Annotated in this window: 51 protein-coding genes (2 of these 51 cut by a window edge); 19 read left to right on the top strand and 32 right to left on the bottom strand. The window is 72.5% G+C overall.

All coding sequences use genetic code 11. From position 1 onward, the window contains the following. Both ACW69E_RS20750 and ACW69E_RS20745 read left to right on the top strand, forming a co-directional pair. Positions 1 to 750: the 3' portion of an ATP-binding cassette domain-containing protein gene (locus ACW69E_RS20750; protein ID WP_457499776.1), read on the top strand. Its footprint begins 261 nt before the window's first position; 750 of the gene's 1,011 nt are visible here — the last part of the coding sequence; its start codon lies beyond the left edge, outside the window; the stop codon is at positions 748 to 750. After that, complete coding sequence (locus tag ACW69E_RS20745) at positions 747 to 1,556, top strand: ABC transporter permease (RefSeq protein ID WP_457499775.1); 810 nt, start codon at positions 747 to 749, stop codon at positions 1,554 to 1,556. Before ACW69E_RS20750 ends, ACW69E_RS20745 begins: the two co-directional genes overlap by 4 nt. 77 nt (positions 1,557 to 1,633) lie before the next feature. On the opposite strand, the gene ACW69E_RS20740 is transcribed toward ACW69E_RS20745, so the two are convergent. Both ACW69E_RS20740 and ACW69E_RS20735 read right to left on the bottom strand, forming a co-directional pair. After that, on the bottom strand, positions 1,634 to 1,774 hold the full coding sequence (locus ACW69E_RS20740; RefSeq protein WP_165869437.1) for a DUF6126 family protein: 141 nt from the start codon (positions 1,772 to 1,774) through the stop codon (positions 1,634 to 1,636). A gap of 61 nt (positions 1,775 to 1,835) precedes the next feature. Then, entirely contained in the window at positions 1,836 to 2,435 is a 600-nt protein-coding gene (locus ACW69E_RS20735; RefSeq protein WP_457499774.1) for a helix-turn-helix domain-containing protein, read from the bottom strand. 382 nt (positions 2,436 to 2,817) lie between these two features. Here ACW69E_RS20735 and ACW69E_RS20730 point away from each other — a divergent pair, with 382 nt between their 5' ends. Further along, positions 2,818 to 3,213, top strand: coding sequence for a BlaI/MecI/CopY family transcriptional regulator (locus ACW69E_RS20730; protein WP_457499773.1), 396 nt, complete (start codon positions 2,818 to 2,820; stop codon positions 3,211 to 3,213). 7 nt (positions 3,214 to 3,220) lie between these two features. Further along, on the top strand, positions 3,221 to 4,162 hold the full coding sequence (locus ACW69E_RS20725; protein ID WP_457499772.1) for a M56 family metallopeptidase: 942 nt from the start codon (positions 3,221 to 3,223) through the stop codon (positions 4,160 to 4,162). Between the two features lie 67 nt (positions 4,163 to 4,229). Here the strand turns inward: ACW69E_RS20725 and ACW69E_RS20720 are convergent, their stop codons facing one another. Further along, positions 4,230 to 5,216, bottom strand: a complete 987-nt coding sequence (locus ACW69E_RS20720) for a sporulation protein (protein WP_457499771.1) — start codon at positions 5,214 to 5,216, stop codon at positions 4,230 to 4,232. Between the two features lie 101 nt (positions 5,217 to 5,317). After that, entirely contained in the window at positions 5,318 to 5,539 is a 222-nt protein-coding gene (locus ACW69E_RS20715) for a hypothetical protein (RefSeq protein WP_457499770.1), read from the bottom strand. Between the two features lie 501 nt (positions 5,540 to 6,040). Between ACW69E_RS20715 and ACW69E_RS20710 the strand changes: the two genes are divergently transcribed. From ACW69E_RS20710 to glgC, 4 genes are all read left to right on the top strand, one after another. Beyond that, positions 6,041 to 7,075: a sodium:calcium antiporter gene (locus tag ACW69E_RS20710; RefSeq protein WP_457499783.1), complete on the top strand. Its 1,035-nt coding sequence runs from the start codon at positions 6,041 to 6,043 to the stop codon at positions 7,073 to 7,075. A 195-nt stretch (positions 7,076 to 7,270) separates the two neighbouring features. Next, on the top strand, positions 7,271 to 8,212 hold the full coding sequence (gene bla / locus ACW69E_RS20705; protein WP_457499769.1) for a class A beta-lactamase: 942 nt from the start codon (positions 7,271 to 7,273) through the stop codon (positions 8,210 to 8,212). 247 nt (positions 8,213 to 8,459) lie between these two features. Further along, entirely contained in the window at positions 8,460 to 8,831 is a 372-nt protein-coding gene (locus tag ACW69E_RS20700; RefSeq protein ID WP_457499768.1) for an ASCH domain-containing protein, read from the top strand. 245 nt (positions 8,832 to 9,076) lie between these two features. Next, positions 9,077 to 10,297: a glucose-1-phosphate adenylyltransferase gene (gene glgC, locus ACW69E_RS20695; protein WP_457499767.1), complete on the top strand. Its 1,221-nt coding sequence runs from the start codon at positions 9,077 to 9,079 to the stop codon at positions 10,295 to 10,297. Positions 10,298 to 10,353: 56 nt separating this feature from the next. Here the strand turns inward: glgC and ACW69E_RS20690 are convergent, their stop codons facing one another. Then, positions 10,354 to 12,096, bottom strand: a complete 1,743-nt coding sequence (locus tag ACW69E_RS20690) for a cellulase family glycosylhydrolase (RefSeq protein WP_457499766.1) — start codon at positions 12,094 to 12,096, stop codon at positions 10,354 to 10,356. A gap of 595 nt (positions 12,097 to 12,691) precedes the next feature. Here ACW69E_RS20690 and ACW69E_RS20685 point away from each other — a divergent pair. Further along, the gene (locus ACW69E_RS20685; protein WP_457499765.1) at positions 12,692 to 13,477 is read left to right on the top strand and encodes a rod shape-determining protein; all 786 of its coding nucleotides are present in this window, start codon (positions 12,692 to 12,694) and stop codon (positions 13,475 to 13,477) included. An 89-nt stretch (positions 13,478 to 13,566) separates the two neighbouring features. Here the strand turns inward: ACW69E_RS20685 and ACW69E_RS20680 are convergent, their stop codons facing one another. Next, positions 13,567 to 13,770, bottom strand: a complete 204-nt coding sequence (locus ACW69E_RS20680; protein ID WP_093658049.1) for a cold-shock protein — start codon at positions 13,768 to 13,770, stop codon at positions 13,567 to 13,569. Positions 13,771 to 14,147: 377 nt separating this feature from the next. On the opposite strand from ACW69E_RS20680, the gene ACW69E_RS20675 reads away from it, so the two are divergent. After that, on the top strand, positions 14,148 to 15,593 hold the full coding sequence (locus ACW69E_RS20675; protein WP_237879688.1) for a glyceraldehyde-3-phosphate dehydrogenase: 1,446 nt from the start codon (positions 14,148 to 14,150) through the stop codon (positions 15,591 to 15,593). A gap of 96 nt (positions 15,594 to 15,689) precedes the next feature. Here ACW69E_RS20675 and ACW69E_RS20670 read toward each other — a convergent pair whose 3' ends face one another. Further along, positions 15,690 to 16,646 carry a DsbA family protein gene (locus ACW69E_RS20670; RefSeq protein WP_457499764.1) on the bottom strand — a complete coding sequence of 319 codons (957 nt, stop codon included), beginning with the start codon at positions 16,644 to 16,646 and terminating at the stop codon, positions 15,690 to 15,692. A 166-nt stretch (positions 16,647 to 16,812) separates the two neighbouring features. Between ACW69E_RS20670 and ACW69E_RS20665 the strand changes: the two genes are divergently transcribed. Next, positions 16,813 to 17,424 carry a TetR/AcrR family transcriptional regulator gene (locus ACW69E_RS20665; protein ID WP_457499763.1) on the top strand — a complete coding sequence of 204 codons (612 nt, stop codon included), beginning with the start codon at positions 16,813 to 16,815 and terminating at the stop codon, positions 17,422 to 17,424. A gap of 43 nt (positions 17,425 to 17,467) precedes the next feature. Here the strand turns inward: ACW69E_RS20665 and ACW69E_RS20660 are convergent, their stop codons facing one another. The 5 genes from ACW69E_RS20660 to ACW69E_RS20640 all read right to left on the bottom strand — a co-directional run bounded on the left by ACW69E_RS20660 (position 17,468) and on the right by ACW69E_RS20640 (position 22,980). Further along, the gene (locus ACW69E_RS20660; RefSeq protein ID WP_457499762.1) at positions 17,468 to 18,886 is read right to left on the bottom strand and encodes an FAD-dependent oxidoreductase; all 1,419 of its coding nucleotides are present in this window, start codon (positions 18,884 to 18,886) and stop codon (positions 17,468 to 17,470) included. After that, positions 18,870 to 20,069, bottom strand: coding sequence for a DUF6545 domain-containing protein (locus ACW69E_RS20655; protein ID WP_457499761.1), 1,200 nt, complete (start codon positions 20,067 to 20,069; stop codon positions 18,870 to 18,872). Before ACW69E_RS20655 ends, ACW69E_RS20660 begins: the two co-directional genes overlap by 17 nt. A 1-nt stretch (position 20,070) precedes the next feature. Then, positions 20,071 to 20,625, bottom strand: a complete 555-nt coding sequence (locus ACW69E_RS20650; protein ID WP_457499760.1) for a hypothetical protein — start codon at positions 20,623 to 20,625, stop codon at positions 20,071 to 20,073. Next, on the bottom strand, positions 20,622 to 21,200 hold the full coding sequence (locus tag ACW69E_RS20645) for a helix-turn-helix domain-containing protein (protein ID WP_457499759.1): 579 nt from the start codon (positions 21,198 to 21,200) through the stop codon (positions 20,622 to 20,624). Before ACW69E_RS20645 ends, ACW69E_RS20650 begins: the two co-directional genes overlap by 4 nt. A 232-nt stretch (positions 21,201 to 21,432) precedes the next feature. Further along, on the bottom strand, positions 21,433 to 22,980 hold the full coding sequence (locus ACW69E_RS20640; protein ID WP_457499758.1) for a pectate lyase family protein: 1,548 nt from the start codon (positions 22,978 to 22,980) through the stop codon (positions 21,433 to 21,435). An 832-nt stretch (positions 22,981 to 23,812) separates the two neighbouring features. Here ACW69E_RS20640 and ACW69E_RS20635 point away from each other — a divergent pair. Together ACW69E_RS20635 and ACW69E_RS20630 are read left to right on the top strand one after the other, a co-directional pair. After that, on the top strand, positions 23,813 to 24,460 hold the full coding sequence (locus ACW69E_RS20635; RefSeq protein WP_457499757.1) for a PadR family transcriptional regulator: 648 nt from the start codon (positions 23,813 to 23,815) through the stop codon (positions 24,458 to 24,460). A gap of 23 nt (positions 24,461 to 24,483) precedes the next feature. Further along, positions 24,484 to 26,205, top strand: coding sequence for an acyl-CoA dehydrogenase family protein (locus tag ACW69E_RS20630; RefSeq protein WP_457499756.1), 1,722 nt, complete (start codon positions 24,484 to 24,486; stop codon positions 26,203 to 26,205). Between the two features lie 69 nt (positions 26,206 to 26,274). Here ACW69E_RS20630 and ACW69E_RS20625 read toward each other — a convergent pair whose 3' ends face one another. The 5 genes from ACW69E_RS20625 to ACW69E_RS20605 form a co-directional block, all read right to left on the bottom strand. Beyond that, positions 26,275 to 27,111 carry an alpha/beta fold hydrolase gene (locus ACW69E_RS20625; RefSeq protein ID WP_457499755.1) on the bottom strand — a complete coding sequence of 279 codons (837 nt, stop codon included), beginning with the start codon at positions 27,109 to 27,111 and terminating at the stop codon, positions 26,275 to 26,277. A gap of 84 nt (positions 27,112 to 27,195) precedes the next feature. Beyond that, entirely contained in the window at positions 27,196 to 27,450 is a 255-nt protein-coding gene (locus ACW69E_RS20620) for a helix-turn-helix domain-containing protein (protein WP_457499754.1), read from the bottom strand. Beyond that, entirely contained in the window at positions 27,450 to 27,947 is a 498-nt protein-coding gene (locus tag ACW69E_RS20615; protein WP_457499753.1) for a DUF2975 domain-containing protein, read from the bottom strand. The genes ACW69E_RS20620 and ACW69E_RS20615 overlap by 1 nt, the downstream gene beginning before the upstream one ends. A 90-nt stretch (positions 27,948 to 28,037) precedes the next feature. Next, complete coding sequence (locus ACW69E_RS20610) at positions 28,038 to 28,640, bottom strand: dihydrofolate reductase family protein (RefSeq protein ID WP_457499752.1); 603 nt, start codon at positions 28,638 to 28,640, stop codon at positions 28,038 to 28,040. Then, positions 28,637 to 29,524, bottom strand: coding sequence for a metalloregulator ArsR/SmtB family transcription factor (locus ACW69E_RS20605; RefSeq protein WP_457499751.1), 888 nt, complete (start codon positions 29,522 to 29,524; stop codon positions 28,637 to 28,639). The genes ACW69E_RS20610 and ACW69E_RS20605 overlap by 4 nt, the downstream gene beginning before the upstream one ends. A 388-nt stretch (positions 29,525 to 29,912) precedes the next feature. Between ACW69E_RS20605 and ACW69E_RS20600 the strand changes: the two genes are divergently transcribed. Beyond that, the gene (locus ACW69E_RS20600) at positions 29,913 to 30,983 is read left to right on the top strand and encodes an alpha/beta hydrolase (RefSeq protein WP_457499750.1); all 1,071 of its coding nucleotides are present in this window, start codon (positions 29,913 to 29,915) and stop codon (positions 30,981 to 30,983) included. A gap of 174 nt (positions 30,984 to 31,157) precedes the next feature. Here ACW69E_RS20600 and ACW69E_RS20595 read toward each other — a convergent pair whose 3' ends face one another. The 3 genes from ACW69E_RS20595 to ACW69E_RS20585 all read right to left on the bottom strand — a co-directional run bounded on the left by ACW69E_RS20595 (position 31,158) and on the right by ACW69E_RS20585 (position 33,253). Beyond that, complete coding sequence (locus ACW69E_RS20595; protein WP_457499749.1) at positions 31,158 to 31,313, bottom strand: DUF6131 family protein; 156 nt, start codon at positions 31,311 to 31,313, stop codon at positions 31,158 to 31,160. Between the two features lie 134 nt (positions 31,314 to 31,447). After that, positions 31,448 to 31,906 carry a CBS domain-containing protein gene (locus tag ACW69E_RS20590; protein WP_457499748.1) on the bottom strand — a complete coding sequence of 153 codons (459 nt, stop codon included), beginning with the start codon at positions 31,904 to 31,906 and terminating at the stop codon, positions 31,448 to 31,450. 246 nt (positions 31,907 to 32,152) lie between these two features. Next, the gene (locus ACW69E_RS20585; RefSeq protein WP_457499747.1) at positions 32,153 to 33,253 is read right to left on the bottom strand and encodes a DUF3103 family protein; all 1,101 of its coding nucleotides are present in this window, start codon (positions 33,251 to 33,253) and stop codon (positions 32,153 to 32,155) included. Positions 33,254 to 33,658: 405 nt separating this feature from the next. On the opposite strand from ACW69E_RS20585, the gene ACW69E_RS20580 reads away from it, so the two are divergent. Then, the gene (locus ACW69E_RS20580) at positions 33,659 to 35,305 is read left to right on the top strand and encodes a YhjD/YihY/BrkB family envelope integrity protein (RefSeq protein WP_457499746.1); all 1,647 of its coding nucleotides are present in this window, start codon (positions 33,659 to 33,661) and stop codon (positions 35,303 to 35,305) included. Between the two features lie 13 nt (positions 35,306 to 35,318). On the opposite strand, the gene ACW69E_RS20575 is transcribed toward ACW69E_RS20580, so the two are convergent. From ACW69E_RS20575 to ACW69E_RS20565, 3 genes are read right to left on the bottom strand one after another with little or no spacing between them, the layout of a single operon-like run. Then, positions 35,319 to 36,812, bottom strand: coding sequence for a phytoene desaturase family protein (locus tag ACW69E_RS20575; RefSeq protein ID WP_457499745.1), 1,494 nt, complete (start codon positions 36,810 to 36,812; stop codon positions 35,319 to 35,321). A gap of 1 nt (position 36,813) precedes the next feature. Beyond that, a complete protein-coding gene (locus ACW69E_RS20570) occupies positions 36,814 to 37,938 on the bottom strand; it encodes a glycosyltransferase (protein WP_457499744.1) in 1,125 nt (374 codons plus the stop codon). After that, positions 37,935 to 38,780, bottom strand: coding sequence for a carotenoid biosynthesis protein (locus ACW69E_RS20565; RefSeq protein WP_457499743.1), 846 nt, complete (start codon positions 38,778 to 38,780; stop codon positions 37,935 to 37,937). The genes ACW69E_RS20570 and ACW69E_RS20565 overlap by 4 nt, the downstream gene beginning before the upstream one ends. Before the next feature lie 746 nt (positions 38,781 to 39,526). Between ACW69E_RS20565 and ACW69E_RS20560 the strand changes: the two genes are divergently transcribed. Further along, the gene (locus ACW69E_RS20560; RefSeq protein ID WP_457499742.1) at positions 39,527 to 42,259 is read left to right on the top strand and encodes a cation-translocating P-type ATPase; all 2,733 of its coding nucleotides are present in this window, start codon (positions 39,527 to 39,529) and stop codon (positions 42,257 to 42,259) included. A 34-nt stretch (positions 42,260 to 42,293) separates the two neighbouring features. Here the strand turns inward: ACW69E_RS20560 and heR are convergent, their stop codons facing one another. The 6 genes from heR to ACW69E_RS20530 form a co-directional block, all read right to left on the bottom strand. After that, the gene (gene heR, locus ACW69E_RS20555; protein ID WP_457499741.1) at positions 42,294 to 43,076 is read right to left on the bottom strand and encodes a heliorhodopsin HeR; all 783 of its coding nucleotides are present in this window, start codon (positions 43,074 to 43,076) and stop codon (positions 42,294 to 42,296) included. A gap of 316 nt (positions 43,077 to 43,392) precedes the next feature. After that, positions 43,393 to 44,433 carry a VWA domain-containing protein gene (locus ACW69E_RS20550; RefSeq protein WP_457499740.1) on the bottom strand — a complete coding sequence of 347 codons (1,041 nt, stop codon included), beginning with the start codon at positions 44,431 to 44,433 and terminating at the stop codon, positions 43,393 to 43,395. 223 nt (positions 44,434 to 44,656) lie between these two features. Next, on the bottom strand, positions 44,657 to 45,142 hold the full coding sequence (locus ACW69E_RS20545; RefSeq protein ID WP_256463040.1) for a hypothetical protein: 486 nt from the start codon (positions 45,140 to 45,142) through the stop codon (positions 44,657 to 44,659). Positions 45,143 to 45,418: 276 nt separating this feature from the next. Then, the gene (locus tag ACW69E_RS20540) at positions 45,419 to 46,036 is read right to left on the bottom strand and encodes a dirigent protein (protein ID WP_457499739.1); all 618 of its coding nucleotides are present in this window, start codon (positions 46,034 to 46,036) and stop codon (positions 45,419 to 45,421) included. 431 nt (positions 46,037 to 46,467) lie between these two features. Further along, positions 46,468 to 47,961, bottom strand: a complete 1,494-nt coding sequence (locus ACW69E_RS20535) for a SulP family inorganic anion transporter (protein WP_457499738.1) — start codon at positions 47,959 to 47,961, stop codon at positions 46,468 to 46,470. After that, positions 47,958 to 48,536 (bottom strand): carbonic anhydrase, encoded by a 579-nt coding sequence (locus ACW69E_RS20530; RefSeq protein WP_457499737.1) that lies wholly within the window; start codon positions 48,534 to 48,536, stop codon positions 47,958 to 47,960. The genes ACW69E_RS20535 and ACW69E_RS20530 overlap by 4 nt, the downstream gene beginning before the upstream one ends. Positions 48,537 to 49,090: 554 nt before the next feature. On the opposite strand from ACW69E_RS20530, the gene ACW69E_RS20525 reads away from it, so the two are divergent. Both ACW69E_RS20525 and ACW69E_RS20520 read left to right on the top strand, forming a co-directional pair. Continuing rightward, positions 49,091 to 49,504 carry a DUF6223 family protein gene (locus ACW69E_RS20525; protein WP_457499736.1) on the top strand — a complete coding sequence of 138 codons (414 nt, stop codon included), beginning with the start codon at positions 49,091 to 49,093 and terminating at the stop codon, positions 49,502 to 49,504. A 237-nt stretch (positions 49,505 to 49,741) separates the two neighbouring features. Further along, positions 49,742 to 51,166 (top strand): HEAT repeat domain-containing protein, encoded by a 1,425-nt coding sequence (locus tag ACW69E_RS20520; RefSeq protein ID WP_457499735.1) that lies wholly within the window; start codon positions 49,742 to 49,744, stop codon positions 51,164 to 51,166. 138 nt (positions 51,167 to 51,304) lie between these two features. On the opposite strand, the gene ACW69E_RS20515 is transcribed toward ACW69E_RS20520, so the two are convergent. The 3 genes from ACW69E_RS20515 to ACW69E_RS20505 form a co-directional block, all read right to left on the bottom strand. Continuing rightward, complete coding sequence (locus tag ACW69E_RS20515; RefSeq protein ID WP_457499734.1) at positions 51,305 to 51,808, bottom strand: hypothetical protein; 504 nt, start codon at positions 51,806 to 51,808, stop codon at positions 51,305 to 51,307. 218 nt (positions 51,809 to 52,026) lie between these two features. Further along, on the bottom strand, positions 52,027 to 52,863 hold the full coding sequence (locus ACW69E_RS20510) for a hypothetical protein (RefSeq protein WP_457499733.1): 837 nt from the start codon (positions 52,861 to 52,863) through the stop codon (positions 52,027 to 52,029). A gap of 256 nt (positions 52,864 to 53,119) precedes the next feature. Next, on the bottom strand, positions 53,120 to 54,655 hold the full coding sequence (locus tag ACW69E_RS20505) for a GH39 family glycosyl hydrolase (protein ID WP_457499732.1): 1,536 nt from the start codon (positions 54,653 to 54,655) through the stop codon (positions 53,120 to 53,122). Between the two features lie 285 nt (positions 54,656 to 54,940). On the opposite strand from ACW69E_RS20505, the gene ACW69E_RS20500 reads away from it, so the two are divergent. Next, positions 54,941 to 55,905, top strand: partial view of an ABC transporter substrate-binding protein gene (locus tag ACW69E_RS20500; RefSeq protein WP_457499731.1) — the 5' portion only. Its footprint extends 304 nt past the window's final position; 965 of the gene's 1,269 nt are visible here — the first part of the coding sequence; the start codon lies at positions 54,941 to 54,943; its stop codon lies off the right edge, out of view.

Genomic DNA, 55,905 nt, shown 5'->3' with positions numbered 1-55,905 from the left:
GCGGCGGTCGACGAGAACCTCACCGGCACGGAGAACCTGCTGCTGATCGGACGGCTGCTGGGGATCCCCAGGCACGAGGCGAAGGCACGGGCGGCCGAGCTGCTGGAGCGCTTCGGGCTGACGGAGGCGTCCGGGCGAGCGGTGAAGACGTTCTCGGGAGGCATGAGGCGCAGGCTGGACCTGGCGGCGAGCCTGGTGGGCCGGCCCAGCATCCTCTTCCTCGACGAGCCGACGACCGGACTCGACCCGCGCAGCCGCGGGGAGCTGTGGGACATGCTGCGCGGCCTGGTCGCCGAGGGCGTGACCGCGCTGCTGACCACGCAGTACCTGAACGAGGCGGATCTGCTCGCCGACCGGATCGTGGTGATCGACAAGGGCAGGGTCATCGCCGAGGGCACCCCCGACGAGCTGAAGTCGCAGGTGGGCGGCCAGGTGCTCCAGGTGCGGCCGGTGCGGGAGGGCGACCTGGCGGCCGCGCACACCCTGGTGGCGCGGGCGGCCGGGCCCCAGACCCGGATCGAGGGAGAGGCGGTCACGGCGCCGGTCGGCGATCCGGAGCTGATGCCCGCGGTGGTCCGCAGCCTGGACGGAGCCGGTATCGCGGTCGGCGAGCTGATGCTGCGCCGCTCTTCGCTGGACGAGGTCTTCCTCGCGCTGACCGGCCACCGTGCCGGGCCGCACGCAGGGCGGCGGGCGGCGGACGCCCGGGCCGGGGAGCGGAACGAGGAGAGGATGGTGAGCGCGTCATGACCGCCACGACAGCCGGCGCTCCCGTCGCGGCCGGCGGCAGGGTCCGCCCGGGCGCCGGGTTGCGGCAGACCGCCACCATGGCGTGGCGCAGCCTGGTCGCCATCAAGCACAACCCGCTCGAACTCGTCGACTACAGCATCACGCCGATCATGTTCGTCTTCCTCTTCACCTATGTGCTCGGTGGCCAGATGGCCGGGTCGCCCGATGCCTACCTGACGTACGCGCTGCCGGGGATCATCGTCCAGAACACCCTGTTCATGACCACCTACACGGCGCTGGCCCTCAACACCGACCTCACCAAGGGCGTCTTCGACCGGCTGCGCAGCCTGCCGATAGCCCGTTCCGCCCCGCTGATCGGCCGGATCACGGCCGACCTGGCCAAGCACGTGTGGGCGATGCTGCTGATGATCGCCCTCGGCCTGGCGCTCGGCTTCCGCGTCACCGGCGGCTTCGGCGGCTTCCTGGCGGGCGCGCTGCTGCTCGTGGTCTTCGCGGCGGCGGTGTCCTGGTGCGCGGTGCTGATCGGCATGCTGGCGGGCGACGCGGAGAAGGTCCAGGCGTTCGGCTTCACCCTGATCTTCCCCATCACCTTCACCAGCAGCGCCTTCGTCATCGTCGACACCATGCCCGGCTGGCTCCAGGCATGGGCGGACGTCAACCCGGTCACCCATCTGTCGGACGCGTACCGCGGTCTGCTGCTGGGCGGCGAGGTGGGCCGGCCGCTGCTGTGGTCGCTGGTCTGGGCGGTGGGGATAGCGGCGGTCTTCTACCCGCTGGCGATGAGGGCCTACCGGGCCAAGACCTGAGGGGGGCGGTCTTGCCCGTCCGGTGCCGGTGCGCGGCCGAAAGCGGCCGCGCACCGGCACCGCGAAGGCGGGAGGGGTTACTCGCCCCCGAGCGTGAACAGCAGGTAGAGGAAGAACGCGAAGACGTGACCCGCGACTATGTAGGCGAACAGGCGGAGAACGAGTCCGCGGGGAAAGCGGCCGTCGCCGCGCTCGACGCCGGTGTCTTCACTCGGCATGGGTGTCACCTTCCGGATGTCGCGATGAGTCGGTGTGCCGCCGGGCGTCTCGCCGGACGGGTCATCCCCCGCCGCCCAGGCACAGATCGCCGACATTGCTCCGCAGCAGTGTGTGGACGAAGAGGAGGTCGGCCCCCTCCGGGGGGACGGCGGTGATCCGGTGGGGCGTCAGGCTGTCGTAGTGGGCCGAGTCGCCGGGGCCGAGAAGGTGCTCGTCGCTTCCCAGAGCGAGGCGGAGGCGACCGGTGAGAACATGCAGCCACTCCTCCCCGGCGTGGGCGCGGACCAGGTCGTTCTGGGCGTCCGGGGGGATGTGCACACGCAGTGCCTGCATGGCCCGCCGTGATCCGCCGGCCTGCCGGTAGACCCAGCCGCCGGCCTCGACCGGTTCCACCTGCCCGGTCCGGATGACCGGGTCCCTGTCGGGGGGAGCCTCGCCCAGCAGGTCCGCGACCGTGGTGCCGTAGGTCCGGGCGAGGGCCAGCAGGAGCGGCAGCGACGGCTGGCGCTGCCCGGTCTCCAGACGGGACAGGTGCGCCGGGGACAGGTCGAGCCGCTCGGCGGCGGCCTCCAGGGTGAGTCCGCCCCGCCTGCGCAGCTCGCGCAGGCGGGGCGCGACACCGGGCAGGTCCATGCCCGTGTCGGGAGTTCTTTGGCCCATGCGTTCATTGAGCCATGTTTGTGCCCGTGAGGCAACTTCTTTGCCCGAAAGGCAAGAATGAACGGCTCGAAAGCGGCTTTCCGCTCTGATCTTCGGCCCGGGAAGGGAGGCGCGCCACCGCGGGGACTCCCGCGGCCCTGTCCGCCTCGCCTCTCGGCCCGGAAGGGTTCGCAGGAACCCGGACAGGATGGTGTCGTAGGCGGCGGGGTTCTCCGTGCCGGGTGGCGGGCCGTGCCCTCGATGGTCCCGGCACGGCCGCCGGGGACCTCCGGGCCCAACGGCGGCGCGGAGACTTCGGAAGTGCCGATCCGGCCACCGCTCGCCTACGATGTACGGCTGGCCCGGCCGGGTGACGGGGGCATGGCTGGAAGGAGACGTCAGGGTGGACCAGGAGAGGGCCGGGCGACCCCGTGTGCGCCGGCGCGGCCAGGGCGAGCTGGAGGTGCAGGTGCTGTCGGCGCTGCGCCAGGCACCGGGGCCGGTGGACACCGCCTGGGTGAGGGAGCGGCTCGGCGGTGATCTGGCGTACACCACCGTGATCACCATTCTGACCCGACTGCTGGCCAAGGGCGCGGTGGTGCGGGAGAAGGCGGGACGCTCGTTCGTGTGGTCGCCCACGGCGGACGAGGCGGGGCTGGCGGCGCTGCGCATGCGGCGGGTGCTGGACGGGGAGAGTGACCGTCAGGCGGTGCTGGCGAGTTTTGTGACCTCCCTGCCGCCGGGAGACGAGCGGCTGCTGCGGGAGCTGCTGGAGCGGGCCGAAGAGCCGGGGGAATGAGGCGGTTGTGGGGGTCTTCGTCTTCCTGCCGCTGGTGCTGCCGCTGACGGCCTGGCCGATCGCGCGCCTGGCCGAGCAGCATCTGCACCCGCGCACCGCCACGGTGCTGCTGTCGGCCGCGGCCGGTGTGCTGGCGGTGTGCAGCACGGTGTGCCTGGTGCTGCTGATGGTGGTGGGCACGGCGCAGCTGCCGGGCAACCCGCTGCCGGACGGCTGGTCGGACGAGGAGGTGCGCGAGGCGGTCCCCTACGACGAGGTCGCGGGCCGGGCGGCCATCCCCGCACTGCTGGCGGTCCTGGCGGCCTGCGCGCGGACGCTGTGGGTGCACCGCCGGGTGCGGCGCCGGGCGGTACGGGCGCTGACGGGCGCGCGCGGCCACTCGGTGGCGGTGCTGCCCGACGGCGAGCCGTACGCGTACGCGCTTCCCCCGGGCCGGGGCCGGCGGGGACGGGTGGTGGTGTCCACGGCGATGCTGTCGTGCCTGGGGGGCGGGGAGCGGCGGGCGCTGTTCGCGCACGAACGGGCGCATCTGGCCGGCCGGCACCACCGGTTTCTGCTGGTGGTGCACCTGGCCGCGCGGGCGAACCCCTTCCTGCGGCCGCTGCGGACGGCGGTGTCCTACACCACGGAGCGGTGGGCGGACGAGGAGGCGGCGGAGGCGGTCGGCAGCCGGCGGGTGGTGGCCCGGGCGGTGGGCAGGGCCGCGCTGGTCTCCCGCGGCACCGGACCGGCCGCGGCGCTCGCCCGTTTCGCTGCGGCCGGTCCGGTACCGCGGCGGGTGGCCGCCCTGCTGGAACCCGCTCCGGCGGTGCGCAGCTGGCCGCCGGTGTTCACCACGGCGGGGCTGGCGGCCTGGACGGCCGCGGCGGGAACGACCGTCTCGGCGCTGTCGTCGGCGAACTCCGCCGTCACCCTCTTCCTCGTGCTCAAGGCGGCCACCCCGCTGTAGGCGGCCGGGAGCGGCGGCGGGGGAGTCCGGGCCGTGCACCACCGCGGCCCGGACACAGACCTGCGGGTCAGCCCTCGTCGCCCTCGTCCTCGTCCTCGAAGGCGTCGCCGATCTCGTCGACGACCTCGGCCGCGATCATCCCGCCGGCGACGCCGACCGCGAGCCCGGCCGCGCCCGCGGCGACGGCGGTGCCCATGCCGGGACCGGAGCGGTGGCCGTCGTGGTGTCCACCGTGGTGGTGGCCGTAGGGGTCGGCGTGGCCGTACCCGCCATGCGCCCCGTGCGCGGCGCGGTGCTCGACGAGCTGTCCGATCCAGCCGTCCACCTCGGTGTTCCAGTCGCGGACGTCCTGGTGACCGACGGCGAACCGGGTGAGGGCGTCGTGCCCGCCGGAGAACAGGCCGCCGCGCTTGTCGGCCTCCAGCACCACCTCCATGCCGCCGGGGTGGGCCAGGAAGGTCACCTCGATCTCGTTGACCGCGTGCGCGTACTGCGGAGCGGGGGTGAGCTCGATCTCCTGGTAGAAGGGCAGGGTCTGGCCGGTGCCGTGGATGCGGCCGTACTCCAGGTCGGCGGACTTGAAGCCGAACCCGAGCTGCCCCAGCGCCTGCAGGACCGCCTCCTGCGCGGGCAGCGGGCCGACCGTCAGCGGGTCGAGGTCGCCCTTGTCCTTCGCGCCGGCCACGGCCAGCTCGGTGCGCACCCCGAGGACGATGCCCAGAGGCTGGCCGTACAGCTCGGTGACCGGGGTCTCCCACGGCAGCGTCACGGTGAACGGAACGGCGCGCTCCTCACCCTCGGCCAGGCGGAAGCCGCCGGCCACGGTGAAACGCTCGAAGACGATCCCGCCCTCGGACTCGCCCTCCCCGTGCTCGACCTCGACGCGGGCGATCAGTTCCAGGGTGATGTGCTCGATGTCGAAGTCGGCGCTGCCGCCCTTGAGATGCACCTGCCCGGACAGTGGGCCACCCGGCAGGGCCGCGCCCGGGTCCAGGACCGTGTCCACCGTGGGGCCGCCCACACCGAGCGAGCCGAGCAGCCGTTTGAACACCATCGCGGCGTTCTCCTTTACGTGTGCGTGTGTCTGTGCGTGTGAGGGCGCGCGGCGCCGCGGCGGAGGCTTTGCCGTGCGCGGCGCCGCGCGGCCCTTCGGGGTTACTTGGCGGTGGTGTCCAGCGCGGCCAGCGCCTGGGCCCAGCGGACGTACTTCAGCTTGGCCAGGTCGGCCACGGTCTTCACGCCGAACGCCTCGTCCAGCAGTTCGCCGTCGCGGTCGGAGACACCCTTCAGGGCGGAGACGGGCGCCTGGAGTATCTCCGGCAGGGCCTTGTCCGCCCACGCCTTGTCCAGCACCTTGTCCAGGTCGATCGAAGCCACGTACGCCCTCCCAGGCTGACGGTGTGTGAGTGAGGTGCGGGTGCGGGCAAAGCGGCGTCCGAAGACGCGCCGACGGACGCGGAACGCCACGCCCTTCGCCCGGAACCGTGACGGCCGGTCCGTGCGTTGACCGATCGGCCCTGCGGTCCGGCCCCCGAGTCGTGGACCGCCGCGGTCCGTCCCGGCGGAACGCGCGGGCAGCGGGCGGCGCACACGACCTCCTCCTGTTTTCTACATGACTGTAGAAGGATAGAGGGTGCGGGCGCCCGCTCGGGGCGCGCTGAGGTGACCGGAGCGGGAAAGGCCGAAAACGGCCCCCTGAACAGGCGTCACCCCTCCCGTCCGCCCACCGCTCACCCCTCACGGCGCCGTCGCCGTCCCGGGGAGCGGGTGAGGAGCAGACAGAAGTCACCGCCGTATTCGGCCACTTCCGATGGTCTGCTCATCGGCGCTCCGGGCATGCGGCAGAGGACCGTGACGCCTGTGACGAGGAGAGTGGAGATGCTCGCGGCCTGGACCGGATCGTGGAGCCTGGGCTGGAGTATCGCGATCTTCCTGGCGGCCGCGGCCGTCACCGTGGTGTGCAGCGTCCGGCTCGCGGCGTTGGGCGACACCCTCGCCGACCGGACGGGCTGGGGCGAGGCGCTGTTCGGCGCGGTCTTCTTCGGACTGATCACCTCCCTGTCCGGCATCGTGATGACGGCGGTCAGCGCGGTGGACGGTCAGCCCACCCTGGCGTACGGCAACGCGGTGGGCGGCATCGCGGCACAGACCCTGGCGGTGGTGGTCGCCGACGCCTCCTACCGGAAGGTCAACCTGGAGCACGCCGCGGCGTCCCTGCCCAACGTGCTGTTCGGCTGCCTGCTCATCGCCCTGCTCGGCCTGGCTCTGATGGCCTCCTTCGGTCCCGAGGCCACGGTGCTGGGAGTGCACCCGGCCTCACTGGTGCTGGCGGCCTTCTACTGGGGCGGGATACGGCTGATCCGTGATCAGGACGAGCCGATGTGGCGGGCGGTCCGCACCCGTGAGACCGTCCCGGACACGCCGGACGAGGAGCGTTTCGCCGGGCGGGGCAGCCGCGGTCTGTGGGGGGAGTTCCTGGCGGTCGCGGGCGCGGTCGCGCTGGGCGGCTGGGCCGTGGCCCGGGCGGCCGGGAGCCTGCTGGAGGTGACGGGGATGAACGCGGGTTTCGTCGGTGCGGTCCTGATGGGCGGGGTCAACGCGCTGCCGGAGACGGTGACGGCGGTCGCGGCGGTACGGCGCGGGGCGGTGACCCTGGCGATAGCGGCCATCGTGGGCGGCAACTGCCTGGACGTGCTCAACCTCGCCATCGGCGACCTCTTCTTCCGCGGCGGCTCCCTCTACCATGCGGCCGGCGCCGACCAGCTCTTCCTCACCGGCGCCGCCCTGCTGATGACCACCGTGCTGCTGAGCGGCATGCTGGTGCGGCAGAAGCGCGGCTGGCTGCGGCTCGGATTCGACGGCATCGTGCTGCTCGCCGTCTATCTGGGAAGCGTGGCCACCCTCGCCCTCTGACAGGACGGCCCCGGGCGGTACGCAACGCCCGCGCGGCCTTCCGCACCACGGCCTGCCCCTGTGCCGGTTCGGCGCGGGACGGCCCGGGACGGCGCGTCAGCGCACCGGGCCGCAGGGCCTTCCACCACAATGGGGCGCCGCATCGTCCCCTTCCGTCACACACCCCGTGGACGGGACGCACAGGAGGTCCGGCCCATGCGACGCATCCAAGCCCGGCGCACCCTCGGCGTGCTCACCGCGCTCGCCCTCGTTCCGCTCGCCGCGTGCGGACCGGACGCGTCCCCGGCCGCGCCGTCCCCGCCGGCCGCGGACGCGAAGCCGGGCGTGACGGCGGAAACGACCGCGGCCGCCAAGCCCTTCGTCCGCGACCTGGAGGAACTGGAGCGCGAGTTCGACGCACGGCTGGGCGTCTACGCCGTGGACACCGGAACCGGACGCGAGGTGGCCTACAACGACGGCGAACGCTTCGCCTACGCCTCCACGTTCAAGGCACTGGCCGCCGGCGCCGTGCTGCTGAAGCACTCGCCGGACGGAATGGAGAAGGTGATCGAGTACTCCGAGGACGACCTGATCGCCCACTCCCCGGTGACCGAGAAGCACGTCCGGACCGGGATGACCCTGCGTGAGCTGTGCGAGGCCGCCGTCCGCTTCAGCGACAACACCGCGGCCAACCTGCTGTTCGACGCGGTGGGCGGCCCCAGGGGGCTGGACGCCGTGCTGGAGGAGATCGGTGACGACGTCACCCGGATGGAACGGCGGGAGCCGGAGCTGAGCCGCTGGGCCCCGGGTGAGACGCGGGACACGAGCACGCCGCGCGCGTTCGCCGGGAACCTGCGCGCGTTCGTCCTCGGCGACGTCCTCGGCGAGGGCGAACGCGCGCAGCTCGCGAAGTGGCTGCGGACCAACGTCACCGGAGCAGGACTGATCAGGGCGGGCATGCCCGAGGACTGGGTGGTCGGCGACAAGACCGGGACCGGCAGTGGTTACGGAGTGCGCAACAACATCGCCGTGGTGTGGCCGCCCGACACAGCTCCCATCGTCGTGGCGATCATGTCGAGCCGCGAAGAGGAGGACGCCGCCCACGACGACGAACTGATCGCGAAAGCGGCGGCGGTGGTCGCCGAAACGCTGGCGTGACGGCGGACGGTCAGGCGGCCCGGCGGGAGGCCGGACGCCCGCCGCCGTCACCCGCCGCCATTACCCGAGGTCCTCACCCGCCTCGTTGTCGGCGGGCGGCACGCTCGAGGACCGCGCGGACCGGGTCGGTGGAACCCGGGGCGCCCCGGCCCGCCCCGGCCGGGCCGGGGCGTACGATCACCTGAGGACGCCGCGCGGGGCGGCGGTGAGACGAGGTGGTGGACCGATGTGGCCCCGGGTGGACGGTATGCGTGCTCTGGAGCTGGGCACCCCGGGGGAGCTGCGGACCCGCCTGAACGCTCTCGTCCTCGCGGGGGCGAAAACCGCCACGACCGGTCTGCTCCAGGAGTACGCGCAGGAGACGGAGGGCCTGGAGTACGGGGGTGAGCGGCTGGCGCTGCTGGACGACCACGGCCGGCGCGTCGCCACCGTCGAGATCACCGGTGTCGAGGTCAAGCCCTTCGGCGAGGTGACCTGGGAGCACGCCGCCGCCGAGGGTGAGGGGGACGCCTCCCTCGAGGAGTGGCGCGAGGGCCACCGCCGGTTCTGGGAGCGCATCGGCACCCCGGTCACCGACCGCACCCCCGTGGCCTGCCTGGCCTTCCGGCTCGTGGGGTAGAGCCGACGGGCCCGGCACGCGATCGGGAGATCGACTTTCGCAACCGCGCCGGGTGAGCGACCCTGGAACAGGACGTCCGAGGGTGAAGGGCCGCATGAGGGCGGGCCCGGCCGCCGCGGGGTTCCCGCCGGGCGTCCGCGGCGGTGCGGGCGCCCGTGCCGAGACCCTCGCCCGCGGAGCCGAAGCGGCTCACCGGCCTCGCAGACGTGCGGCCCGGGCGGAGCGGAGGCGAGAGAGGAGCTGCGATGCGACGCGGCGGACCTTCGGTGCTGGGAATCGTGCTGGCCGGCGGGGCGGGCAAGCGGCTGATGCCGCTCACGGCCGACCGGGCCAAGCCCGCGGTCGTCTTCGGCGGGACGTACCGCCTGGTCGACTTCGTGCTGTCCAACCTGGTCAACGGCGACATCCTGCGGATCTGCGTCCTGACCCAGTACAAGTCGCACTCGCTGGACCGGCACATCACCACCACCTGGCGGATGTCGAGCCTGCTGGGCAACTACGTCACGCCCGTGCCCGCCCAGCAACGTCTCGGCCCTCACTGGTACCTGGGCAGCGCCGACGCCATCCTCCAGTCGCTGAACCTGGTCCAGGACGAGCGCCCCGACCACATCGCGGTCTTCGGCGCCGACCACGTCTACCGCATGGACCCGCGGCAGATGCTGCGGCAGCACATCGACGGCGGCGCCGGGGTCACCGTCGCCGGCATCCGGGTGCCGCGCGCGGAGTCCTCCGCCTTCGGCGTCATCAAACCCGGCCCGGACGGCCGGACGATCGAGAGCTTCCTGGAGAAGCCCACCGATCCGCCGGGCCTGGAGGACGACCCCGACTCCGTCCTCGCCTCCATGGGCAACTACGTCTTCACCACCAGGGCACTGGTGGAGTCCCTCTTCAAGGACGCCGAGGACGAGAACTCCGCGCACGACATGGGCGGCTCCATCCTGCCCATCCTCACCGGGAGCGGCGAGGCGCAGCTGTACGACTTCAACACCAACCACGTGCCCGGCGAGACCGCCCGCGACCAGGGGTACTGGCGCGACGTGGGCACCCTCGACGCGTACTACGACGCCCACATGGACCTGATCGCCGAGCGCCCGGCCTTCAACCTGTACAACCGCGACTGGCCGGTCTACACCCACTCCTCCCAGCTCTCGCCCGCCCGCTTCAACGCCGGGGGCATCGCGGGGGAGTCCATCGTCAGCGCGGGCTGCCTGATCCGCGGCCAGGTGACCCGCTCGGTCCTCTCGCCGGGTGTGGTGGTCGAGGACGGAGCGGTCGTGCAGGACTGCGTCCTCCACGACAACGTGCGCGTGGGGCGCGGTGCGATCGTCAGGGGCGCGATCCTGGACAAGCACATAGAGGTGCCGCCCGGCGCCGCGGTCGGGGTCGACGAGCGAAGCGACCGGGAGCTGTACTCCGTCTCGGAGAACGGCGTGGTGGCCCTGGGCAAGGGGCAGCGCGTTCTGTGAGAGGCGCGCCGCCCCGGCCCCGGGCGCGAACCCGCCCGGGGCCGGGGCGGTGACGGTCAGGCTGTGGTGCCGGTGACCGAGCTCCCGGACCTGGTGACGTGGTAGGTCACCTTCACCCCGCTCCAGTAGTGGAAGGTGAGCGTCACACGGGCGCCGTCCCTGACCTCGGCGAAGAAGTCGGACGTCAGGATGGTGGCGCCGCCCGCGTAGTCGGGTGCGAACGCGCGGTCGAACTCCTTGTAGGGCGTCCAGCCGTGGGGGCCGGCGTTGGTGCCGTCGGCGTATCTGGCCTCCATCGTGGCGAGCCTGTCGCCGCGGAAGTCGGTGGGAACGGCGAAGGAGTCCGTCGTGCCGGCCGCGTCGCGCAGGACGGGCGTGTCGTGGGTGATCAGGTCGATCCTCCAGGGCACGCCGCGGGAGAACCGCGCGTGCAGCACAGCGTTGGTGCCGTAGGCCCGGGAACCGCTCAGCCGGGTGAGCGCGGCGGCGGTGATGGTGAGGCGGTCGCCCCGGACGGTGTAGTCCCTGCCGCGCACCAGATCGGCGGAGCCGTGGCGCAGTCCGGCGAAGGAGGTGCCGTTGAGGTTCAGGGTGAGCGTCTTGTCGGTGACGGCCTCGCCGCGGGCGCTGAAGACCTGGTCCGAGGAGGCCGTGCCCGACCGGGTCCTCCAGCTGGACCTGATCTGGGCGAACAGCTCCGGGTCGTTCCAGCGGAAGTCGGTGCGCCGGAAGTGCTGGCCGTTGTCCCACAGCATCGTGGTGATGTTCCTGACGCGGGCGTGGTACCCGAGGTATTCGAAGAACTTCAGCTTCTCGCCCTGCTGGATGGTGCCGGTGTGCCGGTCGAAGCCCAGCAGGCCGTACTCGCCGAGGATCACCGGGACGCCCCGGGCCACGAAGGTGTCGTGGACGCGGTCGAACGCATCGGTCAGGTCCTTCTGCGCGGTGGCGTCGAAGCGCGTGCCGCCCGCCACGTTCACGCTGAAGGGCCAGTAACCGTAGTAGTGCACGGTCGCGGCGACGCGGGGGTCGTCGAGGGCGTCGATGGTGTCGGCCAGTTCGTCCACCCTTGCCTGCTCGGCCGAGGTGTGCAGGGTCGGCAGGACGAGCAGGCGGTCGGCGTTGCCGCCGCCGGACTGGCGCACGATGCGGTGGAACGAGGTGTTGAGCTGGTCCAGCAGCTCCGCGTTCCGGGCGTCGTCCTGGCCGCCGTTGAACTGCGGTTCGTTGACGCTTTCGAACACCAGCCTGGACGGGTGGTCCCGGAAGGTGTCGGCCAGCTGCTCCCAGATGGCGTTGTAGCGGGCGAGCACGCCGGCGCGGTCGGCCGGCATGTCCGCGATCCACTGCCAGGAGTCGTGATGAATGTTGATCATGACATGGAATCCGTCGGCCAGCGCCCAGTCGACGACCTCCTCGACGCGGTCGAGGTATTCCGCCTCAAGGGCGTGGTCCGGCGCCGGGCCCTGATGCCGGCTCCATGTCACGGGAATTCGAATGCTGTTGAACCCCTGAGCCCTGACATTGTCGAGCAGTGTCTCGGTGATACGGGGATTTCCCCATGACGTCTCGTCGTCGCCGGTGGCATCGAGGGAGTTTCCGAGATTCCAGCCGGGCTGCATCGCGGCGACCTGGGACATCGCCGCGCTCGGGGCGCGCTTTCCGTGGCCGGTGGCGGACGCCGCCCGGGCGTCGCCGGTGGCCAGCACGCTCAGCCCGGCGAGCAGCGTGACCATGCCGCTCGCCAGCAGGCCGGCCCACCGGCCGGTCCTCCCCGATCTGTCGAGTAAACCGGACATCGCACTCCTTGCGTTCACATGGCGGGGTGGCGGGAAAAGAGGGCCGAGTGCGGTCGCTTTCACCCGCAGCGGCCCGCGGGAATACCGCTTGGTCGTTGATGCTGGCAGCGGCGGATCAACGGCGCAAGGGCCGGTGTGCGGGGCCGGAGAAAAATCCCTCCAGCAATATGGACTTCCGGGCAGGAATCCAGACGTTCGACCACCGGTGTTCGACACGTGGTGAATCATCGAATGGAATTCGACGGCCGGGGCGGGAAGGCGGCCCCGGCCGGAACCGCGCCCCGGCGCGAACACCGGAAGCCTCCGGCGGAGCGGGACACGCCGGTCACACCGGCCCCCGGCGCCCGGAGCGGGCCGGCTGCACACCGCCGCCCGGCGGAAATGGGGCCTGCCCCCGATATCCGGGGGCGGGTTCTCCGGTCAGGATCGGGGGCAACGGCCGGCGGCACGCCGCGGCAGCGCCGTACCGGCATCTGCCCGACGCAGGCCGGGTTCCGTTTCCCGTGTGCCCCGCGGGGGGTGTGGAAGGTGAGGTCGTGAACCACCAGGTCGCCGGCAGTGGTGCGGTTCTGTCCACAAGCCGGGGGACGCAACGGTGAGCGGCTCCGGATCCACGATGCTCTCCGCCCACCGCTTCCCCGCCTGGCCGGTGTGCCGAAGATGCCCGGGAATCGCCATCGACCTGGGCAGCGCCCGTACCCGGGCCTGGCCGCAGGGCCGCCGCAGCGTCATCGACGCGCCCACCGTCACCTTCCCGGGCAGGGGGCCGGCCCATCCCGTCCAGCGGGGCACCATCGTCGACGCCGACGGCACCGGCCGGCTGCTGGAGCGCCTGCTGGGCGGCCGCACCCCCCGCCCGGCCCGCCCGGTGGTCGCCATCACCACCCCGGTCCTCAGCGACCGGCGCCACCACGCCGCCGCGGTCGAGGCACTGGAAGTGCTGCGGCCCCGCACGGTGCTGTCCGTCGAGAGCGTCAGGGCCATCGCACTGGGGGTGCGCGCGGATCTGTCCCGTCCGCTGCTGGTGATGGACGTCGGAGCGCACATCACCGAGGTGGCCCTGCTGGTCGACGGTGTCGTGAGCGCCGCGCGCAGGACCGCCCTGGGCACCAGCGACCTCGATGCGACCCCCTCGCGAGAGCTTGCGGCCCAGACCGTCGCGATGGTCACCGGCATGCTGCACGGCAGCCGCGTGCCGCACCTCGCCGACGCGCTGGAACGCGGCCCGCTGGTGGGCGGCGGGGGCGCCCTGCGGCCGGAGGTGACCTACCAGCTCTCCGTGCGGCTCAACACCTGTGTACGACCCGCTCCCCAGCCACACATCGCGGCACTGCGCGGAGCCGCCGAGGCACTGCGTTCCACCCACTCGCACCACCGCTGAAAGGGGCCGGAGGGGGACAGCCCTCCGGGAACGGGCCGGGCCCGGCACCCCCGGAGCGGGGACGCCGGGCCCGCGGGGGCGCGCCGGGGTCAGGCGGGGCGGATGTTCTCCGCCTGCGGGCCCTTCTGGCCCTGGGTGACGTCGAACTCGACCTTCTGGCCCTCGTGCAGCTCGCGGTAGCCCTGGGCCGCGATGTTGGAGTAGTGGGCGAAGACGTCGGGGCCGCCGCCCTCCTGCTCGATGAAGCCGAAGCCCTTCTCACTGTTGAACCATTTCACGGTGCCCTTGGCCATGACCGTCTCCTTCTCCTTGAGGGGACCGGACCCGCCTTGCGGGCCCGGGAGGTGATCGCCCTGGTCCGGAGGTGAGCTGAACAGCGAGAACGCCCGTGATCGTGACCACGGGCGAACGAGACTTCGGAACCACGACTGCTGTTCTCGACGCTACACCGCACGGTCGGCGGCCGCTACCGACGCGGCCGGGCGTGTCCCGACGGGCCGTACGGGCCGGCCGGCCGAACCGGCGGGAGCCGCCCCTCGCCGGGGCTGCCTTCCGTGGCTGCCGCGCTTCCGGCCGCCGTCGCCGCACCCCGCTGAGGGCGGTACCGGGTGAGTGATCAAAATAGAGGGTGCTTAACATATGAGCACCGCCTAGCTCGAAAGATGAACCTGTGACTACCACCGTGGACTCGTTCACCAACTGGAAGAACCGCGAGGAGATCGCGGAGTCGATGATCCCGATCATCGGGAAGCTGCACCGGGAGCGGGATGTCACGATCCTGCTCCACAGCCGCTCCCTGGTGAACAAGTCGGTGGTCAGCATCCTCAAGACCCACCGGTTCGCCCGGCAGATCGCCGGCGAGGAGCTCTCCGTCACCGAGACGCTGCCGTTCCTGCGCGCTCTCACCACGCTCGACCTCGGCCCCTCCCAGATCGACATCGGCATGCTCGCCGCGACCTACAGGGCCGACGGCCGAGGGCTGTCGGTGGAGGAGTTCACAGCCGAGGCCGTCGCCGGCGCCACGGGCGAGAACAAGATCAAGTGCCGCGAGCCGCGCGATGTGGTCCTCTACGGCTTCGGCCGCATCGGCCGCCTCCTCGCCCGTCTGCTCATCGAGAAGACCGGTTCCGGAAACGGCCTGCGGCTGCGCGCCATCGTCGTCCGCAAGGCCGCCGGCCAGGATCTGGTCAAGCGGGCCTCCCTGCTGCGCCGCGACTCCATCCACGGCCAGTTCCAGGGCACGATCACCGTCGACGAGGCGAACAACAAGATCATCGCCAACGGCAACGAGATCCAGGTCATCTACTCCGACGACCCGACGGCGGTGGACTACACCGCGTACGGCATCAAGAACGCCATCCTCATAGACAACACGGGCAGGTGGCGCGACCGGGAGGGCCTGTCCAAGCACCTGCGCCCCGGCGTCGACAAGGTCGTCCTGACCGCTCCGGGCAAGGGCGACGTCCCCAACATCGTCCACGGCGTCAACCACGAGACGATCAAGCCGGACGAGCGGATCCTGTCCTGCGCGTCCTGCACCACCAACGCGATCGTGCCGCCGCTGAAGGCGATGGCCGACGAGTACGGCGTCCTGCGCGGCCACGTCGAGACCGTCCACTCGTTCACCAACGACCAGAACCTGCTGGACAACTACCACAAGTCCGACCGCCGCGGCCGCTCGGCGCCGCTCAACATGGTCATCACCGAGACTGGTGCCGCCTCCGCCGTCGCCAAGGCGCTGCCCGACCTCGATGCGAAGATCACCGGCAGCTCGATCCGCGTCCCCGTGCCGGACGTCTCGATCGCGATCCTCAACCTGCAGCTCGCCCGCGAGACCACCCGTGAGGAGGTCCTCGACTACCTCCGCAACGTGTCGCTGACCTCGCCGCTCAAGCGCCAGATCGACTTCATCAGCGCCCCCGACGCGGTCTCCAGCGACTTCATCGGCTCGCGCAACGCCTCGATCGTCGACGCCGGCGCCACCAAGGTCGAGGGCGACAACGCGATCCTCTACCTGTGGTACGACAACGAGTTCGGCTACTCCTGCCAGGTCGTCCGCGTCGTGCAGCACGTCTCCGGGGTCGAGTACCCCACCTACCCCGCCCCGGCGGTCTGACCCCGGCGGTCCGGCCTCTGCGCCCCGCCCGCCCGCCCGCCGGCCCGGTGGCCCGGCGGGCGGGGCGCTTCGCACGGCGCCCGCCGGGCCGGACCCTCAGCCGTCCGCGGCGGCGGCCAGCCGCAGGTGGGGGCGGGCCTCCTCGTCGCGGCCCCGACGCTCCAGGGTGCGTCCGTACAGCATCCGTGCGTACATATCGCCCGGGAACTCCTCCACCAGCGACTCCAGGACGGCCCCGGCCCGGTTCAGCTGGGCGGAGGCGAAGTAGGCCCGGGCGGCCAGCAGCCGGACCCCGCGGTCCTCGCCGAACTCCTCCAGCAGCGGACGCAGCATCACCAGGGCTCCCAGCGGGTCGCGCTGGTCCATGAGCGACTCGGCCCACCGCATCCGCTCGGCCTCGGCGGGGACGGAGCGCTCGGGCGGGCCGTCGCGCAGGAAGTCCGCGATCGCTTCCGGCGGCTGTGCGCCCGCCAGCGCCCGGCCGCCGACGACGAGGGTGGGTGAGGTGCGCACCCCCCGGGCCCTGCCCTGGAGCAGCAGTTCGCGTACGAGGCCCTCGCCCGCCTCGCCCTCCAGCAGCCTCGCGCCGAGGGGGAAGCCGGCCGCCGCGGCCACTTCGCCGAGGACCGCCCGGTCGCCGATGTCCAGGCCCTCGACGAAGTTCGCTCGCATCACGCCCTCGGCCACGGCGTCCTGCACGGACGGGCCGCCGTGCTCGTGGGCCAGGGCGATCAGCCGGTGGGCGTCGTGGCTGCTGACACGCCACTTGGAGCCCCAGGGCGGCCCCAGGCCCTCGCGGGCGGCCACCTGGGGGATCCGCGCCCGGTTCCGCTCCGGGGTCAGCCCCGGCGCGCAGGCGCGCAGCGCCTCGTCCATGAGGGGGTCGCGCAGCGCCTCCTCCAGCGGAACGGCCCGGGCCGGAGCGGTCGGGTCGATCCGGAAGGGCCGCCAGACGACCTCCGCGTCGCTTCTGTCCGCCAGCGCCCGCTCCAGACGCCGCTTGCCGATGTACGCCCACGCGCAGACGACGTCTGCCCAGATCTCGATTCGCATGCCGCAAGGCTAGCCAACGGAAGTCATCTAAGCAACGAGTGTTGTTTAGATGGTTCCGGCCGTCCGGAACCGCCGCCCGGTGACCGGGTCCTGTGCGCGGGCCCGGTCACCGGGCGACACAAGTCGCTTAAGCGCCGCTTGTCGCTCGATCGATATGCTGGCGGGCATGCCGAAGCAGAGGACCCTCCCCGCCGACCGTGTGGACCCTCGTGTACTGCGGACCCGTGCTCTGCTGCGGGAGGCGGCGCTGGCGATCGCCGCGGAACGGGACGTCGAGTCCATGACCATCGCCGACATCGCGGAACGCGCCACGGTCAACCGCGCGACCGTCTACCAGCACTACCGTGACCGGGACGCCCTGCTTCTGGACGCCATGGAGGAGGAGGTCGGCCGGCTCGCCCGCGCGGCCGCCCGGTGCCCGCTCACACACCCGGCGCAGTGCGCCCCGGGCGAACTGGCGGACCTGTTCCGCCATGTGGGGGCGAACGCGACCCTGTACCGGCGGATGCTCGGCCCCGGGGGGTCCGCGCGCTTCGTCAACCGGCTCAGAGAACTGCTGGCCGGGGAGGTGGCGGCCCAGCTGAAGGCGGCCGGTGGCGGGGACGGGGGCGCGGCCGCTCCGCTCATGGAGCTGCGCGCCCATTACCTGGCCGGGGCGTTCGTCGGGGTGTTCACCCGGTGGGTCGCCATGCCCGGCAGGCCCACCGCCGAACAGGCCGCCGAGGAGGTGTGGGGGCTCCTGCGAGGGACGTCCCCCGGGGCCGCGGACCTGCCGTAGGCGCCCCTCGGCGGTGACACCGCCGGGGGCGTCCGGCGACCGGTCACTCCGAAGCGGTGACGGACGAGTCGGACAGGCCGGCGGCGGCCATCTCCTCCCCGGTGAGGGGAGGCCCGCCGAGTTTCGGGCGGCGGGGCCCGCGGAGCGCGGCGAGCAGAAGACGGGGAGCGGAGAGGGCGGATACCGGGCGCTCGAGGGAGGTGACGTCGGTGACGCGGTGGGCGACCCAGCCGTTGCCGGTCGCGGTGTGGAGCAGCCGGCTGACATAGGCGGACGCGACCCTGTCCCGGAGGGCGGGGCCGTGTTCGGTGGCTCCGGGGGAGAAGACGTCCTGGCCGACGGCCAGGTCCCATGCCGAGGAGGCCGGGCGTGCTGCGGCTTTCTGAATGCGGCGGGCCAGGCCGGGCTTCCAGCCGTGGTGTGTGACCGTGTCGCGCAGGGCGACCGCGCTCTGAGCGGCGACCGACATGCCGTGCCCGTAGACCGGGTTGTAGGCGGCCAGTGCGTCGCCGAGGACCGCGAACCCCTCGGGCAGGTGCCGGTCCCGCTCGTAGTAGATGCGCCGATTGGCGGTGCTGCGGGTGATGACCACATCGGACAGGGGCGTTGCGCCGGCTATCAGATGGCCGACGACAGGGTGACGCAGCCCCAGAGCGAACGGGACGAAGTCCTCCGCGTTGCCGGTGGGCTCGCCTCCTCGCGTGCCGGAGAGCGTCACCAGCCACCTTCCCCGCTCGATGGGGACGAGCGCGCCGGCCTGCCCCGGCCCGTCGCTGCGTGGATCAGCCTGGATGCTGAGCACCGGGAAACCGTTTCGGGCGGGTGCGGGAGCCTGGTAGAGGCGGCTGGCGTAGACGACGCCGGGGTCGATGGTGCGCTGGGCCGGGGCGGACAGGCCGAGGCCGGCCAGCCAGGTGGGGGCACGGGAGCCGCGGCCGGTGGCGTCGACGACCAGGTCGGCGGTGAGCCGCTCCTCGCTGCCGTCGGCCCGGCGGATGCGGACACCGGTGACCGTGCGCCGGTCGCCGACCAGGGCGAGGGCGTCGGTGTTCTCCTCGACGGTGATGCGGGGGTGGGGCAGGATCCGCTGCCGGACGACGGAGTCCAGCAGGGGGCGACTGCACAAGATCATGTAGTGCGACTCCTCCCAGCGGGGGAACCAGCCCCTTGGACTGAGAGCCACCATGTCGCGGGGAATCGGCACCCGGTGGGCGCCGTGCGCCCGCAGGGCGTCGACGGCTCCCGGCGTCAGGTCCTCGATCGCGCGGGCACCACCGGACCACAACAGGTGAACGTGCCGCCCCTGGGGCAGGCCTTTGCGGTGCTCGGGCCCTGCGGGCAGGGTGTCGCGCTCGATGACGGTGACACGGGCGTGGTCGGCCAGGGCGCGGGCCGCGAGGAGTCCGGTCAGGCCGCCGCCGCAGACGATCGCGGATCTCACCGGGTCAGAGGCTGTGCTCATGAGGCGGTGTACTTCCTGTGCCGACCGCGCACCGGCGGCGGATCGTTTCGATGGTCCCGGGCCGACACAGGGTGTCGGCGATCTCGTAGAGGTGGTTGAGGATTACCGAGGGGTCCAGGGGGGTGCGCTGGGGCGGGGAGTCCGCCCGAGCGGTGAAGGCTGAGACGAGGACCACCGCGCCTGCGATGCGGTCCGGGTCCTGACCCGAGGTGTCGTGGCGGGCGGCTTCCTCACGTGCTCTGGCCCAGAGGCCTTGGTCCAGGTGCGGTGCGGCTCTCATGATGCTGTCGCGGACGGTGGTGTCGCGGTGGGCCAGGGCGAGGTAGACGTCGGCCCGGTCAGGGACGGCGGAGCCGACCAGGGCGCCGGTCTCCTCCAGCAGCCGGTACAGGGGCTTCAGCCGGCGGTATGCGGCCCTGGCCTCCCGCCGTGCCCGGATGCCCTCGCCCACGTGAGGGACGAGGAAGCCGAAGCTGCCGATGACGGCGCTGACGGCCCCGGCCAGTGGAGCCGCCTTGGTGCTGAGCCAGTCCAGGTCGTGGCCGGTCCAGCGCGCCACGACCGCGGTGAGCTTGAGTCCGTCGAAGGCGAGGTTGGCCGCATAGGCGAGGGCGAGCAGGGCCAGCCCGGCCATCAGCCAGCCCTTCACCTCGTACTTGCCGGAGATCAGCCAGTTCCACAGCAGGACGGAGGTCACCAGGCAGGCGACGGCGTGGGCCACCAGATAGAGCAGGATCAGCTCACGCGCGTACGGGGTGGTGGCGTAATAGGTGTCGAAGTCACGGACTCGCTCGACGTCGACGTCCGCGAGCACGAACAGCGTCCACACCGCGATGACGACCGCCGCGTAGGGGAGGGTCATCCATCGCAGGGCGCGCCGGGCCTGCTCCATGCCGCGCTGCCACGCGAGGACCAACACCAGGCAGTAGAAGCTGAAGACGGTCAGGAGGGTGTAGACCCACGGCGCGGCCATGTTCGTGACACCGGTGACGTCGTTGACCCAGATGATCATTCCCGGTGCCGCGAACGTGCACACGCCTATGGCCATCAGCAGCACACCGCCGACTGCCCGCAGCAGCGGATTGGCCCAGAACCGTACCCGCGTCAGAACCTTCGCGCCCAGGGCGACGACGAGAGCTGCCGCCGACCACCGGTAGTCGAGGTAGTCGGTGAAGGAGTCCATCTCACCGCGGCCCGAGGGAGGTGTGCAGACGGCCCAGCAGTTCACCGGTCGGGCCGGGCTCCTGGGTGGTGTCATCGACCCAGGGCAGGAGAAGCCCCCCCAGCGTTATGCCGAAGGCCTCGGCGGCCTCCTCACACGGGTCCTGGGCGTGGGCGCGTGCGGAGGCATGCAGCACTGCCGGCACGTTGCGCAGGGCGCTCTCCAGGTCGCCGCCCCCCAGGAGCCGGGCTGCTGCCGTGGCACCCCCCATCTGGTGATGGGGTCCGCCGTCCTCCAGCAGATGCCCCAGCTCATGACCGGTGATGACCACCGACTGCACTCCGGTGGCCCGGCTGTCCACGAGAATCGTGTCGTGGTCATCGTGGACGATCGCGAGCCCGGTGACGGACGCGGGAAACTCTACGAACATCAAGTTGACGGGCCGCCTGCGCATCCGGCTCACCGAGTGGCACAACGCCTCGCACAACTGCCTGGAGGGCACCGGCCCGCTGAGCTGGCCGGTGACCGAGGCCGCGAGCTTCCTCACCGCCCGCCGCGCCTTGAGTTTCCTGGTCACGGGTTCTCCCTCTGCTCCTGGCCGAGCGCAAGCTGGACGATGGCGGCGATGCGGGTCTTCGCCTCCGGCGTGAAGTGAGTGTTGTGGCGGGTGTATACGTCCTCGATGCCGACACGTTCCATCAGTGAGACCAACGGGTCGGGTTCCTCCAGCCCGGCGACGACCGGCTCCAGTTCCCGGGCCAGGGCGTCCGGAGCGGCGTCGGTGAAGAACGTCAGCGGCACCCCGAAGTAGTCGGCCAGCGCGGCGAGATGCGGCACATTGGGGCACTTCCCGCCCTGGAGGAGGCTGCGGGCCCAGGCGCCGGTCACCCCCAGGCGGGCCGCCACCTCGCCGACGATGTCGGCCGGCCTCCTCACGCTCTCCTTCAGGAGCCGCTCGTACAGGAAGTTCACCCGCCGGGGAGCGGTCTCGCCCACCTTGCGCTCCCGCACCCTTCCGCCCCTCAGCAGGGTGCGGATCTCCCTGGTGCCGAGGCCGGTGGCGGCCGACAGCTCACCGAGGTCCAGGAGGTCGTCGCGGGCGAGTCCTCTGCTCTCCGACAGCGCGTCCGGGCGCTCCAGAACCTCGTTCAAGGGGTTGTGAGAGGCCGCGGTCACCATGCCCTCCGAACGGTCGTCACCCGATGGTAGTCCGAGACTACGGCCCGTGCCGCGGCCAGGGCCATTTCCGGCAACGATCGTTGCCGGACGGAGAACTGACGTTGGCGTCCGCGCCACCGCCCCCGAAGGCGGTGGCGCGGACACCTCGTCGGACCGGGGAGTGAGCCGGCCGCCCCCCCGGGGCGGCCGGCGGCGGGCTGTACCGCTATCCGGCGTAGGTCTCGAACTCGGCGACCCTCGGGGTGCCGGACGAGCTGGTGATCTCGAACGTGATCTTGCGCAGCGAGGTCTGCGGGAAGGCGATGACGCCCGCCCCGCTGCCCGAGGTCAGGACGGCGCCGGTGTCGTGGTTGACGACCCGCCAGGAACCGATGTTGCCCTCGGAGCCCGCGGCCTCCCTGATGTTGATCTTGGAGACAGTGGTGGCGGAGCCCCACTTGATCGAGACCGATCCGGTCGAGCCGGTGGGCGACCAGTAGGTGCTCATGTCACCGTCGCGCACGTTGCCGTAGCTCGTTCCGCTCGCCTTGCCGGAACCGTCGGAGCCGGCCCCGATGCTGAGGTTGGTTCCGCCGGGCTGGGTCGGCGTGGGTGTGGGGTCGGTCGGCGTCGGTCCGGGGTCGGTCGGGGTCGGGTCGGGCGTCTGCGGCGAGCAGCTGCCGTCCGACACCTTCAGGCCCTTGCCCGCCCCCGCCGTCTGGCTCACGATGCCCGGCACGCAGCCGGCGCCGTCGAGACTGTAGGAGTAGGGGATGCTGACGGTGGTGTTGGACTGCGGGTTCGGCCCGGCCGGGTTGTTGTCGCCGCTGCGGCTGGACCAGGTCACGTTGTCGAATATGTTACCGCCGACCTGCCAGTAGCCGGCCTCGTCGGTGTAGAAGGTGCCCAGGACGTCCTTGGAGTCCTCGAAGTAGTTGTTGTCCACCTTGGCGCGGGCTCCGGCACGGGAGTTGATGCCGGACTCGTGGATGTCCACGTAGTGGTTGTTGTAGATGTGGGCTATGCCGCCGCGCAGCAGGGGGAGGCGGGAGTCGATGTTCTCGTACAGGTTGTGGTGGTAGGTGATGAAGCCGTTGGAGCGGTCGCTCTCACTGGAGCCGACCAGGCCGCCGCGGCCGGAGTTGCGCAGGATGCTGTAGGACAGGGTCACGTACTTGGTGTCGTTCTTCATGTCGAAGAGGCCGTCGAACCCCGCCGACTCCCCGCCCGAGGCCTCCAGGGTGACGTGGTCGACCCAGACGTTGCGGACGCCGCTCTCCATGCCGATGGCGTCGCCGCCGTTGGACGTGGGCGAGCCCGACTTCTTGACGTTCTTGACCGTCACGTTCTGGATGATGATGTTGCTGGCCTCGCGGATGTGGATGCCCAGCTGGTCGAAGACGGCTCCACCGCCGACCCCGACGATCGTGACGTTGCTGATCTGCTTGAGCTCGATCTTGTCGGCGGCGGTGTTGCAGCTGTCGCCCGACACCTTGCTGGTGTTGCCGTGGTTGATGGTGCCCTCGACCTGGATGGTGATCGGGGTGCTGCTGCTGGCCCGGCCGCACAGGGCCTGGTGGATCGCGGTACCCGTGGTGGCCCGGACGGTCTGCCCGCCCGCGCCGCCGGTGGTACCGCCGTTCTGGGTCGCGTAGCCGGTGGGGCCGCCGGGCGCCGCCGACGCCGCGGGCATCGTCAGGACCACGCCGGTCGCGGTCGCGAGCGCCATCGTGGCCAGCCCCGCGTAGAGCCGCAGTGCGACTGCTCGTCTCATCTCGTCTCCCATTTCCTCTTCGGGCGCTGAAAGGTGTCACTTAATGTCGTGGGCATGACACTCCACTGTCCGTGTCGCCGGTCGGCCGCCGGACGGGCCGGTGGCAGACCTCGGGGGTGGATCCTCTCCTCGGTGTGTGTGGGGGTGCGCGGAGGGCCCGAGGCCTTTGCGGCCGCGCTCCCGGTCGCTCCGCCGGACGGCGTCCAAGGTGCGGCCCTCCGCGAGGTGGCCGCCCGGCCCGGTGGTGTGGCCTGCCGTTCGTTACGGGAGGCTGTCGCCGTCAAAGCCGCCGCGGACGGCGCGATGCGTCTTCGTCGAGGCGTATGCCCTTTCGCTTCGTGGCGCGTCGACATCCCGGGTGAAGCCTCCCTGGCGGAACGGCGGCGACTTGCGCGCGAGGTCGCGGCAGGTGCCGTGGCGACCGCCTCCGGCGGAACGAAACCCGTAGGCGGGGAAAGCGCTTTCTTTCGGTGAGGATAGGGTGGCGCCCGATGGAATGGCAAGGCTCCGGAAGGTTGCGGAGTACACCCTTCCGTCCCATCCGGCGACCGTCGCCCGCGGCCACCGCCGAAGGCCGGGCCGGTTCCCCGTGCGCGGCGGACTCCGCGGACGCCGGTGCGGCGTCAGGCGTGCCGGCCACCTCGGGCGGCACGGGCATTCAGCGGGCGTGGCCGTACGCCGGACTCACGGCCCGGCCCGGTTCGCGACCGGGATCCGCCCTGCCTCCGTGGGTGTGCGACGCCGCTTGGAGGGTTTTCCCGAGGCGTGAGCCGCGTCTCACCCGGGCGGCCCGAACTTGCCTATGCAACGAGTTGCATACCAGGATCACGGTATGGCGCTCGAACACGCGATCCTCGTCTCCCTGCTGGAGAAGCCGGGCTCCGGCTATGAGCTGGCACGGCGGTTCGAGCGGTCCATCGGGTACTTCTGGACCGCCACCCACCAGCAGATCTACCGCGTCCTCAAGCGCATGGAGGCCGACGGCTGGATCGATGCGCGCGACGTGCCGCAGCGGGGCCGGCCGGACAAGAAGGAGTACTCGGTCTCGGCCGCGGGCCTGTCCGCCCTGACCGGCTGGCTCGACGAGCCGGTCCAGCCGGAGAGCGTCCGGCACGAACTCGCCGTGAAGGTCCGCGGAGCAGCCTTCGGCGACCCGGCCGCCCTGATCGGTGAGGTCGAACGGCACCAGCGGATGCACCGGGGCCGGCTCGCGCACTACCTGGCGGGTCAGCGGCGGGACTTCGGCGGGAACGCCACCGCCGAAGACTCCGCCGTCGAGGTCTCCGGCGCCGAAGACCTCGACGCCGGGCGGGAGCTCCAGCACGCGGTCCTCAGGGGAGGCATCGCCTACGAGCGGATGATGATCGCCTGGCTCGACGACGTACTCGCCACCCTCCACCGGCTCTCCCCCCGCCGGCGCCCCGGCCCGTCCGGCGGACAGCCCGCCCAGGCCGGCCCCGTCTCCGATCCAGCACCCTGAACCCCGAACCGGAAAGAGCACCCATGGCCGACCCGCTGCTGTTCAACCCCCGCGCCTACGACCCGGAGCACTTCGACCCCGAGACCCGCAGGCTGCTGCGCGCCACCGTCGACTGGTTCGAGACCCGGGGAAAGCGCAGGCTGATCGAGGACTACCGCAGCCGAGCCTGGCCGGCGGACTTCCTCTCGTTCGCCGCCGGGGAGGGGCTGTTCGCGACCTTCCTCACCCCCGCCTCCGAGAGCGGCGGCCGGCAGGAGGCGCGCTGGGACACCGCGCGGATCGCCGCGCTCAACGAGATCCTCGGTTTCTACGGCCTCGACTACTGGTACACCTGGCAGGTCACCATCCTCGGCCTCGGGCCGGTCTGGCAGAGCGGCAACGCCGAGGCCCGCGCCCGTGCCGCCGCACTGCTCTCGCAGGGCGAGGTGTTCGCGTTCGGCCTGTCGGAGAAGGCCCACGGCGCCGACATCTACTCCACCGACATGCTGCTCGAGCCGGACGGTGAGGGCGGTTTCCGGGCGAACGGCTCCAAGTACTACATCGGCAACGGGAACGCCGCCGGCCTCGTCTCCGTCTTCGGCCGCCGTACCGACGCCGAGGGCGCGGACGCCTACGTCTTCTTCGCGGCCGACAGCCGCCACCCGGCCTACCGCCTGGTGAGGAACGTCGTCGACTCCTCGAAGTACGTCAGCGAGTTCCGTCTCGAGGACTACCCGGTCGGTCCGCGGGACGTCCTGTACACCGGGCGGGCCGCCTTCGACGCCGCGCTCAACACCGTCAACGTCGGCAAGTTCAACCTCTGCACCGCCTCGGTCGGCATCTGCGAGCACGCGATGTACGAGGCGGTCACCCACGCCCGCAACCGGATCCTCTACGGCCGTCCCGTCACCGACTTCCCGCACGTACGGCGGGCGCTGACGGACGCGTACGTCCGCCTGGCCGGAATGAGGCTGTTCAGCGACCGCGCCACCGACTACTTCCGCTCCGCGGGCCCCGACGACCGCCGCTACCTGCTCTTCAACCCGATGACGAAGATGAAGGTGACCACCGAGGGCGAGAAGGTCATCGACCTGATGTGGGACGTCATCGCGGCCAAGGGCTTCGAGAAGGACACCTACTTCGCCCAGGCCGCCACCGAGATCCGGAGCCTGCCGAAGCTGGAGGGCACGGTCCACGTCAACCTCGCCCTGATCCTCAAGTTCATGCGCAACCACCTGCTGGACCCGGCCGGCTACGAGCCCGTGCCCACCCGCCTCGACGCCGCCGACGACGCCTTCCTCTTCCGGCAGGGACCGGCCCGCGGCCTGGGCTCCGTCCGCTTCCACGACTGGCGTCCCGCCTTCGACGCCTATGCCCACCTGCCCAACGTCGGCCGCTTCCGCGAGCAGGCGGACGCCCTGTGCGAGTTCGTCGCCACCGCCGCCCCCGACGAGGAGCAGAGCCGCGACCTCGACCTGCTCCTCGCGGTCGGCCAGTTGTTCGCCCTGGTCGTCCACGGCCAGCTGATCCTGGAGCAGGCGGGCCTGACGGGACTGGACGAGGACGTGCTCGACGAGATGTTCGCCGTGCTGGTCCGCGACTTCTCCGCGCACGCGGTCGAGCTGCACGGCAAGGACTCCGCGACGGCCCGGCAGCAGGACTGGGCACTGGGCGCGGTCCGGCGCCCCGTCGCCGACGGCACCCGGTCGGCGCACGTGTGGGAGCGGGTCGAGGCTCTCGCCGGGGCCTACGAGATGACCCCGTAAGCGGTACGGCACCGCGGACCCGGGAGCGGCCGGGCGGGTACGAAGGCCGCCCGGCTTCTCCCGGCCCCCTCATCCGTCCGTGGCGAGGAAGCCGAGCAGCTCGGCCAGGAGCAGGGCGGGCGCGTCCAGCGGGACGAGATGGCCCGCGCCGGGGATGAGACGCAGCCGGGCGCCGGGGACGAGGGAGGCCAGCTCATGGGCCTTCGCGACGGGGATCCAGGTGTCCTGCTCGCCCCAGCACACGGTGACGGGAACGGTGATCCGGGGATACAGCCCCTGGATCTCGTCGGTGAAGCGCTGGTCGGCCTGGGCGATCTGACGGTAGAACGCCGCCCGTCCGCTCTCGTCGGACCAGGGGGCCAGAAGAGCGTCGGCCACGCCGGGGCGCAGCCCTCTGTGGCTCGCCGAGGCGATGTACTCCCGCACCAGTGCGCGGTGCAGTGGCAGCGGGAGCTGTTCGAAGACCTCGGTGTTCTCCCCGACCAGCCGGAAGAAGGGGGAACCCCACGGCGCGAGCGCGACGGGATCGACCAGCGCCAGCCTGCGGTACCCGGCCCCGTGCAGCAGATGAGCGCGAAGGGAAACGCACCCGCCGAAGTCGTGTGCGATCACCGAGGGGCGGGACAGCCCCCAGTGTTCGAGGAGCCCGCCGAACACCTCACCCTGGGCAGCGAGCGAGACGTCCTGGCCGGAGAACTTCTCGGACGCGCCGTAGCCGGGTATGTCCCACACGAACACCCGGTGGTGCCGGGCCGCCAGCGCGAGGGCGGTCTCCCGCCAGACGAGGGAGGAGAACGGGGTGCCGTGCATCAGGACCACCGGATCTCCGTCCTCCGGTCCCAGGCAGTCCCAGCGGACGGTCCCGGACGGGCTGTCGTAGCTCCGGCGCAGCTGCCAGGTCTCCATGGCGGTCTTCCCTTCACGCACGTGTTCGGTCGCGGCGTGCGCTGTCGGGGACGGAGCCGTCCCGGGCGGCGCACGCTCCTCAGGTCACGACTGCCCGGCTCCGCGCGCAACCCTGTCCTCGGCGCCCCCGGTCTCTTCGGGCTCCCAGCGCAGCAGATCACCCGGCTGGCACTCGAGCACCTCGCAGAGCGCGGCGAGCGTGGTGAAGCGCACCGCCTTGGCCCGGCCGTTCTTGAGCACCGCCAGATTGGCGGGTGTGATCCCGACGCGGTTCGCCAGCTCGCCCACGGACATCTTCCGCCTGGCCAGCATCACGTCGATGTCGACGGTGATCGGCATCAGATCACCTCTTCCAGCTCGGCCCGCATCCGCGCCGCCTCCACATCGCGTGCCACGGCCTGGGCGAGCAGCATCCGCAGCACGAGCACGACGAGCGCCACCCCGAGGACCGCCAGACAGACCCCGCCCAGCAGGAGGACGACGCCCGGAGCCACGGCCTCACCCGGAGCGAGGAGCACCCCGAGCGCGAACACCAGGAGAGCGGCCGCGACGAAAGCGCCGATCACGGTGTGCACGTACCGGAAGGCGGCGTGGGAGAACACCGTCCCGCGCCGCACCATCGTCACCAGCCGCCACACACAGACCAGGACGACCTGCACCGTCACGACGCCCAGGACCGTGATCACGAGGAACGGAGTGCGCAGGTGGGCGAGTTCCGGGTCGAGCCCCTCCAGGTCGGCGGCCAGCAGCGGCACCATCACCGCCTGCACGAACACCGAACCGGCGAGCAGTACCGCGAGTACGGCACGCAGTGCGAGCACCGCCGACTTTCCCATCGCATCTCCTTCTGTCGAAAAACGATAGTAATCTATCGAGATTCGATAGAGTCGGCAAGCCGCTCTCCGCTGGAGCCCAACGCGTCCGCCTCAGCGGACCCGGTCGTAGACGAGGGACAGCGTGCCGTGCTCGCCCGCGGCCTGCCCGGCGAGCGCCCATCGCCCCGCGGGCAGGCCGTCGTCGAACAGGCGCGGCCCGCCGCCGAGAAAGACCGGGAAGACGGTGAGGGCCAGCCGGTCCACCTCGTCGGCGGCCGGCAGAGCCTTGATAACGCTCGCGCTGGAGAGCACCAGGATGTCTCCGCCCTCCGCGGCCCTGAGGTCCGCGACCACCTCGGCGGCGGGCCCGCCGACGACCACCGTCCGCTCCCACGGGGCTTCCGCGAGGGTGGAGGAGAGGACCACCTTGTCGGTTCCGACGAGCCACTTCGCGAAGGCATCGTCGCGCGGGTCGGCGCCCTCCACGCCGATGACGGTGGGCCAGAAACCGAGGAAACCCTCGGCGTTGACCCGCCCGAGCAGGGCCGTGGTCGCCGGCTCGTGGAGAGCGGTCAAGTGGTCGCGGGCGACGTCGGTGTGGGCGTAGGGCATCACCCAGCTCATGTCCAGCGGGTCGTCCGGCGCGGCGTAGCGGCCGTCGAGGGAGAGAGCCGTGTTGGCGACGACCCTGCGGCCGCCGTTCCGCTCGGTCACGTGGTGCTCCTCGTGTCGGTGCTGCCTGCGCTGTCGATGTCTTCGCCGCCGGTGCCGGCGGTTCCGTGTGGGTCCGCGGCGAGGGCCGCCGCGAGTTTGTCGAGGCTCTGCCCGAAACCGATCTCGACGCCCGCGACGAAATCGGCGGATTCGACGGTGCTGTCGGTGATGCGGTAGTGGACGTCGAGATCGGTGCCGGTGCCGGTGGGGCGCAGGTCCAGGCCGACGTGGGCGGTGAAGGCGGGACCGCCTTCGGGGAGCAGGGGGGAGAGCCGGTAGGCGAGGTGTTCCCCGGGGTGTACGTCGCCGACGGTCCCTTCCGCCCGCCCGGCGATCGGGTCGGATCCGTCGACGTCCTCCGCCTCGCGGTACGCGTGGACGATCCGCCCGCCTGCTCGCGCCTCGAAGAGGAGCTCGCAGACGCGGAGGTCGTCGGGCGTCCACCACCGGGCGAGCAGGGAAGGCTCGGTCAGGTGGCGCCAGACGACCTCCGGGTGCCCCTGCAGCGACCGGTGGAAGTGGAACGAGCGGCCGTCCGCCCATCCCGGCTCCTGTGCGGCGAGCCGCTCCGCGTGCAGGCTCGTCCCGTAGCGGCCGTAGGTCGCGCGGGGGCCGGCGGACCGGTCCGCGGCGTCGGCGAGTCTGCCGAACTCGGCCGCCAGGTCTCGCAGGGGGCCGGACCGCAGCGCGTAGATACGGCGCCGGCCGGAGCGCTGGGAGGTGACGACGCCGGCGCGTTCCAGGGTCTGCAGGTGCTTGGTCGTCTGCGGCTGGCGCGCCTCGGCGAGCCGGGCGAGGACGCCGACCGGACGGGGGCGCTCGGCCATCAGGGTCACCAGCCGCCAGCGGGCCGGATCGGCCAGTACGGCGAGGAGTGCGTTCACGCGAGGAAGTATTCCTGGAAAGGAATATTCGCGCCAAGGAATATTTCCGGGGTCGGCCGGGTCCGCCGGGTCCGCCGTCCTGCCCCTGGGGTCAGTCCCGCCCGGCGCGCGCCCTGCCCGGTGTCTCGTAGTCGTGACGCCGGGGGCGGAGAGGGCGTTCAGCGGCGGTGTGGCCTTCCGGCGGCAGGTGGGGCTCATCACCGCCGCACGGCGCCCGGAGCCGCTCCCCGCGCCGGGCGCCGTGCGGCCCGGTCTTAGGGAGACGAGGCGGCGGGCGGGGGAGGAACCGCCGCCGGAGTGTGTGAGGGGGGCCGTCGGGGTCGGCGTCAGGGGTGATGTCCGTGGCGTGCCGGATGCCGGCGGGCCCCGGCCCGGTAACCCTGAAGGCATGACTCCAAGCACCCGTACTCGTATGCGCCTCGGCCTCGTCGCGCCGGTGGCCGCCCTCGTGCCGGTCCTCGGGCTGCTCCCCGCCGCGGTGTTCCCCGCCGGAGGCGTCCCGACCGCCGTTTCCGCGTCCCACGACCCTCCGGTGACCGGCTCCGAACGTCCGGCTCGCGTGGTCGGCGAGGAACGGATCGGTCCTCGTCTGCTCGACCTGACCATCCGTTCCCCGGCCCTGGCGGACACCGCGAAGGTACGGCTGCTGACCCCGGACGGATGGGACTCGCGCCGTCCCGGCGACCGCTGGCCGGTGCTCTACCTGCTGCCCGACGGCAGCGGGGACCACCGCACCTACAACGACGACTACCGCATCGAGGAGTGGACCGAACTGCGCGAGACGCTCGTGGTCGTGCCGCAGATGCCGTTCTACGGCTTCTACAGCGACTGGTGGAACGCGGGGGAGGGAGGCGCGCCGGCCGTGGAGACCTTCCATCTCGACGAGGTGGTCCCCATCCTGGAGCGTGACTACGGGGCCGGGCGCCGGCGGTCGATCGCCGGGCAGTCGCAGGGCGGGTACGGGGCCGTCAAGTATGCGGCGCGCCGCCCCGGGATGTTCGAGGCGGCCGCCAGTTTCGGCGGCTTCCTCCACCCCCTCCAGTACCCCGAGGCGGTCAGCGGCGGCGCGGAGTACCTCGGTGTGCCGTGGCGGAGGATCTGGGGCGACCCGGTCCGGCAGCGCCACGTCTGGGAGCGCAACGATCCCTACTACCTGGCCGAACGGCTCCGCGGCACGCGGGTCCACATCGCCGCCGGGGACGGCACCGCGGGCGCCCTCGATCCGCCGGGCACCGAGCCGGACCCGGACATCCCCGGACTGGCGGACCTGGCACCGCTCTACCAGGACGAGGTGATCTCGCTGACCGAGGCCGTCATGGGGGACGAGTCCCGCACCGTGGCCCGTCGCCTCCAGGAGGTCGGAGTCCACGTCACCACGCACTTCTACCGGGGCACTCACAGCCCGCCGTACTGGGAGCGCGAACTGCGCCGGGTCCTGCCGGTGCTGCTCGACCCGTGAGACCGGGCCACCCGTCCGGCATCCCGGGCGGGTGGCCCGCCGACGGCCGACGGTGAACCCCCGGCAGGCCCCGGCGGACGCCGGCGCGCAGCGGGCCGGAACGCCGGCCGGACCGGTCCGCAGGCCGCTGGAGCGAAGAGCCTTCCGTCCGCTCACCGCCCGTGCGGAGCCCGGTCACCAGTAGTGCCGGCGTCCTCCCACGGCGCGCCCGGTGGCGCCCAGGAGCCACAGGACCGCGCCGATCACCACAAGGATGATCCCGATGGTCCACAGAATCGATATATCGGCGATGAAGCCGATGACGAGCAGAATGACACCCAGGATGATCATGGCATCTCCCGTGCGTAGCACTACTTACGCCATTATGTACCGAAAATCCCTCAAAGATAATTGATCGCTCATGGGATGCCGGGGCGGGAGGGCGTGGACCGGTGGCGGCACAGGGCGGGCCCCCTCACCCCGGTTCATCCCTGGGCGAGGAAGTACTCCATCAGCCGCGCCGCGGTCACCGCGCCCACCGTCCGCGTCCGCCCGCCGTCGTTCTCCACCACCGCCACCAGCGGCGTGTGCGTCGTGGCCATCAACGCGGCGATCCGGACGGCACCGGTGTCACGGCCCACGACGGCGGGGACGGTGCCGTGGCGGGGGATCCACTGCGCCACCGTGAGCCCGTCGAGCCTCTCCGCCAGGCGCTCGACATGCTCATCCCGCAGGACGTCCACCAGGACCGGCTCGTTCAGGACGAAGCCCGGCACGGCGGCCCTCAGCAACTGCGACCCGGGCACCACCGCGTAGGGCTGCTCCTCGGGATCCACCACCAGCAGTGCGGGCAGGCGCCGCTTCGCGAACAGCCGGGCCGCCGCCATCGCGTCGTCATCGGTCGACACCCACGGATAGGGATCCGCCAGTTCGTAGGCACGCACGGCTCGGCCACCTCGCTTTCCCGGTCGGCGCAGGCACACAGGAGGGATGCCGAGGTCCTCCTCGTCCCGGGGCCGGGACTCGGGCACCCGTCATGCGCTCCGCAGCCTCTTCACCTCATTGTCCCGTCCCCGCGCCGGTGACGGCGGCGGGGCCGCGGTGGCACCGGCCGGCCGTGACCTCGCCGTCCGGCCGGCCGCCCGGGAAGTCCGGACGGCCGGGCGGGCGCGAGCCCTCTGGGACGCGGCTCAGAAGGCCGTCACCCAGTACGGTTCGAGTGCCATGGTGCCGTTGCCCCGCGCGCCCCTGAAGGAGCCCGCGCTGTTCCGGGCGAGGGTGTACCAGGAGTCCACGTAGTCGGGGTCGTCGGTCCACCAGTGGTCGGGCATGGCGTCCAGTACGGCGTTGACCAGCGGGACGTAGGCGCCCATGTCGATGACGGTGAGCAGGGCGTCGGCGAGGGCCTTGGCGAGCGACCGGTAGTTGGTGCCGCTGTCCTCCTCCATCATCACGACATCGGCGAGGTCGTACTTGTAGTACGACCAGTTCACCAGAATCTGGTTGGGGTAGTAGGTCCTGCCGTCCTCGTCGAGATACGGCATGTCGACCGGATCGACGCGTACCTTGCCGTCCTGGCCGAAGCCGGTCACCAGCGAGAAGATCTCGGCGTCGCCCTTGATCCAGGGCTCCTCGTCGTCGGACAGCCGCACGGAGGTGATGCGGCTCGTCCAGAAACCGTCGCCCGCGGTGCTCGCGGAGCCGGTCGGACCGGTTGCCGAGAGGCCGTGCCGGGCGAGTTCCTCGCGCAGGACGGCCATGCCCGCGGTGACGGCCCGCTCGGCGTCGACACCGACCACGTAGACGGGGCGGTCGGGGAGCCGGTGCGCGTCCAGCGTGTGGGAGCGGCCCGCGCTGTCGTAGGCGGTGACCGTTGTGGCGCCGTCGTCGGCTGGGGCGGCCGCCACCAGCGGTTCGGCCCCGGCCTCGAGCGCCTCGCGCATCGACTCGTCGGCGAGGCGGAGCCGCAGCAGGGGGCCGGCCTCGGTGCCGAGGCCCTTGGCCCTTGCCAGCTCGCGGTCGGCGTCGGCGACGACCGATCCGAGCTCCTTCGCGGCCGGTGGGGGGGCCTTCCTCGCGAGGTCGCCGAGAGGGACCCCGTCCGAGGTGAGGGCGGCGTCCTCGACCCGGTCCTGCCAGGCGAGGTCGGAGAGGGACGCGGCCAGTGAACGGGCGGCGCCGTCCTCGATCGCGCTGACGGTCGCGGAGCCCCGGGGGGCGCCGGGCGGTGGGGAGGCCGAGGCGACCCCCTGGACGGCGCCGAGGCCGAGGGAGAGAAGGGCGGCGCACACGACTGTGTTCCTGAACCGGTGTCTGACCACGCGGATCTCCTGTGGAGGAGGGGGCGGATGTGTGGCGGTACGCGGACGCGGGGCTTCCTCTCTATGCGGGTAGAAGCCGCCGCGTGGCCCAGGATGACGATGACATGCCAAAGCGGCAAGAGGTGGGATCGAGACACCCCCGGCTCCGGCCGGACACCCCGAAGCCCCCGTCGGCCGGCCTCTGCGGTTGACCGCGCCGGCTCCCGGGGCCGGTGCCACCGAACGCGGCGCGGAGAGCCGGGCGTCCCGCAACTCCCGCACCGAGGCGGCGGCGAAGGCGGGCGTGCCCACGGGCGGACCGCTGTCGCGCGGCGTCCTGTGTATCGTCACCTCAAAGCGCACATACGCCTCATAACGTATGCAGAGGAGCCGGCGGTGCCGACTGGTGCTACGCACACAAGGCGGGATGAGCTGCGCCTGCTCGTCCACGAGGTGCGCGACGGTCTGCACGGCAGACAGGTGGCCCTGGTCGCGGCGGGCATCTCCTTCTTCGGAATGATCTCCGTGGTCTCCCTGGCACTGCTCCTGCTCCGGCTGTGCGCGTTCGCGATCGGCGCGGACGGCACCCGGCAGGCCGTGGCGCAGATCGCGGACGCGCTTCCCCACGGGCACGGGGTGCAGACGGGACTGCGGACCCTGGCCGAGGCGGCGGTCGGGCTGTCCTGGCCCGCTCTCGCCGTCACGCTGGTACCCGCCACCGTGTACGGCGAAGGGCTGCGCCGGGGCTTCCTGCAACTGTCCCCGAGGGCGGCGGAGGAGGACACGTTCACCGGCTGGCGCGGCAGGCTGGGGATGGTGCCCGCACTCGTGGCGGCCCCGCTGCTCATGGGCGCCCTCCTGTACGCCGGCCCGGCACTGGCCCGGCCGGCCGAGGCCGGCGGCCCGCAGGCCGCCCTGTCCGCCTTTCTGGCCTTCCACCTGCTGTGGGTCCTGCTCTCCCTGGAGGTGCTCCTGGTCTTCCGGTTCGTCGGCGTCGGCGCCGCCGCTTCCCGGGCGACGGTCCCGGCCGCGTTCGGGACGGGAGCGTTCCTGTGCGGGTTCCTCGGCGGCTTCGTGGTTTTCCTGGCCATCCCGGTCGACTGGAGCCTGCCGTTCGGCGGGCTCGTCGTCCCCGGCGTCACCGTGGCACTGGGACTGTGGCTGTACCTGCTGCACGCGGTCCTGCTCGTCGGCTACCAGCTGATGCTCTGCCTGGACAGCCGCACGGAAACCCTTCTCGCGACGCTCAGCCCTTTCCGGAGGATCCGGGCACCGGGCGACCGGCCGGCCGGTGCACCCTCCCCTCGGCCGAGGCCCGAAAAGCCCCCGGCCGCGAAGAAGCGCTCCCGCCGCGGGACACCGTCCACCGGACCCGGGACGCACGGCCGCGACGACGCCCTGGCCCGGTGGGCCGAGCTCCACGGAGGGTACGACCCCTCCGGCAGCGCCCTGGCCTCGGCGTGGGTGGTGCTGGTCCAGCGCTGCGCCTCCACACGCCCGGTCCGCGCCCTGCCGCCGGACCTCCTCTCGCTGGCAGGTCCCCTCGCGGTCGCCGCCGCCGTGGCGCCGGCGGCGGAGGGCGGCCGATGGCCGCTGGCCGCCTGCGCGCTCGTCGTCCTGTCGGGCCTGCTCGACGGGCTGGACGGCGCGGTCGCCGCGGTCACCGGCCGGGCCCGCCCGCTGGGCGCCGTGGTGGACGCCCTGGCCGACCGGGTGGCGGACCTCCTGCTCGTCGCGGTCCTGTACGTCCTGGGGGCGCCGGGCTCCTGGTGCCTGGCGGCCGTTCTCCTGGCCCAGCTGCACGAGTACCTGCGGGCCCGGGCCAACGCGGCGGGGATGCGCGGGGTCGGAGCGCTGAGCGTCGGCGAACGGCCGCTGCGGGTGGTGCTGAGCGCGGTCGCGTGCCTGGGAAGCGGTCTGCTCCCCGACGGCACGCCGGGGACGGGGTGGGACTGGGCGACGGTGTGCGCGGTGTGCTGGACGGCGGCCGGAGCCGTCGGCTTCGCGCAGTTGGCGGCCAAAGTGGCGCGGGAGCTGAGATAGCGGCTCCGCGCGGTCAGGCACCGCCGATCTGCGCCGCGGCGATCTCCGCCGACAGCGCCACCAGCGGAAGGCCGCCGCCGGGGTGGGCCGATCCGCCGACGAGGAAGAGCCCGGGAACGGGGGAGCGGTTGGCCGGACGGAGAAGGGCCGCGCGGACGCCGTTGGAGGAGGTGCCGTAGATGGCACCGCCCGGACTCCCGGTCTCGCGTTCCAGGTCGAAGGGGCTGCGGGCCTCGTACCACAGCAGGCGCGGGCGCACGTCCGTGCCGCGGGCGGCCATGATGTCCAGGATCCGCTCGGCGTAGGCCTCCCTGAGCCCCGGGGCCGTCCAGTCGACGGTGCCGGGCGCTCCCCGCTGTCCGTGCCGGGGGGCGTTGACCAGGACGAACCACGCCTCGGACGCGTCACCGGGACGCAGCGCGGCGTCATCCGGCGCGCTGATGTACACCGCCGGGTCGGCGGCGGGACGGGCCCGGGCACCGAAGACGGCGTCGAACTCCGCGTCGTAGTCCGCCGGAAACAGCACCCGGTGGTGCGGTGTCAGGGGATCCCGCCCGCGCAGCGCGAGCAGGAGAACGAACCCGGACAGCGAGGGCCGCGCACGCGCGAGGGCGCTCAGGGGCCGGCGCCCGCGCCGGTCCGCCGCCAGACGTCCGTAGAGGACCGCGGCGTCGACGCCGGAGACGACGACGTCCGCCGCCGCCGTGCCGCCGTCCGCCGTGCGGACCCCGGTGACGCCCCGGCCCGAGGTGTCCACCGCCGCGACCTCGCAGCCGTAGCGGAACCGCACCCCCAGCTCGGCGCAGCGCCGCTCCACGGCCTCGGCCAGCAGCCGGAGGCCGCCGGGGACGTACCAGCTGCCGTAGCGCTGTTCCACGTACGGGATCACCGACATGACACCGGGCACGCGCCGGGGGTCGGAGCCGCTGTAGGTGGCGTAGCGCTCCAGCCACATGCGCAGCCGGGGGTCGCCCAGGTACCGCCGGCCGGTGCCCCGCAGGGTGCGCCAGGGGGCGACGGCGGCCAGGCCGCGGGGGCGGAGCGAGTGGCGCAGCAGGCCCGCCGGGCCGCCGAGCGGCCGCCGCAGCACGTTCTCGCCCACCAGCCGCCACAGTTCGCCGGAGGCCGCGTGCAGCCGGGCCCACTGCGCTCCGGCCCCTCCGCCCAGGGCATCCTCCAGCGCGCCGGGCACCAGACGCGGGTCGCCGGGCATCGCCAGACGGGTCCCGTCGGCGAACCGGTAGACGCAGGCCGGCTCCACCGGCCTCAGCGGTACGCAGCGCTCCAGGGGCTCACCGGTGTCCGCGAACAGCCGGCGGTAGACCTCGGGCATGGTCAGCAGCGACGGCCCGGTGTCGAAGACGAAACCGTCCCGGCGCACGGTGCCGAGCTTGCCACCGCACGCGGCCGCCCGCTCGTACACGGTGACCCGGTGCCCCTGCCGGGCGAGCCGGGCGGCGGCCGCCAGGGCGCCCATACCGGCGCCGATCACGGCGACGCGGGCCACCTCAGCGCCCCCCTCGCAGCGGTCTGCCCTTCCACGTCAGCGTGGAGCGGCGATGGCCGAGCCAGGACCGCACCGTCAGCGCCACCAGCAGGCTCACCGAAAGCGGGTGGGCCAGCGCGTCCGGCCAGCACCGCCCGCCCGTGCGCCGCGCGGTCAGCGCCCGCCCCGCCACGGCCGCGGCGTATCCGGCCGCGCCCCATCGCGAACCCCGCAGCGCCGCCAGCGGTGGCACCACATAGGCCCAGGCCAGGAGGGCACACACCGCCGCCGCGCCACCGCCGGACCCGAACGCCGCCCACAGGGACTTGCCGTACCCCTCACGCAGATCGCGCCAGCCGTCGTACATCCGGCACCTCGCGATCCGGCTGCCGTCCACGATCCCGCCCCGGCCGCCGGCCCGCTTCAGCGCCCGGACGAGCGCCATGTCCTCCAGGACCTCGTCCGTGACCGCGGCGAAGCCGCCGCAGCCGCGCAGGGCGGCGGCGTCCAGGACGAGGAACTGGCCGTTCGCCGCGGACAGCGCCGGCCGCGGCGAGGTCTCCGCCCGCCGCAGCGGCAGTGACGTCAGCCACGACCACTGCAGCAGCGGCTGGACGAGCCGGTTGGCGGACCCCTCGGCGACCTGGCGGGGGAAGGGGGAGACCAGGTCGAGTCCGACCGAGCGCAGCAGCGCCACCGAGGAGGCCACCGCATGCGGCGCGAGCACCACGTCCGCGTCCACGAAGACCAGCACACTGCCCCGCGCGAGCGACGCGAGCTGGTGGCAGGCGTGCGCCTTGCCGGGGGAGCCGGGCCTCGGCGCCGTGCCGCGCACGACCCGGGCGTGCCGGTACGGCCCGCACAGACGGCGGACCACGTCACCGGTGCCGTCGGTGGACTGGTCGTCGAGCACGATGACCTCCGCCCGGGGCACCCGTTCCTGCGCCAGTAGGGACCGCAGCGCGGGGCCGACGCGCCCGGCCTCGTCACGCACCGGCATCAGCAGGGACACATCCTCGGCCACCGGTGGCGGGTCCGCCGGCGGGGTCCGCAGGGCCCTGCTGTTCCAGGCGCTGTGCACGGCACCGGCGACCGCCAGCGACGACCCCGCCGCGACCGCCGTCCGCGCGAGGCCGGGCCGGCTCACACCCGTCTCCCGGCGGCGCCCGCCACCCGCACGGCCAGCGGCACGGCGACCAGACCCATCAGCACTCCTCCCGCCAGCGCCACCTGCGGTCGGCCGAAGAAGACCAGGCAGGCCGTCACCGAGGAGGCGTAGGTCCACAGGTACAGCGCGACGGCCGGGCCGCCGGGCGTACCGTTCCCGGCGGTCCGCCGCACCGAGAGCCGGGAGACGGCGTCCACGGCGGCGACCATGACCACGGACACGGCCACCCACCCGGCGAAGTTGGTCAGCGGCACGCCCTCCACGCCCGGGAGCCCCGGACGGGGGTGAGACCAGACCCAGTGACCGGCGTCGACCATCTGCGGATCGAGGAAGACGTCCCAGGACGCCAGGGCCCACCCCCCGACCACCGCCGTCCGCACCCGGGACACGGGCGCCCCGGCACGCCCGCGGCCCCCGGCCAGTACGCGCCCCGCCTCCAGAGCGGGCCAGGCCATCATCATCCAGGCGAGCGGCACCACCACCGGCACCCCCGCCAGGCCCGGGCCCAGGGAGCCGGTGTAGTGGTAGGAGCCGAACGGAAGACCCGTACGCACCCCCACGGCCTCCACCGCCAGGCCACCCAGCCCCGCCACCGTGAACAGCGCCAGCGGGCCCCGCGCACCGTGCCGCAGCGCGGCGGCCGCGAGGGACGCCAGGCAGAAGACCGCCACGCCGGCGACGGTGAGCGCATCGCGCCAGGGACCGGACACGAGCGGGTAGGGGATCTGGCACAGCACGGCGGCCGCGGCCAGCGCCCAGGCCGTTCCCCGGCCGGCTCCGTGCCCGCGGCGCGGCGCCGGCCGTTCCCGTACCTGAACCATGCGACGAGCATAGGGAGACCGACCGGCCCCGCCACCGAGGCGGCGGGACCGGCACCACGGGCTTCACCGGTACGGACCACACGACGGCGCGACGCCCGCGGCCGCCCCCAGCGCGGGGCGAAGACCCCCGCGTACGAGGATGCCGACCGCGTGCCGTGGTGGACGTGCCCGGTGTGCCGGCCGTTCCGCCAGCGGCGCACCGGCTCGCGAGAGAGGCATGCGGATACGCTGACGCCCTGGCACACCGGAACGATCCCGCCCGCACCGGCCCTGTGGCCCGGCCGCGGGCGGCGCATCGACTCCCGCTCCGTACGCGAACGGGCCCACGCCGACGGTCACGCCCCCTCGACCGCGGACGCCTCCCTGCGGCGGTACTCCAGGCGTGGGAGGAAGCCCGCCCCGGACGAACCACGGCGCGGTCCGGCCGCTGCGGTGGGCATCGCGGCGGCCGGTCGCGCCCGGGACCCCCGGGACCCGACAGGGCCGACCGGCCTCCCCGATGAGCCTGCCGGCCCCTGGCCGAAACGAGCGGTGTCGCCGAGGCTGGAGGACGGAAGGCCGCTTGCCGGCGGCCTTCGGGGACAGGAGAGCGGGAGGAGCGCCCCGATGGCCGCCGAAGGGAAGGGCTTCGCTGCCCGCCCCCAAAGCGTCCGCCACCCGGCGCGGCGCCGCCGCCCGGTCGGCCGGGTTCTGCCGCGCCACGTCCCCGCACCGTCGCCGTCCCACGCGTGAAGGAGCAACCGTTCATGGTCCAGCAGCCGCCCGGCGCGGCCCCGCCACACGCCCCCGAACCGGTGGCCGACGCCCATCTGCGCGATGCGGCGCAGGTGGCCGGACTCCTCGGCGTGGACCCGTCCGCGGGCCTGTCCGAGGAGGAGGCACAGCGGCGGGCCGCCGACTGGGGCACCAACTCGCTGGCCGAACCCGCCCGCCGCTCGCAGTTGCTGCGCCTGCTGGACCAGTTCCGCAGTTGGCTGATCGGTATCCTGCTCGCCGCCGCGGTCGTCGCCGGCGTCATCGGCGAGATCAAGGACGCCATCGTCATCACCGCCGTCCTCGTCATCAACGCCGTCATCGGCTACCTGCAGGAACGCCGTGCCGAGCGCAGCCTGGAAGCGCTGCGGCAGATGCTGGTGCCCACCGCCCGGGTACGCCGTGACGGACGGGTGCAGATGGTCCAGGCCCGCACCCTGGTACCCGGTGACGTGGTCCTGCTCGAGGCCGGCGACCGTGTCCCGGCCGACGGCCGCCTGGCGGTCGCGGAGTCCGTCGAGGCCGCCGAGGCCACACTGACCGGCGAGTCCCAGCCCGTCGCCAAGTCGACCGCACCCGCCCCCGCCGGCGGCGAGGACCCGGTGCCCGTCGCCGAACGCACCGGCATGCTGTTCATGAACACCGCCGTGACCCGCGGACGCGCCGAGATGATCGTGACCGCCACCGGCATGCGCACCGAGGTCGGCCGGATCGCCGCGGCCCTGCGAACCGGCACCGAACCGCCCAGCCCACTGCAGGTGCAGATGGACAGCCTGGGCCGGCGCCTGGCCCTGATCAGCGGTGTCGCGGTGGCCGCCTACGCGATCGCGTCCCTGGTACGCGGAGAGGACCTGGCCGATCTCGCTCTGCGCGCCGTGGCACTGGCGGTCGCCGCGATCCCCGAAGGCCTGCCGGCCGTCCTCGCGCTCACCCTGGCCCTGGGCGTGCACCGGATGGCCCGCCGGGGCGCCATCGTCAAGCGCCTGGCCTCCGTGGAGGCCCTCGGCTCGGCGACGGTGGTGTGCAGTGACAAGACCGGCACCCTGACCCTGAACGAGATGACCGTCCGGTCCCTGTGGTCGGCCGGACGCTTCTACGAGGTGACCGGCGACGGCTACGGCACCGCCGGCAGCGTGCGCCCGGCCGGCACCGGGCCGGCGGCCGTGGACCCGCGGGACGCGGCCTTGCCGTTCGCGCTGTGCAACGACTCCCGTCTCACCGGCGACGGCGGCATCATCGGGGATCCCACCGAAGCCGCCGTGCTCGTGCTCGCCGCCAAGACCGGCCTCGACCTCGAGACGCTGCGCACCCGCACACCGCGCACGGGCGAGGTGCCCTTCGACCCGGCCGCCAAGTACATGGCCACCTTCCACACCGAGGCCGACGGGTCCACCCGCGTCCACGCCAAGGGCGCCGTCGACGTACTGCTGGACCGCTGCACCCACCTCCTGACCGAACAGGGGCCCGTCCCCATGGACGACGGGCGGCGCCGGGAGGTCATGGCCGCCGCCACCCGGCTGGGCGGTCAGGGCCTGCGCGTCCTGGGCGCGGCCACCGCCACCACCGGACGGCCGCGGCCGCAGCATGTGGCAGGGCTGACCCTGACGGCGGTCGCCGGGATCGCCGACCCGCCGCGCGCCCAGGCCCGCGACGCCGTCGCCCTGGCCCAGGACGCCGGTGTCACCGTCAAAATGATCACGGGGGACCATGCCGACACCGCCGCCGCCATCGCCCGCGAACTGGGCATCACCGGCGATGTCGTCACCGGCGCCGAACTGACCCGGATGAGCGGCGGGGAACTCGCCTCGCGCATCGACGGGATCGGCATCTTCGCCCGCGTCGCCCCCGAGCACAAGGTCACCATCGTCCGGGCCCTCGCACAGCGCGGCCACATCGTGGCCATGACCGGCGACGGGGTCAACGACGCCGCTGCTCTGCGCGCCGCGCACATCGGTGTCGCCATGGGCATCACCGGCACCGATGTCGCCAAGGAAGCCGCCGACATGGTGCTGACCGACGACGACTTCTCCACCATCGTCCGGGCGGTGCGCGAGGGCCGCTCCATCTACGACAACATCACCACCTTCGTCCGCTTCCAGCTGTCCACCAACGTCGGCGCCATCCTCACCCTGCTCGCCACCGTGCTGGCCGGACTGCCCGCCCCCATGACCGCGATCCAGCTGCTGTGGGTCAACATCATCATGGACGGGCCGCCCGCCATGGCCCTGGGCATCGACCCGCCGCGGGACGGCATCATGCGCCGCCCGCCCCGGCCACCCGGCGAGCGCATCCTGGGCGCCCGCCGGCTGGGCGCCATCGCCCGCGCCGGCGCGGTCATGGCCGCAGGCACACTGGCCGTCTTCGCGGTGGCCCGGGAGCTCACCGGCCCCGCGACCGCCGCGACCATGGCCTTCACCACGTTCGTGCTCTTCCAGCTGTTCAACGCGCTGAACGCACGCAGTGAGGACGGTCCCGTCCTCGGCCGCCACCAGCTGCGCAACCGCGTCCTGTGGGCCAGCCTGGCGGTCGTCCTCGTGCTGCAGATCGTCGCCGTGCAGGTGCCCTTCGCCCACGGTGTCTTCGACACCGTCTCCCTCACGCCCGTGCAGTGGGGCGTGTGTCTGGCCACCGCCTCCACCGTGCTGCTGACGGAACACCTCTGGCGCGTCCTTCGGGCGGGACGGGGCCACGCGGACCGAGGGCACACGGCGCGGCGCGGCGCGTGAGACCCCTGTGCCCGGCCTCCGGGACGATCCGGACTCAGCCGGCCAGCGAGCCGGCGAAGATCTGCCAGGCCAGGAGGGACTTCGCCACAAGGCTGAGGACCAGATAGGCCTTCTCGCCGTACGCGTAGTCGGACCACCGGCCGATTCCGCGGTACTGGAGCCACTGGTTGAGACCGAAGCTGAAGAACAGGGCGGCCTGGACGAGGACGATCCCGTATACGAAACCGGGGACGGTCCCGGCCGCGACGATGTTGTACGCGATGGAGATCCACGGCGTCACGCCCACCAGCGTCCCGAACCAGAAGGGAAGCATCGTGGTCGCAGCCCGGCCCGGCGGGTTCATCATCTCCTCGACCCAGCCGAACAGGATCATCCCGACATTGGCCCCGATGACGGCGATGACGGCGTTGACGTTGGTGATGCCCGAGTAGAAGCCGATGAGGAGCACCATCAGGGTCGCGCTCAGCGCGTACTCCAGCCACCGGAACCGGTTGATGCCGCGGCTGAGGTCGCGTTCGTAGACACCGCGGAACACCGTCGCCGTCAGCAGATGGTCCAGCGCCGCCAGGGCGAGGAAGAGAGCGACGGCCCAGCCGATCGGCACGTCGAACACTGCTTGGGGAGCGGGCGCGGCCGTCCCCGGCGGTCCCTCGGGGACGGAGGAGGTGACGGTGATCGAGAAGCTCCCTGCCAGGAGCACGACCGCCGCGGCCTGGGCCAGGTGCAGCAGCGTGAGCCCCAGATTCCATGCGCGGAGTCCGGCCAGGCGTTCGGCGGTGACGCCGGTGGCCGGCGTTGTGCCGTTCTGTCTCCTCATGGTGCCTCCCGGGGCCGACGACGCCGCACCTCTGCATGGTCATACCGGCTCACTCGGGAGCCACGGCAGTCACGGCACCGCCCCGCCGGAAGTCACCGGAGTGGCTCAGGGGGCCGCCACGGCCAGGCTTCCGCCCCGGCACGGTCCACGTTCCGGCCGATACCGTCACTTCCGTGGCGGTGCTCGGGCCGGCGCGGAGGCGGCGCCGGCCCGAGCACCGTGTGCTCCCGCGCCACGCCCGCGACCGCCGGCTCCGTTGCCGAGGGGGTGCGTCGGGACGGACCGGTGTCCAGGGCGCGACGGGGTTTCCGAGGCGTCAGAGCATGAGCAGCAGCCGCGTGTTCGGTATGAGTTTCCGGTTCACACTGGTGCTCTGCACGAAGATCGTGAAGTCGTCGTTGTGGTCCGGCTTGACGCGCACCTCCACGTCCGGCAGGCCGAGCAGGGCCCTGGCCTCGGGCCCGGTGTAAACCCGGTCCGTCTTCTTCTCCAGCACCGCGATCCGCTTCCGCGCCTGGATCTTCTCCGACTTGCTCAGCTGGTAGAACGCGCCACCGGTGCGGTAGATGTGCCCGCACTCGACGACCCAGTCACGGATCGCCGCCTCACGGGCCACCGGTATCAGCTGGTACTTCGACGCGTCCACCGGAGTGAGGCCGGCCGCCTTGATGGTGTCCTTGTTGACCGCCTCCGCGCCCGTGGAGAACACCGCCCGCGACCCCCGGATGCCCTGGGCGCGGCCCACCATGAAGTTCTCGGTGGCCTGCCGGATGACCTGCCCGGCCTCCTCCAGGCCCTGCGTGCTCGTGGCGTCCCAGATGGCGATGTTGTCCTTGGGGAAACCGCACTGCATGGCCTCGCGCCTGCCCATCTGGTCCGGTACGAGGACGGCCAGTGTCCAGTTGTCCTCCTGCGTCCTGATCATCTCGGCCACGGCCCGGACCAGCTCACGCGGATTCCCGTCCGGGGCGTCCGGGCAGCGGTGGCTCGCGTTCTCCTGCCCGTCGGTGAGCACGAACGTCAGGAAGCTGTGGTCTCCGTACAGTTGGGCCGTCTGCGCCAGCTCCCGCTGCGACTTCAGCGCGGCCGCCAGCAGGGCCGTCATTCCCCCCACCCGGTACAGCCGCTTCAGCGACGGCATCCGCAGCACGTCCTTGTCGTAGATGACGCACTCCACCTTGTCCGCGAAGACGTACACCGTGACGCGGGTCTCCTGGTCCAGTTCCCGCGACCGGCGGGCGAGATACGCGATCTGCTGGTCGGCGACTTCGACGACCTTGCTGCTCAGGTGCGACATGGACGAGCTGGCGTCCAGCACGAGAGCGACGTGGTTGATGTAGTTCTGGCTTCCGGACATGGCAGCCCCCTCTTCCGGCCGACTGGATGCCCTCACCGTCTCACCCGCCACTGACAGTCGATCACGGCTCGGCGGGCGGGCGGAGAGCCCGGCCGGGGCGTGCACGAAACCGTGGTCACCGGTCCGGCGGAACGCTCGCGTGGCGGGACGGGGGCCGGGCGGCCGAGCCGTTGCCGCCCGGGCGTTCCGGACCCTGCCGGGGCCGGCCTCCACCGCCGTGCTGTCAGACGGAGGTGATCCTCCCGTTCTCGACCCGGAACTCCTCGGCCGGTGAGCATCCGACCGACGGCGTGACCAGCAGGCTGACGGCAACCGGTGCGGGATCCGTGCCGGCTGTGGAGAACTCGCACACCGCGTGGCGGCCGGTCAGAGGGAACCAGAACCAGCCGTCCGCCTCGCCGACCGGAGCACGGTCCGACTCCCGCCACGCGCCGCCCTCGAAGGTGAAGACCCGCAGGCGCACGGACGCCGCGAGCGGATCGGCCTGCGACCTCACAGCGGTGAGTGTGAACTTCAAGTCCCTGCCCAGGACCGATGAGGCGATCTGCCGTTGTTCCACCGTCCGGGCTCCGGTCTGCGGTTCCTCGCCCCGGCCGGCCGCCGGACGGTCCTGCGGGCCGGCCGGCAGCGGGTTCGGCGGGCCACCAGTGGTCGCGCCGATCGTGACGGCGGCGGCCGTGGCGGTCGCCAGGACGACACCCCAACTCATGCGTGCGCGGAAGTTCCTGGTCACGATGTCTCCCTGTGTGCTGATTGCCCAGGGCACGGATGCGCTTCGCGTTGCCCCCGGCCCCGGGATCCCACGGCCGGTCGGCGGCTGCGCCGGGATCCGCCCGGAACGACGGGCCTCAGCCTGGCGCGGTGCCGAGAAGGCCCCGGGCCGATGAACGGGACAAACCCGAGGCAGGGGCTGTCCGGCACGGTGCGTGCGGGGGCCGCTGTCCCGTCCCTGCGCCCCGGACGCCGTCGGTACCGCCGGGCTCGGCTACTTGCCGGCGGAGGGCGGAGGCGTGGACGCCGGCACCTCGGGCAGCCCCCGGCCGTCCTCGGCCCGATGAGGCCGCACGTCAAGGACTTCGAACGTCAGTCGCCAGGTCGCCGGAGTCAGCACCCGCTGTGTCACCTGGCCGCGCGCCCTGCGGAACTCCCCGGTGCCACCGGTGATCGCGTTGGTGACCGGGCCCGGTGCCGGAATTCCGGCCTGCTCGCCCTGAACGGTGATCTGTCCTTCCGGCAGTACCGCGGTCGACGAGCACTGTCCCGCGTTGCGTTCGAGGTCGGTGATGACGCAGAACCCGCCGAAGCGCCCGACGGGGCGTTCCTCCGGTCCCTCGGCCGACACCAGACTCCCGCTGAAGACGAACTGGTCGCCGACACCGCGGCCCGGCGTGCCCAGGTCCAGTTCCTCGCCGACCTGCAGCCGGGCCTCCACGCGGATGGTGCGGCTCTTGGCGGGGGAGGCGTCGGCAGGGCGGGGTGCCGCAGTCGCGGTCGTCTTCCGCGGGTCCGCGTCGGCCGGTGCGGGTCCGGCGAGAGCGAGCCCGGCAGAGCCGCCGAGAACCGCAGCGGCGAGGAGTACGAAGGGCCTGCCACTGAATTCCATGATCGCCTCCGTTCGGGGGACGCCTGTTCAGCGGCAACGCTAGCGGCGGTGGCCGTGACTCGCTCAGCAGAGGGCCGAGCATGGAGCCGTTGGGGTGCATCTGCCGAGGGCGGAGGACGGCAGGCCGACGGAGCTGGGCCGGGCGGTGGCCGGGCGTCTCCGTCTCCGGCCCGCCCGGGATACCCGGCGCCGGCTGCCGCTGCGCTGCTGAAGTGCCCAGGCGCCACCGGTCTCGCGGCGGCGGGTCCGTGATGAGCAAGGCTCCACCGCTGGTAGCGCCGGCGTTGCGAGCCGGGCGGTGATGCCGGCGGTGGTTTCGAGGGCGGTCCGGACGGAGTGGTCCGTGCCCCGCGCCTTGTGGAGCTCCGTCTCCCTCCCGGGCGGGCCCGCCCCTGCGGGAGGAGCGAGCCCCTTTCACCCGGCTCCGGTGGTCAGGCCGCCAGGAGGCGCACCGGATCGACACCGGCTGCGGTGTGCCGCTCGGCCCAGTTCTCCAGTGCCGAGCGGCAGGCATGGTCCAGATGGTGCAGTCCGGACAGGTCCAGCTCGATCGGACGGTCCTGGGGAAGGGCCTCCAGAGTGTCGAGGATCTTCGGCAGCCGCAGGAAGGTCGCGTTGCCCGACAGGTGCGCCTGGATGGGACCGGCGCCCTTGTCGACGACCTCCAGCCTGACGTGCGAAGCGTCCCAGGCGGTCTTGACGATCGACAGAACCAGACCGATCAGCACGCCCTCGAACATGTTCACGGCGACGATCGAGACGGCCGTGACCACGAGGATCAGAGCCTCGCCCCGGTTCCCCCGCCACAGGGCGGCGACCCCGCGGAACGGGATCAGCTTCCAGCCCGCGTGCACCAGGACACCGGCGAGGGCGGGGATCGGGATCAGCGCCAGGGCCGAGGGCAGCAGTGCCGCGAACACCAGCAGCCATACGCCGTGCAGCACTCGTGACGCCTTGGTCCTCGCGCCTGCCCGGACGTTGGCCGAGCTGCGTACGATCACCGCGGTCATCGGCAGCGCGCCGAGCACACCGCACACGGTGTTGCCCGCACCCTGGGCGATCAGTTCCTTGTCGTACCGGGTCCGCGGGCCGTCGTGCAGCCGGTCCACGGCCGCCGCGCTGAACAGGCTCTCCGCCGAGGCGATCAGGACGAAGGCGAGGACGGTGCCGATGAACGCCGGGTCGGCCAGCTCGGCGAAGGCGTCCGCCCCGGGCGGCTGGATCACGCCGAGCAGGCCCTGGACCTCCACCGTGGCGACCGGCAGGGAGAAGGCCGCCGACGCGGCGGTGGCCAGCAGCACCGCCGCGAGCGCGCCGGGCACGGCCCGCACCTTCCCGGGCATCCGCTGCCACAGCACGACGACGGCTACGGTGCCCGCGCCCACCGCGAGCGAGGTGAGTGTCGCGGGGTCGCCGAGGGCGTCCACCGCAGCCCCGGGCATGCCCAGGATCTTGCCGATGCCGCTCTCCGGGGCGGTGGTGCCCGCGGCCGCGTACAGCTGGCCGGCGATGATGACCAGGCCGATGCCGGCGAGCATGCCCTCGACCACGGACAAGGAGATGGCCCGGAACCAGCGGCCGAGGTTGAGTACGCCCATACCCAGTTGGAACAGCCCGGTCGCCAGCACGATCACGCCGAGCGCGGGCAGCCCGAACTGGCCGACGGCTCCGAGGACCAGCACGGTCAGGCCCGCGGCGGGGCCGGACACCTGAAGGCTGCTGCCCGGCATGACGCCGGTGACGATGCCGCCGACGATCCCGGTCACCAGGCCGAGTTCGGCCGGGACGCCCGATGCGACCGCCACGCCGACGCACAGCGGGAGCGCCACCAGGAAGACCACCAGCGAGGCGGCGAAGTCCTGCTTCAGGTGGGGGAACCGGGGTGTGGCGCGCGTTCCGTCCGCCGCGCCCGTGCCCGTCCTCACAGCGCCTCGAAGGTGTCGGTCTGAGGGCGGTGCGTCAGGACCGTGCCGGTGTGCACCTCGTAGTACCAGGCGTGCAGGCTCAGCTCGCCGCTGCCGAGCCTCGAGGCCACGCACGGATAGGACCGCAGGCGCAGTACCTGGGTCAGGACGTGGTTCTGCACCCCCTCGGAGACGGCCGGGTCCTCAGGGTCCCCCTTGGGACGGGGAGTGGCGTGGTGGAGCCAGTCGCGCACGGCCGACACGGTGTCCAGGTCGTCGCCGCGGACCAGAGCGCCCACCGCGCCGCAGTGCGAGTGACCGCAGACGACGACGTCCTTCGCGCCGAGCACTTCGACGGCGTACTCGATGGTCGCCGCCTCGCTGGTGGGACGCTCGAACGTGTGAGGCGGCACGATGTTGCCCGCGGTGCGCAGCTCGAAGAGCTCGCCGGGGTGGGCGCCCGTGATCAGGGCCGGTACGACCCGGGAGTCGGCGCAGGTGATGAAGAGTACCTGCGGGGTCTGGCCTTCGGCGTGTGCGGCGAATTCCTTCGGACGCTGCCCGAACGTGCGGGCGTGGTCGATGAAGGGTTGCATGTGGTGGATCCTCCTGGCGCGTCGTGGGGGCGCGTCGGGCACGCACGGTAGGGACGGGGTGTTTTCTGCCTGTCTCGGAGGCGGAGGGCCTGAAGAACCGTCGGCGGTATGGAGAGGCGGGAGCGCGAGGCGTCAGGGACGGCCGGCTCGTGGCCGGCCACCGGGCTCCGGGCGGGGTGTGTGTCCGGGTGCCGGGGGCACCGGGGCGGAGACGTGGTGCCGGCCGCGGGGGTGGGGCGGCTCGGCCGACGCTCCGGAACTGCCGCGGTGACGAGAGGCCGCGCTCCCGTCAGGCGAGGCCCTTCCGCTCACCGCGATCTTCGACCGCAAGGCATTGGCCTCGACATGACCGAAGGTATGTGCGGAAGCGAACGGGAGGAAACGGGAAGGGAGAAGCCAAGGGGGAACGGGGCGGCGGTGGTGAACGTGGCCGCGCTCCATGGCTCCACACCTCGCAACATGGGCCCCTCTCCGGACAGCGTGCACTTATCGACCAGGCCAAGCATTGGTCAAAGGCCGGTCAAGAAAAACCTTATCCCGGTAAAGCGCCTTGCATGAGCAAGTCGACACTTACGGCTCAAGAGAGCCCGAAAACCGAGGGTGGGATGACGCGAATCCGCCCTGTCACCCGTCGTGCCCGGCCACCGGCGCCCACGGGGCTCCCGCGCCTACGCCGACACCGTCGGCCGGCCCGGAGCGGGTCGCCGGGGACGGCACCCGGCGGCGCTGCCGGCGGCCGGATCGGTACCGGCAATGCGCGCATCGGCGCGATGTCGGCCATCGCGGCGGGAGCGGCCGGTACGGCCCTCGCGGTGCTGCACGCGGCCACCGCAGACGGTGGCCCCGGAACCGGCAACGGACTCCTTGGCGCCGTCGTGGCCGTCCCGCTGGGGCTGGGCGCGGTACTTCTCGGCCGCCGGACGCTGAAACGCGGCGGCGGCGCCGACCGGTCTGCCGGTGCGGCCTGACACCCGCCCGACGGCCACCGGGGTACGGTGCGCCCGCGGCCACCGACGCCGGTTTCGCAGGCGGCGCCGAGAGCCGGGACCACTGCGCACCGGACCCGCCGAGGACCTTGGGGAGTGATAGCCGGGGCGGGACAAGCCGGCCCGGGCCCTCCGGCGGAGCGGCCGTATTCTCGCGCGACCCGCACACGCCCCGGGCTCTACGATCACCCGGTACGGCCGAGTGGTGCGGGGGTGGCGATGAGCCGGGACGTCAGGGACGGAACGACGGTGGCGGTGCGCTTGGCGGAGGGCGTGCCGTTGCGGGACGCCCTGCCCGCCGCCGGCACCGGTGACTGGCTCGCGCTGGACGCGGGGGTGCGGCAGCCGGCCTGGTACCGGAGGGACCCCGTGCCGGAGTGGGAGTACACCGCCGCACTGCCCGCCGATCTGACGCGACTGGACGAGTCCCGGACGGCGCTGGCCCTGTGCCACCGGGACGGGCGGATCCGCCAGGCCGCGCTGCACCACTCGGCGCGGTATCCCGGCCTGCTGCCTCTGGTCGTGATCCGCTGCGCCGACTGGGCGGAGCCGGTGCGCGAGCGCGCCCGGGAACTCCTGCGCGAGGCGCTGGACGCGGACACCGCCGTCGACCTCGCACCGCTGCTCCTGTGCGTCGGCCGCCGCGACCGGGGTCTCTTCGGTGCCGGACTGCTCGGGGAGGTCCTGAGCCGAGCCCCGCGCGGACGGCTCGCCGCTCTGCTCGCCCACCCCGACCGCACCGTACGGCGTTTCACATACCGGCTGGCCGTCGAACGCCGCTTGCTCCGTCCCGCCGAGCTGGCCCGCGCGGCCGCCCGGGACACAGACCCGGTGGTCCAGGATCTGTGCGCCACCGCGGCGCTCGCGGCCCTGGGCGAGGAGGAGAGTGCCCGGGAGGAGGTGCTCGCCCTGATGCTGGGCGCGCGCAGTCCGCGTACCCGCTCGGCCGGCGTCACCGCGCTGCGGCGGGCAGGACGGCCCGGACGGGCGGAACCGTTCCTCGGCGACCGGTCCGCCCTGGTACGGGCCTGCGCCCGCTATGTGATACGGCAGAACGGTGGCGATCCGGTGGCCTGGTACAGGACGCGGTGTGCGGTACCGGAGGACCCCGGACTGCTGCCCGGGGCGGTCATCGGGCTGGCCGAATGCGGAAACCGCGCGGACGCCGGTCTGCTGTGGCCGCTGCTCGCACATCCGGAGGCAGGAGTACGGGCGCAGGCGGTGGCCGGACTGCGGGCGCTGGACCTCGCGGACGCGGAACGGCTGCGGCCACTGCTCGACGACCCGGCCCCCGCCGTCGTCCGTGAGACGACGGCGGCCCTGCTGCCGTCGGCGAGACGGCTGCCCGCCGGCCGGCTGCTGGAGCGAACCGGGCCCGAGCACCCGCGGCATGTCCGGGTCGCCGCGTTCCGGCTGCTCGACGCTTACGGCGGGGTGGTGGCGCTGCGGGCGGCGGTCGGACTCCTGGAGGACCCGGACGTGAAACTGCGTACCTGGGCCGAGCAGGCCGTACAGCGCTGGCACCCGGGAGCGGGCACCCGGCGCGGCGACGCGGAGGTGGGCGAACTGCTCGACCGCGGCCGGCACCTGTTCAGCGACTACGTGCTGCGACGCCGCAAGTGGGAGGCAGGGCTGGACGGCTGACCCCGGGCCGGGGGTGCTTTCCCGGGCGGCCGGGGAGGTCGCCACCGTACGGCAGCACGTCGTGGACGCCCTGCCCTGAGCAGGTCGCCCAGCTGACCGCGATCGGTGACGCGATCCTGGGCAGGCTGGATCCACAGGTCACGGCCTCGCGCAGCGTCGGGGTGCCGGAGGCATGCCCGTGCCGAATGCTGAGCGCGGTGTGCAGCACCGCGCCCGGCGCGCCGCCGAGCGCTCACGGAGCATGCCCTCCAGGATCCGGCGGACATCGACGGCCCGGCTCCCGGTGAGACCGGCGATCCACCGGGCACCGAGGGGATGACCGCCGCGGACGGTCTCCGGCAGTTCCGCGGCGGAGGCGAAGAACGTGTTTGCCACGGTCCGGTGGACGCTCTCCTCCACCAGCCCCGCCTCGCGCAGCACCACCGAGAACCGGTCCGGACCCGCGAGCCGGAAGGGCGGGTGCGGCGGGTCGGCAGGCATGCCGGCGAGCCCGGGGACGGCGGCCCGGAGGGCGCCCGGCGTCCACACGATGAACTCGGCGCCCCGCGGCGGGCCGAAAGCCGCGACCAGCACCGTTTTGCCCGGCCGGATGATCCGGACCATCTCGGCGAGACCGCGCTCCAGGCCGGGGAGCGGCGGCATGCTCTGGTGAAGCGCCCTCAGGGCCGGCCGGCGCCCTCGCGGACAAGGGCGAAGGCCGGCGGACGAACCGCCGAACGCCAGCGGTCCGTCAGGAGTCACGGCTTCAGGCAGCGCCTGAAGCGGTCTCGGCGTGCCGGCCTTCGTGCCGGCCTTCGCAAGACCGTCATCACTCAGGAGAGGTACCGCCGGGGGAGGCCCGGTGAAGAGGGTGGGAGGCATTATCGCCGCTCCTGCGCCCTCAGCTCGGCGATGACCTCGTCGCGCAGGTGTCCGGGACCGGTGGCCACCACCCGGGGCACCTCCTTGTTCCAGCTTCCGGCCATCTCGTCGAGACCCGCCCGGTATTGGCCGAGTATTCGGGAACGGTTGAAAAGACAGGCGGCGGCCACCAGGGGGCGTGCCCATCCACGGCCGCGGAAAGTGGTCAGCACCGTGACCTTCCAGCGGCCGTTCCGTGTCCGCCTCACCGTGGCGCGAACCAGGGTCCGCAGCAGGGGGTGACGAAGCCCGACGGTCAGCGGGGCGGGGGAGTGACCGTCGGCGGCCCACCAGCGAGTCAGGTCGAGGCCGGCCTTGAACTCACCTCGGCGGTAGCGGGCAAATGGGCCGCCTCCCCGGAATTCTCCCTCCAGCGCGAGCGAGGTGGGCCGGTACCCGCCGTGCACGGTGACCTCGCCGTGCGCCTCCGACTGAGGGTTCCCCGCGATGAGGCGCAGCCTGGTGCTGCCGGTGCGGCCCCATTCCGCGACCTCTGCCTCCAGACGCCACAAGCCGGCCCCGGAGGGGGCCCGGTTCTGCTCCTGGTTCTGTGCCCCGGCCTCATCGGCAGCCCCGCCCCCGCCCTCCCCCTCGTTCCACACCACCTCGTACCGGGCACCGGGGGTGAGGTGGCGCCCGGCGGTGTGCCGGACGCCGGGGACGGGCTCGCCCTCGAGGTGGAGGGCCCCGTTCTCCGGGCGTAGTTCCTCCAGCAGCTGGTGGAGGGAGACGACCGCTTCCTCCGTCCATCGGCGGGGCAGCGCTTCGAGCGTGACGACATGGCGCAGGGAAGGCATTGGGTGAGCCTGCCACAGGGCAGGCATGCGATGCCCCGGCCGTGTCCGGCCCACACGCAGCGCCGGGCGCAGGCCGGTCATACCGGCGCTGCGGTGCCGTCGGACCCCAACGGCCGTGAACGGCCGCGGGACACACCGGCCCGACCGGACCGGGGGTGCGGCCAGGAGGAAATGACCTCCGACAGGATCACCGCGTACACGCCCGCCCACCGGGGCAGCGGCCCGCTGCCCCGGTGGGCGGGCGTGCAGGGCCGGTTCACGGGGCGTCGACGTCATCGGCGCCGAGGCCGAACAGCCGGTCGTCGCTCCACCACTTCGGCGTCTCGTCCACGACCGGGGTGAGCTCCAGCAGCGTCACCTCGTTGCGGCCCAGGACGAGGTCCACATCGGCGCGCCCGTCGGCGACGGGCACGCTCCGGTGCGAGCGGGCGGGTTCGGCGGCCTCGCGGAGGGCGGCGAGCCGGCGGTCGCCGGGGGCGAGCGGCCGTCCCATCTCGCACCAGGCGGCCCAGGGGTTGCCGGTGTCCTCGCTCACGGAGCGGCGGCGCGCGAAGGCGGAGCCCCGAGCTCCCTGGGCGCCGACGGGCAGGGACAGCCGGAGGGCGTGGCCGTCGACCGGCTCACCGCCGGCCGGGTCGGCCGGAGCCCAGGCCAGTACGGTGACACGCCCGTCGCCGTGCAGCGTCACCAGATGGTCCTCGCCCCGGGCGAGCACCTGCTCGCCCATCTCGGCCATGAAGGTGTAGAGGTGGTAGGTGGGTTTCTTGATCTGCCGGTGTGTCAGCAGCCCGAAGCCGCCGTGGAACGGCGCGGTGGGGATGCCCACCTCCTCGAACACGTCGCTGAACGTCCAGTACGAGAAGGAGTCGGCGACGTCGCCCCCGCCCACCAGCACCGGTGCGAGGTAGGCCGCGTGGAAGGCGGTGTCGTGGATCGGGTTGTCCGGTCGGTACGAGGAGTTGAACTCGGTGATGTGGACCGGCAGGTCCGCGAGTCCGGTGCCCGCCAGCTGCCGTCGCGGGGCGCCGAACTGCTCCAGCAGCGCCGATGAGGGCATGAGCGTCTGGTGAGTGCCGAACGGCACGGGCTGCTCGGGGCCGGAGGAGTAGGCGTGGCGGCTCACGAAGTCGATCGGCAGGTCGCGGGCCTCGACGAACTCGGCGAAGCGCCGGATCCACTCGTCCTCGTAACCCGGCGCCAATGAAGGCCCGCCGACCTGGAGTTCGGCGTCGACCTCCTTGACGGCCAGTGAGGTCACCTCGTAGAGGCGGTGGTAGGCGTCCTGGTCCGCGGACCAGAACGCCGCCAGGTTGGGCTCGTTCCACACCTCGATGGGCCACCGGCGCACCTGGTCGATGCCGTAGCGGTCGACCAGATGCCCGATGACGGCGCGGACGAGGCCGGCCCACTCCCTCTCGTCACGGGGAGGGGTGATGTTGCCCTTCCACCAGAACACGGTGTCGTCGCCGGAGGCGAGACCGGACGGCATGAAGCCGAGTTCCAGGAAGGGCGCGATGCCCATTCCCAGGTAGGCGTCCACCACCTGATCGACGTATGTGAAGGCATGGCGCACGCGCCGCTCGCCGGCGTGCTCGTAGGGGCGGTGGACGCCCATCCCGTCACTGAGCAGGCCGTGTCCCCGGATGTACCGGAAACCGATCTCCTTCTGGACGAGGTCGAGGGATTCCTGGTAGTCGCGCCGCAGCGCGAGGTCGAGCCGGCCTGTGCCGACGCAGTGGCGCCAGGCGTCGGAGAGCCGGGCTGTCGGCTGCCGGGGGACGACGATCCGCATGGTGGGAGTTCCTTTGCTGCGGTGCGGTGCTCGCCGGAGGCGTTCGGCATGGAGGCCGGCCTCCCGGACCGAGCCCCGGGAAGCGGGGGCCTGGTCGCCTGCGACGGTGGTCGCATCGGTAACGATTGGGCAACTTGCGAAAATTCTTGGTTGCTTCTCGCGCGTTTCTGACTGTACACCTTAGCTCCCGCTTCGCGGACGGCCTATAAGTTTGCGCAAACTAAAAGAAGTTGGATCACTGACGACAGATCAGGGAGTTCCACGGTGATGAGGAAAACCCGCAGCATGACGGCTGCCGCGATCGGCTTGGGCATCGCACTCGCCGCCACCGGTTGCGCAGGCGGTGACGGCGGCGACGGTTCGCCCGGCGGCCAGGGCACAGTGACCCTCTGGACGAACGCGATGGAAGGGCGCGGCGCGGAGTACTGGAGAGCCGCCGCGAAGGAGTACCAGTCGCTGCACCCGGACGTCACGATCAAGATCCAGTCGGTCCAGAACGAGGACCTCGACGGCAAGCTGCAGAACGCGCTCAACTCCAACTCCGCTCCCGACATCTTCCTGCAGCGCGGAGGCGGCAAGATGCAGGCCATGGTCGACGCCGGCCAGATCCAGGCGCTGGACCTGACCGACGCCGACAGGGCCAACGTGGGCGATGCGGCCCTGGAGGGCGTCTCGATCGACGGCAAGGTCTACGCGATGCCCCTCGACACGCAGCCCGAGGGCATCTACTACAGCAAGGACCTGTTCAAGAAGGCGGGCATCGACTCCCCGCCGGTGACGATGGACGAGCTCAAGGACGCCGTCGCGAAACTGAAGGCGATCGGCGTCGCGCCGATCGCGGTCGGCGGCAAGGACGCCTGGCCGGCCGCGCACTGGTACTACAACTTCGCCCTGCGCGAGTGCAGCCAGGAGGCCATGCAGGAGGCCGCCAAGTCGCTCGAGTTCGACGACCCGTGCTGGACCAAGGCCGGCGAGGACCTGGAGTCGCTCCTGGAGGCCGACCCCTTCCAGAAGGGCTTCCTGACGGCCTCCTCACAGCAGGGCGCCGGGTCGTCGGCGGGCATGCTCGCCAACCACAAGGCGGCCATGGAGCTCATGGGCAACTGGAACCCCGGTGTGATCGCCGACCTGACCCCGGACAAGAAGCCGCTCCCCGACCTGGGCTGGTTCCCCTTCCCCGCCGTACCCGGCGGCAAGGGCGACCCGACCGCCATCATGGGCGGCGCCGGCGGATACTCGCTGTCCAAGGA

It is taken from the genome of Streptomyces sp. SS8, from assembly GCF_054072955.1.
Note: the sequence above shows the minus strand (reverse complement) of the source record. Positions and strands in the feature narration are given on the sequence as shown.

Coding starts and splice junctions, on each gene's coding strand:
- ACW69E_RS20670 (WP_457499764.1), bottom strand. CDS start 16,646: ATGCGAATCGAGATCTGGGCAGACGTCGTCTGCGCGTGGGCGTACATC.
- ACW69E_RS20660 (WP_457499762.1), bottom strand. CDS start 18,886: ATGAGCACAGCCTCTGACCCGGTGAGATCCGCGATCGTCTGCGGCGGC.
- ACW69E_RS20640 (WP_457499758.1), bottom strand. CDS start 22,980: ATGAGACGAGCAGTCGCACTGCGGCTCTACGCGGGGCTGGCCACGATG.
- ACW69E_RS20545 (WP_256463040.1), bottom strand. CDS start 45,142: ATGAGTTGGGGTGTCGTCCTGGCGACCGCCACGGCCGCCGCCGTCACG.
- ACW69E_RS20655 (WP_457499761.1), bottom strand. CDS start 20,069: ATGGACTCCTTCACCGACTACCTCGACTACCGGTGGTCGGCGGCAGCT.
- ACW69E_RS20520 (WP_457499735.1), top strand. CDS start 49,742: ATGAGCCGGGACGTCAGGGACGGAACGACGGTGGCGGTGCGCTTGGCG.
- ACW69E_RS20635 (WP_457499757.1), top strand. CDS start 23,813: ATGGCGCTCGAACACGCGATCCTCGTCTCCCTGCTGGAGAAGCCGGGC.
- ACW69E_RS20505 (WP_457499732.1), bottom strand. CDS start 54,655: ATGCGGATCGTCGTCCCCCGGCAGCCGACAGCCCGGCTCTCCGACGCC.
- ACW69E_RS20745 (WP_457499775.1), top strand. CDS start 747: ATGACCGCCACGACAGCCGGCGCTCCCGTCGCGGCCGGCGGCAGGGTC.
- bla (WP_457499769.1), top strand. CDS start 7,271: ATGCGACGCATCCAAGCCCGGCGCACCCTCGGCGTGCTCACCGCGCTC.
- ACW69E_RS20620 (WP_457499754.1), bottom strand. CDS start 27,450: ATGCCGATCACCGTCGACATCGACGTGATGCTGGCCAGGCGGAAGATG.
- ACW69E_RS20665 (WP_457499763.1), top strand. CDS start 16,813: ATGCCGAAGCAGAGGACCCTCCCCGCCGACCGTGTGGACCCTCGTGTA.
- ACW69E_RS20720 (WP_457499771.1), bottom strand. CDS start 5,216: ATGGTGTTCAAACGGCTGCTCGGCTCGCTCGGTGTGGGCGGCCCCACG.
- ACW69E_RS20565 (WP_457499743.1), bottom strand. CDS start 38,780: ATGGTTCAGGTACGGGAACGGCCGGCGCCGCGCCGCGGGCACGGAGCC.
- ACW69E_RS20710 (WP_457499783.1), top strand. CDS start 6,041: ATGCTCGCGGCCTGGACCGGATCGTGGAGCCTGGGCTGGAGTATCGCG.
- ACW69E_RS20540 (WP_457499739.1), bottom strand. CDS start 46,036: ATGGAATTCAGTGGCAGGCCCTTCGTACTCCTCGCCGCTGCGGTTCTC.
- ACW69E_RS20700 (WP_457499768.1), top strand. CDS start 8,460: ATGCGTGCTCTGGAGCTGGGCACCCCGGGGGAGCTGCGGACCCGCCTG.
- ACW69E_RS20550 (WP_457499740.1), bottom strand. CDS start 44,433: ATGTCCGGAAGCCAGAACTACATCAACCACGTCGCTCTCGTGCTGGAC.
- ACW69E_RS20525 (WP_457499736.1), top strand. CDS start 49,091: ATGAGCAAGTCGACACTTACGGCTCAAGAGAGCCCGAAAACCGAGGGT.
- ACW69E_RS20630 (WP_457499756.1), top strand. CDS start 24,484: ATGGCCGACCCGCTGCTGTTCAACCCCCGCGCCTACGACCCGGAGCAC.
- ACW69E_RS20740 (WP_165869437.1), bottom strand. CDS start 1,774: ATGCCGAGTGAAGACACCGGCGTCGAGCGCGGCGACGGCCGCTTTCCC.
- ACW69E_RS20510 (WP_457499733.1), bottom strand. CDS start 52,863: ATGCCTTCCCTGCGCCATGTCGTCACGCTCGAAGCGCTGCCCCGCCGA.
- heR (WP_457499741.1), bottom strand. CDS start 43,076: ATGAGGAGACAGAACGGCACAACGCCGGCCACCGGCGTCACCGCCGAA.
- ACW69E_RS20515 (WP_457499734.1), bottom strand. CDS start 51,808: ATGCCGCCGCTCCCCGGCCTGGAGCGCGGTCTCGCCGAGATGGTCCGG.
- ACW69E_RS20680 (WP_093658049.1), bottom strand. CDS start 13,770: ATGGCCAAGGGCACCGTGAAATGGTTCAACAGTGAGAAGGGCTTCGGC.
- ACW69E_RS20625 (WP_457499755.1), bottom strand. CDS start 27,111: ATGGAGACCTGGCAGCTGCGCCGGAGCTACGACAGCCCGTCCGGGACC.
- ACW69E_RS20615 (WP_457499753.1), bottom strand. CDS start 27,947: ATGGGAAAGTCGGCGGTGCTCGCACTGCGTGCCGTACTCGCGGTACTG.
- glgC (WP_457499767.1), top strand. CDS start 9,077: ATGCGACGCGGCGGACCTTCGGTGCTGGGAATCGTGCTGGCCGGCGGG.
- ACW69E_RS20595 (WP_457499749.1), bottom strand. CDS start 31,313: ATGATCATCCTGGGTGTCATTCTGCTCGTCATCGGCTTCATCGCCGAT.
- ACW69E_RS20600 (WP_457499750.1), top strand. CDS start 29,913: ATGACTCCAAGCACCCGTACTCGTATGCGCCTCGGCCTCGTCGCGCCG.
- ACW69E_RS20735 (WP_457499774.1), bottom strand. CDS start 2,435: ATGGGCCAAAGAACTCCCGACACGGGCATGGACCTGCCCGGTGTCGCG.
- ACW69E_RS20690 (WP_457499766.1), bottom strand. CDS start 12,096: ATGTCCGGTTTACTCGACAGATCGGGGAGGACCGGCCGGTGGGCCGGC.
- ACW69E_RS20560 (WP_457499742.1), top strand. CDS start 39,527: ATGGTCCAGCAGCCGCCCGGCGCGGCCCCGCCACACGCCCCCGAACCG.
- ACW69E_RS20530 (WP_457499737.1), bottom strand. CDS start 48,536: ATGCAACCCTTCATCGACCACGCCCGCACGTTCGGGCAGCGTCCGAAG.